At 36.9% G+C, this 55,071-nt stretch carries 57 protein-coding genes, 1 pseudogene and 2 riboswitches; of the genes and pseudogenes, 35 read left to right on the forward strand and 23 right to left on the reverse strand.

The genetic code is table 11. The features are described 5' to 3' along the window. Positions 1-240 precede the first annotated feature (240 nt). The 5 genes from Q1A47_RS00900 to Q1A47_RS00920 all read left to right on the forward strand — a co-directional run bounded on the left by Q1A47_RS00900 (position 241) and on the right by Q1A47_RS00920 (position 6,377). The gene (locus Q1A47_RS00900) at positions 241-1,326 is read left to right on the forward strand and encodes an HD-GYP domain-containing protein (protein ID WP_166529780.1); all 1,086 of its coding nucleotides are present in this window, start codon (positions 241-243) and stop codon (positions 1,324-1,326) included. 60 nt (positions 1,327-1,386) lie between these two features. Continuing rightward, entirely contained in the window at positions 1,387-2,166 is a 780-nt protein-coding gene (gene yunB / locus Q1A47_RS00905) for a sporulation protein YunB (RefSeq protein WP_026681555.1), read from the forward strand. 54 nt (positions 2,167-2,220) lie between these two features. Beyond that, positions 2,221-2,399, forward strand: a riboswitch (Lysine riboswitch). Positions 2,400-2,571: 172 nt separating this feature from the next. Continuing rightward, complete coding sequence (locus tag Q1A47_RS00910) at positions 2,572-4,122, forward strand: Na+/H+ antiporter NhaC family protein (protein ID WP_166529781.1); 1,551 nt, start codon at positions 2,572-2,574, stop codon at positions 4,120-4,122. Between the two features lie 606 nt (positions 4,123-4,728). Continuing rightward, positions 4,729-6,267: a sodium-dependent transporter gene (locus tag Q1A47_RS00915; RefSeq protein ID WP_026681553.1), complete on the forward strand. Its 1,539-nt coding sequence runs from the start codon at positions 4,729-4,731 to the stop codon at positions 6,265-6,267. A gap of 2 nt (positions 6,268-6,269) precedes the next feature. After that, entirely contained in the window at positions 6,270-6,377 is a 108-nt protein-coding gene (locus Q1A47_RS00920) for a methionine/alanine import family NSS transporter small subunit (RefSeq protein WP_121605573.1), read from the forward strand. A gap of 172 nt (positions 6,378-6,549) precedes the next feature. Here the strand turns inward: Q1A47_RS00920 and Q1A47_RS00925 are convergent, their stop codons facing one another. Beyond that, positions 6,550-7,491, reverse strand: coding sequence for a M23 family metallopeptidase (locus Q1A47_RS00925; RefSeq protein WP_034679153.1), 942 nt, complete (start codon positions 7,489-7,491; stop codon positions 6,550-6,552). A 175-nt stretch (positions 7,492-7,666) separates the two neighbouring features. Further along, positions 7,667-8,233, reverse strand: a complete 567-nt coding sequence (locus Q1A47_RS00930) for a YhcN/YlaJ family sporulation lipoprotein (RefSeq protein ID WP_026681551.1) — start codon at positions 8,231-8,233, stop codon at positions 7,667-7,669. Between the two features lie 129 nt (positions 8,234-8,362). On the opposite strand from Q1A47_RS00930, the gene Q1A47_RS00935 reads away from it, so the two are divergent. After that, complete coding sequence (locus Q1A47_RS00935; protein WP_026681550.1) at positions 8,363-8,638, forward strand: YutD family protein; 276 nt, start codon at positions 8,363-8,365, stop codon at positions 8,636-8,638. 24 nt (positions 8,639-8,662) lie between these two features. Here Q1A47_RS00935 and Q1A47_RS00940 read toward each other — a convergent pair whose 3' ends face one another. The 3 genes from Q1A47_RS00940 to Q1A47_RS00950 all read right to left on the reverse strand — a co-directional run bounded on the left by Q1A47_RS00940 (position 8,663) and on the right by Q1A47_RS00950 (position 10,823). Beyond that, positions 8,663-8,938 (reverse strand): hypothetical protein, encoded by a 276-nt coding sequence (locus tag Q1A47_RS00940; RefSeq protein ID WP_026681549.1) that lies wholly within the window; start codon positions 8,936-8,938, stop codon positions 8,663-8,665. A gap of 127 nt (positions 8,939-9,065) precedes the next feature. Beyond that, positions 9,066-10,508 carry an amidase gene (locus Q1A47_RS00945; protein ID WP_226983534.1) on the reverse strand — a complete coding sequence of 481 codons (1,443 nt, stop codon included), beginning with the start codon at positions 10,506-10,508 and terminating at the stop codon, positions 9,066-9,068. Positions 10,509-10,553: 45 nt separating this feature from the next. After that, complete coding sequence (locus tag Q1A47_RS00950; protein ID WP_026681547.1) at positions 10,554-10,823, reverse strand: SAV0927 family protein; 270 nt, start codon at positions 10,821-10,823, stop codon at positions 10,554-10,556. A 113-nt stretch (positions 10,824-10,936) separates the two neighbouring features. Between Q1A47_RS00950 and Q1A47_RS00955 the strand changes: the two genes are divergently transcribed. From Q1A47_RS00955 to Q1A47_RS00965, 3 genes are all read left to right on the forward strand, one after another. Further along, positions 10,937-11,377, forward strand: a complete 441-nt coding sequence (locus Q1A47_RS00955) for a DUF86 domain-containing protein (protein ID WP_026681546.1) — start codon at positions 10,937-10,939, stop codon at positions 11,375-11,377. 12 nt (positions 11,378-11,389) lie between these two features. Next, entirely contained in the window at positions 11,390-12,022 is a 633-nt protein-coding gene (locus tag Q1A47_RS00960) for a metalloregulator ArsR/SmtB family transcription factor (protein ID WP_051388330.1), read from the forward strand. Positions 12,023-12,116: 94 nt separating this feature from the next. After that, on the forward strand, positions 12,117-12,890 hold the full coding sequence (locus Q1A47_RS00965; protein WP_026681545.1) for a TIGR01457 family HAD-type hydrolase: 774 nt from the start codon (positions 12,117-12,119) through the stop codon (positions 12,888-12,890). A 184-nt stretch (positions 12,891-13,074) separates the two neighbouring features. On the opposite strand, the gene Q1A47_RS00970 is transcribed toward Q1A47_RS00965, so the two are convergent. Then, positions 13,075-13,578, reverse strand: a complete 504-nt coding sequence (locus tag Q1A47_RS00970) for a phosphatidylglycerophosphatase A (protein WP_026681544.1) — start codon at positions 13,576-13,578, stop codon at positions 13,075-13,077. Between the two features lie 89 nt (positions 13,579-13,667). Between Q1A47_RS00970 and Q1A47_RS00975 the strand changes: the two genes are divergently transcribed. Beyond that, the gene (locus Q1A47_RS00975; RefSeq protein WP_026681543.1) at positions 13,668-14,639 is read left to right on the forward strand and encodes a hypothetical protein; all 972 of its coding nucleotides are present in this window, start codon (positions 13,668-13,670) and stop codon (positions 14,637-14,639) included. 35 nt (positions 14,640-14,674) lie between these two features. Then, positions 14,675-15,640: a D-glycerate dehydrogenase gene (locus tag Q1A47_RS00980; protein WP_026681542.1), complete on the forward strand. Its 966-nt coding sequence runs from the start codon at positions 14,675-14,677 to the stop codon at positions 15,638-15,640. 202 nt (positions 15,641-15,842) lie between these two features. On the opposite strand, the gene Q1A47_RS00985 is transcribed toward Q1A47_RS00980, so the two are convergent. Beyond that, positions 15,843-16,067 (reverse strand): NifU family protein, encoded by a 225-nt coding sequence (locus tag Q1A47_RS00985; protein ID WP_026681541.1) that lies wholly within the window; start codon positions 16,065-16,067, stop codon positions 15,843-15,845. 146 nt (positions 16,068-16,213) lie between these two features. On the opposite strand from Q1A47_RS00985, the gene Q1A47_RS00990 reads away from it, so the two are divergent. The 3 genes from Q1A47_RS00990 to Q1A47_RS01000 all read left to right on the forward strand — a co-directional run bounded on the left by Q1A47_RS00990 (position 16,214) and on the right by Q1A47_RS01000 (position 17,850). Then, positions 16,214-16,540 (forward strand): YuzD family protein, encoded by a 327-nt coding sequence (locus tag Q1A47_RS00990; protein WP_026681540.1) that lies wholly within the window; start codon positions 16,214-16,216, stop codon positions 16,538-16,540. Between the two features lie 16 nt (positions 16,541-16,556). Then, the gene (dapF, locus tag Q1A47_RS00995; RefSeq protein WP_026681539.1) at positions 16,557-17,414 is read left to right on the forward strand and encodes a diaminopimelate epimerase; all 858 of its coding nucleotides are present in this window, start codon (positions 16,557-16,559) and stop codon (positions 17,412-17,414) included. Between the two features lie 79 nt (positions 17,415-17,493). Beyond that, positions 17,494-17,850, forward strand: a complete 357-nt coding sequence (locus tag Q1A47_RS01000; RefSeq protein WP_026681538.1) for an iron-sulfur cluster assembly accessory protein — start codon at positions 17,494-17,496, stop codon at positions 17,848-17,850. A 61-nt stretch (positions 17,851-17,911) separates the two neighbouring features. Here the strand turns inward: Q1A47_RS01000 and Q1A47_RS01005 are convergent, their stop codons facing one another. Next, the gene (locus Q1A47_RS01005; protein WP_026681537.1) at positions 17,912-18,898 is read right to left on the reverse strand and encodes an NAD(P)/FAD-dependent oxidoreductase; all 987 of its coding nucleotides are present in this window, start codon (positions 18,896-18,898) and stop codon (positions 17,912-17,914) included. Between the two features lie 318 nt (positions 18,899-19,216). Between Q1A47_RS01005 and Q1A47_RS01010 the strand changes: the two genes are divergently transcribed. The 3 genes from Q1A47_RS01010 (at position 19,217) to Q1A47_RS01020 (ending at position 21,990) form a co-directional block, all read left to right on the forward strand. Then, positions 19,217-20,434 (forward strand): NAD(P)/FAD-dependent oxidoreductase, encoded by a 1,218-nt coding sequence (locus Q1A47_RS01010; RefSeq protein WP_026681536.1) that lies wholly within the window; start codon positions 19,217-19,219, stop codon positions 20,432-20,434. Between the two features lie 143 nt (positions 20,435-20,577). Next, entirely contained in the window at positions 20,578-20,889 is a 312-nt protein-coding gene (locus Q1A47_RS01015; RefSeq protein WP_026681535.1) for a YuiB family protein, read from the forward strand. 402 nt (positions 20,890-21,291) lie between these two features. Then, positions 21,292-21,990, forward strand: coding sequence for a 3D domain-containing protein (locus Q1A47_RS01020; protein WP_166529782.1), 699 nt, complete (start codon positions 21,292-21,294; stop codon positions 21,988-21,990). Between the two features lie 227 nt (positions 21,991-22,217). On the opposite strand, the gene Q1A47_RS01025 is transcribed toward Q1A47_RS01020, so the two are convergent. The 3 genes from Q1A47_RS01025 to deoD form a co-directional block, all read right to left on the reverse strand. Continuing rightward, a complete protein-coding gene (locus tag Q1A47_RS01025; protein ID WP_026681533.1) occupies positions 22,218-22,694 on the reverse strand; it encodes a divergent PAP2 family protein in 477 nt (158 codons plus the stop codon). Between the two features lie 134 nt (positions 22,695-22,828). After that, positions 22,829-23,422, reverse strand: a complete 594-nt coding sequence (locus Q1A47_RS01030) for a biotin transporter BioY (protein ID WP_026681532.1) — start codon at positions 23,420-23,422, stop codon at positions 22,829-22,831. Between the two features lie 191 nt (positions 23,423-23,613). Continuing rightward, positions 23,614-24,321 (reverse strand): purine-nucleoside phosphorylase, encoded by a 708-nt coding sequence (gene deoD / locus Q1A47_RS01035; RefSeq protein ID WP_026681531.1) that lies wholly within the window; start codon positions 24,319-24,321, stop codon positions 23,614-23,616. A gap of 308 nt (positions 24,322-24,629) precedes the next feature. On the opposite strand from deoD, the gene Q1A47_RS01040 reads away from it, so the two are divergent. Next, positions 24,630-24,893, forward strand: a complete 264-nt coding sequence (locus Q1A47_RS01040) for a phosphocarrier protein HPr (protein ID WP_026681530.1) — start codon at positions 24,630-24,632, stop codon at positions 24,891-24,893. Positions 24,894-25,332: 439 nt separating this feature from the next. On the opposite strand, the gene Q1A47_RS01045 is transcribed toward Q1A47_RS01040, so the two are convergent. Beyond that, the gene (locus Q1A47_RS01045; RefSeq protein WP_026681529.1) at positions 25,333-25,719 is read right to left on the reverse strand and encodes a kinase-associated lipoprotein B; all 387 of its coding nucleotides are present in this window, start codon (positions 25,717-25,719) and stop codon (positions 25,333-25,335) included. Positions 25,720-25,839: 120 nt separating this feature from the next. On the opposite strand from Q1A47_RS01045, the gene Q1A47_RS01050 reads away from it, so the two are divergent. Together Q1A47_RS01050 and Q1A47_RS01055 are read left to right on the forward strand one after the other, a co-directional pair. Next, the gene (locus Q1A47_RS01050) at positions 25,840-26,022 is read left to right on the forward strand and encodes a hypothetical protein (protein ID WP_166529789.1); all 183 of its coding nucleotides are present in this window, start codon (positions 25,840-25,842) and stop codon (positions 26,020-26,022) included. A 473-nt stretch (positions 26,023-26,495) separates the two neighbouring features. Then, on the forward strand, positions 26,496-27,065 hold the full coding sequence (locus tag Q1A47_RS01055) for a superoxide dismutase family protein (protein ID WP_026681527.1): 570 nt from the start codon (positions 26,496-26,498) through the stop codon (positions 27,063-27,065). 304 nt (positions 27,066-27,369) lie between these two features. Here the strand turns inward: Q1A47_RS01055 and Q1A47_RS01060 are convergent, their stop codons facing one another. Together Q1A47_RS01060 and Q1A47_RS01065 are read right to left on the reverse strand one after the other, a co-directional pair. Next, positions 27,370-28,539 carry a MalY/PatB family protein gene (locus Q1A47_RS01060; RefSeq protein ID WP_121605568.1) on the reverse strand — a complete coding sequence of 390 codons (1,170 nt, stop codon included), beginning with the start codon at positions 28,537-28,539 and terminating at the stop codon, positions 27,370-27,372. Positions 28,540-28,773: 234 nt separating this feature from the next. Next, positions 28,774-30,120: a glucose-6-phosphate isomerase gene (locus Q1A47_RS01065; protein WP_026681525.1), complete on the reverse strand. Its 1,347-nt coding sequence runs from the start codon at positions 30,118-30,120 to the stop codon at positions 28,774-28,776. 143 nt (positions 30,121-30,263) lie between these two features. Here Q1A47_RS01065 and Q1A47_RS01070 point away from each other — a divergent pair, with 143 nt between their 5' ends. Beyond that, entirely contained in the window at positions 30,264-30,503 is a 240-nt protein-coding gene (locus tag Q1A47_RS01070; RefSeq protein ID WP_026681524.1) for a DUF378 domain-containing protein, read from the forward strand. 39 nt (positions 30,504-30,542) lie between these two features. On the opposite strand, the gene yugI is transcribed toward Q1A47_RS01070, so the two are convergent. Beyond that, positions 30,543-30,917 (reverse strand): S1 domain-containing post-transcriptional regulator GSP13, encoded by a 375-nt coding sequence (gene yugI, locus Q1A47_RS01075; RefSeq protein ID WP_026681523.1) that lies wholly within the window; start codon positions 30,915-30,917, stop codon positions 30,543-30,545. Positions 30,918-31,033: 116 nt separating this feature from the next. Here yugI and Q1A47_RS01080 point away from each other — a divergent pair, with 116 nt between their 5' ends. Then, the gene (locus Q1A47_RS01080) at positions 31,034-31,444 is read left to right on the forward strand and encodes a YugN-like family protein (RefSeq protein WP_026681522.1); all 411 of its coding nucleotides are present in this window, start codon (positions 31,034-31,036) and stop codon (positions 31,442-31,444) included. Here Q1A47_RS01080 and Q1A47_RS01085 read toward each other — a convergent pair. From Q1A47_RS01085 to Q1A47_RS01095, 3 genes are all read right to left on the reverse strand, one after another. Beyond that, on the reverse strand, positions 31,424-32,428 hold the full coding sequence (locus tag Q1A47_RS01085) for a TrkA family potassium uptake protein (RefSeq protein WP_121605567.1): 1,005 nt from the start codon (positions 32,426-32,428) through the stop codon (positions 31,424-31,426). The two genes, Q1A47_RS01080 and Q1A47_RS01085, sit on opposite strands and share 21 nt — an antisense overlap. 129 nt (positions 32,429-32,557) lie before the next feature. After that, positions 32,558-33,124: a thioredoxin family protein gene (locus Q1A47_RS01090; protein WP_121605566.1), complete on the reverse strand. Its 567-nt coding sequence runs from the start codon at positions 33,122-33,124 to the stop codon at positions 32,558-32,560. Continuing rightward, entirely contained in the window at positions 33,102-33,287 is a 186-nt protein-coding gene (locus Q1A47_RS01095) for a hypothetical protein (protein ID WP_162986473.1), read from the reverse strand. The genes Q1A47_RS01090 and Q1A47_RS01095 overlap by 23 nt, the downstream gene beginning before the upstream one ends. A gap of 157 nt (positions 33,288-33,444) precedes the next feature. Between Q1A47_RS01095 and Q1A47_RS01100 the strand changes: the two genes are divergently transcribed. The 4 genes and pseudogenes from Q1A47_RS01100 (at position 33,445) to Q1A47_RS01115 (ending at position 40,899) form a co-directional block, all read left to right on the forward strand. Next, on the forward strand, positions 33,445-34,506 hold the full coding sequence (locus tag Q1A47_RS01100) for a M20/M25/M40 family metallo-hydrolase (protein ID WP_026681518.1): 1,062 nt from the start codon (positions 33,445-33,447) through the stop codon (positions 34,504-34,506). Between the two features lie 559 nt (positions 34,507-35,065). After that, entirely contained in the window at positions 35,066-39,424 is a 4,359-nt protein-coding gene (locus tag Q1A47_RS01105) for a S8 family peptidase (protein WP_166529790.1), read from the forward strand. 199 nt (positions 39,425-39,623) lie between these two features. After that, positions 39,624-39,869 (forward strand): annotated as a pseudogene (locus Q1A47_RS01110) (transposase); the annotation flags it as partial. Positions 39,870-40,000: 131 nt separating this feature from the next. Beyond that, a riboswitch (FMN riboswitch) is annotated at positions 40,001-40,149 on the forward strand. Positions 40,150-40,311: 162 nt separating this feature from the next. Beyond that, positions 40,312-40,899: an ECF transporter S component gene (locus tag Q1A47_RS01115; protein WP_205388750.1), complete on the forward strand. Its 588-nt coding sequence runs from the start codon at positions 40,312-40,314 to the stop codon at positions 40,897-40,899. A 381-nt stretch (positions 40,900-41,280) separates the two neighbouring features. On the opposite strand, the gene Q1A47_RS01120 is transcribed toward Q1A47_RS01115, so the two are convergent. Further along, entirely contained in the window at positions 41,281-41,670 is a 390-nt protein-coding gene (locus tag Q1A47_RS01120) for a hotdog fold thioesterase (protein ID WP_026681515.1), read from the reverse strand. Between the two features lie 17 nt (positions 41,671-41,687). Beyond that, on the reverse strand, positions 41,688-42,623 hold the full coding sequence (locus Q1A47_RS01125) for a 1,4-dihydroxy-2-naphthoate polyprenyltransferase (protein WP_166529783.1): 936 nt from the start codon (positions 42,621-42,623) through the stop codon (positions 41,688-41,690). 159 nt (positions 42,624-42,782) lie between these two features. Between Q1A47_RS01125 and Q1A47_RS01130 the strand changes: the two genes are divergently transcribed. The 9 genes from Q1A47_RS01130 (at position 42,783) to ytkD (ending at position 51,892) form a co-directional block, all read left to right on the forward strand. Further along, entirely contained in the window at positions 42,783-44,171 is a 1,389-nt protein-coding gene (locus Q1A47_RS01130) for an isochorismate synthase MenF (protein ID WP_026681513.1), read from the forward strand. Further along, positions 44,168-45,904 carry a 2-succinyl-5-enolpyruvyl-6-hydroxy-3-cyclohexene-1-carboxylic-acid synthase gene (menD, locus tag Q1A47_RS01135; RefSeq protein WP_026681512.1) on the forward strand — a complete coding sequence of 579 codons (1,737 nt, stop codon included), beginning with the start codon at positions 44,168-44,170 and terminating at the stop codon, positions 45,902-45,904. The genes Q1A47_RS01130 and menD overlap by 4 nt, the downstream gene beginning before the upstream one ends. Before the next feature lie 3 nt (positions 45,905-45,907). Continuing rightward, positions 45,908-46,726, forward strand: a complete 819-nt coding sequence (menH, locus tag Q1A47_RS01140; RefSeq protein WP_026681511.1) for a 2-succinyl-6-hydroxy-2,4-cyclohexadiene-1-carboxylate synthase — start codon at positions 45,908-45,910, stop codon at positions 46,724-46,726. Between the two features lie 40 nt (positions 46,727-46,766). Continuing rightward, the gene (gene menB, locus Q1A47_RS01145; RefSeq protein ID WP_166529784.1) at positions 46,767-47,585 is read left to right on the forward strand and encodes a 1,4-dihydroxy-2-naphthoyl-CoA synthase; all 819 of its coding nucleotides are present in this window, start codon (positions 46,767-46,769) and stop codon (positions 47,583-47,585) included. 119 nt (positions 47,586-47,704) lie between these two features. Further along, positions 47,705-49,180 carry an o-succinylbenzoate--CoA ligase gene (locus Q1A47_RS01150; RefSeq protein ID WP_121605563.1) on the forward strand — a complete coding sequence of 492 codons (1,476 nt, stop codon included), beginning with the start codon at positions 47,705-47,707 and terminating at the stop codon, positions 49,178-49,180. Between the two features lie 266 nt (positions 49,181-49,446). Further along, positions 49,447-50,265 carry an ABC transporter ATP-binding protein gene (locus Q1A47_RS01155; RefSeq protein ID WP_026681508.1) on the forward strand — a complete coding sequence of 273 codons (819 nt, stop codon included), beginning with the start codon at positions 49,447-49,449 and terminating at the stop codon, positions 50,263-50,265. A 105-nt stretch (positions 50,266-50,370) separates the two neighbouring features. Further along, positions 50,371-50,691 (forward strand): hypothetical protein, encoded by a 321-nt coding sequence (locus Q1A47_RS01160; protein WP_026681507.1) that lies wholly within the window; start codon positions 50,371-50,373, stop codon positions 50,689-50,691. A 161-nt stretch (positions 50,692-50,852) separates the two neighbouring features. Continuing rightward, positions 50,853-51,392 (forward strand): hypothetical protein, encoded by a 540-nt coding sequence (locus Q1A47_RS01165; protein WP_166529785.1) that lies wholly within the window; start codon positions 50,853-50,855, stop codon positions 51,390-51,392. A 32-nt stretch (positions 51,393-51,424) separates the two neighbouring features. Further along, a complete protein-coding gene (ytkD, locus tag Q1A47_RS01170; RefSeq protein ID WP_026681505.1) occupies positions 51,425-51,892 on the forward strand; it encodes an RNA deprotection pyrophosphohydrolase in 468 nt (155 codons plus the stop codon). Between the two features lie 35 nt (positions 51,893-51,927). Here ytkD and Q1A47_RS01175 read toward each other — a convergent pair whose 3' ends face one another. The 3 genes from Q1A47_RS01175 to Q1A47_RS01185 are packed head-to-tail and all read right to left on the reverse strand — an operon-like array spanning position 51,928 to position 54,539. Next, entirely contained in the window at positions 51,928-52,740 is an 813-nt protein-coding gene (locus Q1A47_RS01175) for an ABC transporter permease (RefSeq protein ID WP_166529786.1), read from the reverse strand. Beyond that, positions 52,727-53,536: an ABC transporter ATP-binding protein gene (locus Q1A47_RS01180; RefSeq protein WP_026681503.1), complete on the reverse strand. Its 810-nt coding sequence runs from the start codon at positions 53,534-53,536 to the stop codon at positions 52,727-52,729. Before Q1A47_RS01180 ends, Q1A47_RS01175 begins: the two co-directional genes overlap by 14 nt. A gap of 13 nt (positions 53,537-53,549) precedes the next feature. Next, the gene (locus Q1A47_RS01185; RefSeq protein ID WP_026681502.1) at positions 53,550-54,539 is read right to left on the reverse strand and encodes an ABC transporter substrate-binding protein; all 990 of its coding nucleotides are present in this window, start codon (positions 54,537-54,539) and stop codon (positions 53,550-53,552) included. Positions 54,540-55,071 lie beyond the last annotated feature (532 nt).

Below are 55,071 nucleotides of genomic sequence, written 5' to 3' on the forward strand. Positions count from 1 at the left end.
TTTGTTTTATCGTTCGGCTTTTGGACTAACTATTTTCGTTTCGTACCAGACACTTTTTTACATCCTACGACCTACCATATAATGATGAATACGTTTCTTAAGAATCATAGATTTATAAAGGAATAGGTATAGATATTTCACGTATGTTCTGGTACTATTTGATTAGATTTATGTTAAAATAAGTGGATTTATGTAATTGAATGGGTGTAAATAACTATATATGTGTGTTAGGAGAACATAATGAGACTTGCTAATACAAGATCAATAGAACCAGGCGCTATTCTAGCAAAAACAATATATAATGAAAGTGGCGTCATTCTGGTAAATAAAGGTGTTGCCTTAACAAAGCAGTTTCTTGATAGACTAGTAAAGCACGGGATTACATACATTTATATTGAGGATGAAGAAATGAAGGATATAGCGGCAATGCCGACCATTTCAAAATCACTCAGACGAGAGGCTTCAGAAACGATTAAGGAAGTATTTCTTTCCCTACAGCATAATGGATTGACAAACCGATCTTATATCCTTGATCAAAAAGGATCGGAACTTTCAGTGATTGTTCAGCAAATCACGAATGAGTTGCAACAAAACGAACAGTCATTATCATTATTAACCGATATGATTGTATCGGATAATTATATATTTCAACACTCTTTAAATGTAGCCATTTATGCACTGGCTATTGGTGTTAAGTTAAAGCTATCTAATAAGCAATTAGAAGAAATAGGGATGGCAGCAATGCTGCACGATGTTGGAAAGCTGTTTATTAACCCAGATATATTACAAAAACCAGGAAAATTAACAGAAGAAGAATTTAAAATTATTCAAAACCATACAAGAACGGGATACCGTTTTCTTGTAGGTCAGGATAGTGTACCTTTTGTTGTATCACTTTGTGCCTTACAGCATCATGAACGGTTGGATGGATCAGGCTATCCACTTGGAATAACTTCTGAATCGATACACAAATATGCAAAATTAATAGGGATTGCAGATGTGTTCGACGCAGTTACAAGTAATCGTGTATATCGTGATGCCATGCTTCCTCACGAAGGTTTAGAAATCTTATATGCCGGATCTGGACAATTATATGATAGAGAAATGATTGAAGCGTTAAAGAGTTCTATTGTTGTTTATCCAAATGGTATTATGGTTGATCTAAATGATGGGAGACAAGGTATTGTTGTAAAACAAAATCCGCATGTTTGCGACAGACCAATTATTCGAATTAACAAGGAGCAAGGGAGAAAATTAGCTAAACCATATGATGTTAATTTAGCTAACGTACTAAATGTGGTGGTTTTCTCATGCAAAATAGATTGAGATTTTTTACATTCTAACCTTCTTGGAACAAGCATATGTTTGTTGCAAGGGGGTTTTTAGATGGGTAGACGATCAGGATTAAAGATAAAAGCAACTTCTCCAGCTAAGGCGATTTTTTTAATGACTTCAATTACATTTGTCATATTAACCTCCCTTAGTATTCTAATAGTAGATAAAGGGATAACTCCTCCACTGATGGAGATAGCCAAAAGGAAGACAGTTGAATTCGCGACTAGAACGATTAATGAAGCTGTGAAGTCAACGGAAAACATAAGCTTTGAAGACTTAATGGACGTTAGTAAAGATGAAAATGGATATCCTACCATTGTTGGTTGGAATGCTTCAGCAGTGAGCAGAGCATTGCGAGCTGCTACCATTAGAGCGGAATACTTTTTATACGGAATGAACAAAGGAGAAATGTTAAATACGGATGATCCAGATATGGAACCAAAGGATTACGGAGATTCAGCAAATGAACTTGCTGACAAAGATCCAACGGTAGTCGAGATTCCCATCGGTCAAGTGACCGGAAGTACTATTTTAGCTAATTTAGGACCCAAAGTCCCTGTTCATTTTGAAATTGTTGGCAGTATTCAATCAGATATAAAATACGAAATGAAAGAATTTGGTATTAATGCTGCATTGTTTGAAATTTATATACCGGTTACCGTTAATGCACAGATTGTCGTACCATTTACGACCGAGCCTGCGGAAATTACAACGAAGGTATATGTTGACTCAAGGGTACTTATGGGTGATGTTCCAGAATTTTTTGGTGGTGGAGAAGGAAGTAGTGGTCCAAACATAGCCGTTCCCAAGGATGACTTGAATATTGATTAAGTACTTGTTATAATAATTATTATTAGCTAGTTGAATATTTAAACCTTATCAGATCGGTGAGGTAGAGGTGCAATGGATATGATTAATCAGTCGGAGGATGACAACGATGATGATTGATGAAAGGATGTATTGCCGAAGCATAATAAGTGTCTTCCTTATTATTGCTGGTGTGCTTTTGAATAAGAAGTATACTGTCATGCAAGAAGCAATGTGCATGGAGAACTACTGATCGAAATGGAGGATAACGTATATTGTAAAGGCAATGGTAGGTTATTTTCTATCATTGTCTTTTTGTGTTTACAGAGCCCCCATTCTCTGACGCAGCCCCGTTTTCCACGTATCCCATTTTCTTGAACAGTATGTTTTCTTTCATTATTGCAAACAATCATAGTGGAGGTTACAACAATGGAAGGAACAATTTTTTCCCTTATTCCTGCAATATTAATGCTCGTATTGGTATTAGTAACGAGAAATGTATTATTATCTTTAGGAACTGGGATTGTAGCAGGAGCACTTCTCATTCATGATTTTTCAATATGGGATTCCCTAAAGGAAATAGGAATTATTATTTATACTATATTTATATCGGAAGGCTCGCTAAATACAGGTAACCTTCTGTTATTAGGATTTTTACTTTTATTAGGAATAATGACAGCTTTTCTCCAAGCTTCAGGTGGGAGTCGAGCCTTCGGTGAATGGATGATCAAACGTGTAAAAACAAGAGTCGGTGCGCAAGCAATGAGTGCGGTGCTAGGTATTATCATTTTTATTGATGATTATTTTAACAGCTTGGCTGTAGGGCAAATAGCAAGACCCTTAACAGATCGACATAAGATTTCACGAGCAAAGCTAGCCTATATTATTGATTCAACTTCGGCACCAGTTACGGTAATATCACCGATATCGAGCTGGGGAGCATATATCATTGGTATTATCAGTGGCTTATTTGTAGCAAATGGCATCACAGATATAGGACCTTTAGAGGCGTTTATTAAAATGATCCCATATAATTTATATGCATTAGGAGCCATACTACTTGTGTTTTTAGTAGCCTACTTAAAGATGGATATTGGCCCGATGAAAGCACATGAGCAAAGGGCAATTCAGACAGGAGAATTACTAAATCCTAAGCAGGATAGAGTACCGGGAGATTTAACCGATACGTTTGCAGCACATACAGATGGGAAAATCTATCATCTTCTTGTCCCAATTGGTGTTTTGATTCTTGCTACTGTGGTATCCATGCTTGTTACAGGTGCAAATGCAAGCGATGGTAATGTTAGCATTATATCCATTTTTGCAAATACGAATGTTAATCTATCGCTATTTATTGGTGGTACAATCGCTGTTTTAACATCATTTGTTTTTCATGGATTACAAAGGAAACCGAAAAGCAACGCAGGAAAAATTATTGTAGAAGGTTTGAAAACAATGCTTCCTGCTATTTATATACTATTATTGGCCTGGACAATTGGTTCAGTGATAGGAACATTAAAAACAGGGGAGTATTTAGCACAAATTGTAGATAATGCTTCGATTAGTCCGGCATGGTTACCGTTGTTATTCTTCTTGATTGCAGGATTTATGGCCTTAGCTACAGGCACATCCTGGGGGACATTCGGTATCATGCTTCCGATCGCAGCTGAGGTGACAGTAATTACAGATATTTCTATGTTATTACCTTCTATGGCTGCAGTGCTTGCTGGTTCTGTTTTTGGTGATCATTGTACACCAATATCGGATACGACAATTCTATCTTCAACGGGTGCTGGTGCAAATCATATTGATCATGTCTTGACTCAATTGCCATATGCGATTTTGGCAGCTGTTTCAGCTGGAATTGGCTATCTTATAATTGGTTTCACCAATCAAGTCGTATTTCCTTTAATTGCTACACTTGTTATCGTCTTAGCTATTGCATTAATCCTGCACTTTTTATCGAACACAAAGTCATAATACGAGATCGGTGTTATGCTACGAATGATTATGTATCGGGCATGTAACATACAGTAAAATCGCCGGTTTAGAATAGAGACCAATAGGTTATACTCTTACGGTGCTTACAATAGAAAACTTCGCTTGTTGTAGTCAGTTTATCTTATAACATGGCGATGGTATTCTGTGGAAATAAAAACTTTAAGCTAAAATCCAAGCTGTCGGGAATTTTTTCTCGGCAGTATTTTTATATAGTAGAAAAAATATTGTCCAACTTTTAAAGCTACGAAATGAAGTCTTTGTTCTGTGTGGAGGGAATGTAGCTAGAAGCTTTGTACAAATACCCGAAGAATCTCTAGTGTTACGATGAGGAATCGAGTATTTTTTCTTCTGGAGAAGTAACGAATAACCTAATCTAAAAGCCTATAATAATTGTTTAAAAATATCTAATAACTATATATGCTGTTTTTTTGTTAATTAAAATTAGAAATATCTTGAAATTCAAATAATTCTTTGACATAGTATAAAAGTACCGTTATAATACAAACAGAAATATCTGAAAAAATAAAACTTTAAAAACATTCCTTAAACCAACTATTTTGGTAAGGAAGAGGGGGAGGTATTGTAATGGAAACTCGTTCACAATGGGGGACAAGAGCAGGGTTTATTATGGCTGCTGTGGGTTCAGCGGTTGGACTAGGAAATATTTGGCGTTTTCCAGCTGTCGCTTATGAGAATGGTGGAGGAGCCTTTTTTATCCCTTATCTGTTCGCACTACTAACCGCCGGTATTCCTATTTTGATTATGGAATTTACGATGGGACATAAATATCGTGGTTCTGCACCGCTTACGTATAAGCGAATAAATAAAAAGACAGAATTTATTGGCTGGTGGGCAGTGCTCGTATCGTTTGTTATCTCTACGTACTATTCTGTTATTATTGCCTGGGCAATATCCTATTCTGTTTTCTCAATTAATTTAAGCTGGGGAGCAGATACGGAAGGGTTTTTAATGAATGACTTTTTACATCGTACCGTAGAACCAGGACAAATAGGAAGTCTTGTACCAGGTGTACTTATTCCATTAATTATCGTTTGGGTTGTAGTTCTAGGTATTTTATTTAAAGGAGTTAAGAGAGGAATAGAAATTGCAAACCGCATCTTTATTCCCGCTTTAGTTATTATTTTCCTTATTATTGTTATTCGAGCAATTACATTAGACGGAGCTATGGACGGATTGCAAACATTTTTTTCTCCAGACTTCAGTAAAATATTAGATGGAGAAGTATGGGTGGCAGCATATGGGCAAATATTTTTTAGTTTATCGATTGCCTTCGCTATTATGATCACATATTCAAGCTACTTACCTAAGAAATCGGATATTACCAACAATGCCTTTATTACAGGATTTGGTAATTCAAGCTTTGAGTTACTAGCTGGTATTGGGGTGTTTTCTGCTCTTGGATTTATGGCAGCTCAATCCGGTGTAGGGGTAGAGGAAGTAGTCTCAGGAGGAGTTGGTCTTGCCTTCGTAGTTTTTCCGGCGATAATTAATGAATTCCCAGGACTGAATGGATTATTTGGCTTTTTGTTTTTCGCTTCATTGGTACTTGCTGGATTAACTTCATTGATGTCAATTACAGAGACATATGTTGCTGGTTTAACAGATAAATTCAAAATATCCAGATCAAAGGCAGTTTTATTTGGAGGTGGAATAGCCGCAATTATTTCACTTTTATTTGCGACTCAAGGTGGTCTGTTCTTCTTGGATGCAGCTGACTACTTTATTAATCAATTTGGAGTAGCGCTTATAGGACTTGTTGAAGTAGTGCTTATTGCATGGATTCTTCGTAAAGTAAAGGATCTAAAAACACATGCCAATGCTATTTCTGATATTCGCCTAGGTTGGTGGTGGTCGCTAAGTCTAAATGTTATTACACCTCTAGTATTGGGGTATATGATGTTCGATTTATTCCGACTAAACCTAATGAAGCAATTTGACACAGAAACTGGAAATTATGAAGGATATGCAGATATATTTATCGTATTTGGAGGTTGGTTTGTTGCAGCAGCAGCCCTTATTATCGGTATTGTCATGGCTGCTACTAAGTGGAGGTCCGAAGCTAAAGGTGTTAGTGAGCATTCAGAGGAGAGGGAGGCCAAATAACTATGACTGGCAGTGTCATTTTAGTGATGATTCTTAGTATGGTAATTATTTGGGGAGGATTAGCTGCAAGTGTTATGTATGCTGTGAAGAAATCAAAAGAAGTAAAATAAGAAGTGACCTTTTTATCGAATTTGTAGCAGAAAGACTTCCCTTCTCTAGTTGCTATAGCTAGGTGAAGGGAAGCCTTTTCGATTCTAACAGACCTTTGAACGCTTCAATTTATTATTTATTTTCTATCCAGTCTAGGCGAAGAAGTCATATAAGTTTAAATTGACTATCTTGTTAATCTTTTTGTTTCGCAATTCGTTCCCATTTACGTAAATAAGGGTATGGATCAAAGGACCATTCGCTTTTGCCGTTATCTTTGTACATACCATAATGTAAATGTGGAGGGAATTTTCCAGATGTTCCCGGCGGTCCATAACCTGTCGAACCAACACTCCCCAGTATATCTCCAGGCTTAACAACTTGACCAACCTTAATATCATCATCGTAACCGTTCATATGTCCATAATAATGATAAATATTATAAATATCACGAATACCGATTCTCCATCCTCCATAGAGATTCCAGCCCATCATTTCTATAACACCATATGTTGTTGATTTTACAGGTGTTCCATAATTTGCAAAAATATCGGTACCTTCATGAATTCGTAATCCGCCAAATCCTCTTCGGTCACCCCATGTGCTTCTATAACTATAATTGTGAGCTATAGAAACAGGAAAATCCCTATCCGTTAAATTAATATCTTGAAATTCCTTAAACACCTTTGCAGTGTTCATTATCGTCTGTACGGATAAATCCCGCTTATAATAATTCCATAATGCAATCTTTATATCATCCTTCGTTTGACCGTATTCAAGTAAATAATTTGCCATCGTATGAAGAATATCTTCCGAATTTCTCGGATCGGCTTTTTGATCACCATCGCCATCTTTACCCTTTCCATTGAAAAAGACGATTAATCGTTCATCCTTGATCATAGAAGAATTTCCTAATCCATACCATAATTCAGGTGGCACCTCAATAGAGATAACTTTCTCATCATCTGAATCCTGTTTTTTGTTGCGCTCGTAATTATCAATTGCTGCGAAATAGTACCAAGGAATTTGACTTAAAGCTTCTGTTTTTTTGAATAATGCCATTCTTTTATCATAAATCGTTTTCTCTTCTGCATGTGCAAATGTATGCGGAAAAATCGAAAATAGAATTATGATCATGAAAAAAAAACGTTTTGCATACAAAATGTTTCACCCTTACCTTACACGCATATTTTCTTTACTTAATAACGTTACAAGTAGCTGATGTTCTGTATTTTTTGTCAAAGTAGTTCTGATTATACAATAAAATAAAAGGGACTAATTGGAATTCCAATCAGTTCCTTTCTGTTTTTGATTACATACCTTTATTACTACCTTGAGGTGATTTTTTCATTTCTTTAATAATGCTCTGAATTGTATTATCATAATCACCTTCTGTTGTACTTAGATTATGCAAACTGTGGATATCATTAATTAAACTTGTATTGTCCGAGACATATACTTTAAAGTATCTAGGCATAACTGACATTGCCGTACGCTTTGCCATATCCGCTGTTCTATCCTGATCATAACGGCCAGATTTTTGGTAAGCAATTAACACTTCTTCGTCCGTTACAAGTGTTGCGACTTCATCGAAAGCATCACCACGCAACATAATTCGCGTAATCATATTCGCCATTTCAGTACGGTCAATACTTACGGAATGATTTTTTTCTGTATTATTTTCCATTTGTTCTTTCGTATAACGCACATAGCCAAGTTTATCATCAGCACCATCTTCTGCCGGAGCTCGTAACTCTTGATTGGGATCTAATTCATTCCGTATTTGGTCTCTTTCATCAATAGCATTGTTATTATTTGCACAACCAGTAATGAGTAGCAAAGAAGTCAGGCCGATTGGTATAAGTGTTCTTGTTTTCATTGCTATCCTCCATTCAAAATATCTTTTCATCATTAGTTTGCAATTTGAGTTGAAAATCATACTATTTTATTTCTGGAGGGTTTTTCGAAAAGATGATAAACTGTAGACACGATATATGGGGGGATTTATATGATAGAGTTGCAAGGGAAAAAATACGAGCTTGTGGAAAATCATAAAAATGGATTTAGTGAGGATATGTTAAAAGAACGGTACTCAGATATATTAGCTAAGTATGATTTTATTGTTGGTGACTGGGGTTATGACCAGTTAAGATTAAAAGGCTTTTATGCAGATCAAAACCAAAAAGCACCTGTTGACAATAAGATAAGTGCCTTAGATGACTATTTATATGAATACTGTAATTTTGGATGTGCTTATTTTGTCCTTCAAAAAATTGCTACATAAAAAAGCAGTAGCTCGATGTTGCTACTACTCTTTTCCAAAATCGCCATCAGGATTATTATGTGGGTCATGTGAGCCATCAGCCTGTCTAGGTAAGTCCTTATGACGTTCTCTATCAGGGTAAACAAAAGCACTATCCCGTCGTTGTCCTTTTTCCCAAGGAGTCGATTTACCTTCCACTAGAGCATATTCATTCATTGGAGAACCAAAAGATCCTTCTGGGAATTCCTCAGGAATTAACTTGTCGTGCATACTTTCCACATTAGTAAAGTTTGAATATGTCTTCTTTTTTTCTTTTGCCATCAACTAAACACATCCTTTTCACACAAAATACCAACAACTAATGTAAAGGTGTTGGTATTAGTTTTGACTATATAGTGAGTTGTATGGGTAGAAAATAAAGGCAGTTCGTATGAAATGATGCTAGGGATTAAAGCTCACAACGTTTATAGCCTCTGTATTTTTTTTCAAGCATTTTTCCTAATCGAAAAATTGCATCCTCATTTCCTGATTTACTTATTATTTGAACAGCAATTGGCATATTATTTTCATCATTTCCTACCGGTACGGTCAATGCAGGTAATCCCCAAACATTTGCATAGGCTACATAAGGCATGTAAGTGAGAAATGTTCGCCGCATGGAGAATATTTGTCGATAGACTTTTCCATGCTTTAATGCTCCCGTATGATAAATTGGAAAAATGAGTAGCCTATTTTGTAAATACGCTCCCAGAATCTTGTCTCCCTGTAAAATCGTCTCTTCCATCTCTCGAATGCGGCTAATCGATGGTTTAAAAAGCTTTGCTCCAAAAATTGCTTTCGACAGATACGGATGAATCTTAGAGCGTTGCGTTAGTTTTTCTTTAAGAAAAGATTTCAAGAGAAAAGACCTGTCATTGTTAAATGCAGCTTTTTCAATTAATTCACTGCCATTACTTGAGAGCATTTCTTGCCATAATGTAGCGCAGTTATGATACATTGGAGGAATGCGTCGAAAAGTAGAAAACGATCTTGTTAGTACTTTTTCAATATCGTCTAACAGTCTTTTCGTTACTTCATTTAATGGTTGTTCCATATTACTAGGTAAAATTTCTATCTTAAAATTCTTTAGAGAGCAATCATCTATTTCATTTTCGGAGATGCTTGAATAGATAAGTTCCATATCCCGAACGGATTTACCCATTGGTCCAATGCTTAACATTCTATTTTGGATATCATTTGTAACAGCTGGAAAATGCCCATGAGCTGAAACCTGTTTAAAACCGGGCTTAAAACCAATAACGCCATTGAAGTGACTGGGAAATCGAATGGAACCACCAATGTCAGAGCCAATTCCTGCAAGAGCACCTCCTGCTGCTAACAGGGCTCCTTCACCTCCACTTGAGCCTCCACAGGTCCTATTGATATCCCAAGGATTGTTGGTACGACCATATAGTCGATTATCTGTTTCCTGACAAAAACATAAGGCAGGTGTATTTGTCTTACTTAAGATAATCATTCCAGCTTCCTGTAATTTCGATATAACTACTGCGTCTTTTCTAGAAATTAAGTCTTTTCTATGTTCTAGTCCACCAGTCGTTTTCATACCTTTGACATGAATGGATTCTTTTACACTTATTGGGACACCAAATAGAGGGGATAATGGCTCATTATTTTTTAAAAACATATCCAGCTCTTTTGCTTGTTGTAGCGCTTCAACGTACCGATTTTCTACTACTGCATTAATAATCGGATTTATTTGTTTTTGTTTTTCTATATAAACACTAACGATTTCTAACACTGAAAACTGTCTTTCTTTAATAGCATGGGATATAGCTGTAACATCTAAATTAAGTATATCTTCCTTGTTGGAAGAGATCACAGTTCCCATCATCCTTCATTCTCCTCGTATTTAAATTATGCATGAAATTTGCTGTAATTAAAGAACTTCATGTAGGAAGTTCCGAATTTCATCAGCTTCCATAGCTGTCTCATGGAAGATATGCTCTATCTTTCCTGGATCGTTTAAATCCTCTTTTCCTACTACTGTAAATCGATTTTTACGCAAATTGATAATGGTGGTTTTGCTTGGATCATCATCATTCTTTAAAAAAGCAAAATCATAACGCTGTAACTTTCCCATGAAACTTATATAACGCACTTCTTTTGTAACAGTTTCATCTTTAATTAATTCATACTTACTTCCCATCATATCCCTCTTTTCCGAATATTGACATTTTCCTTAACTATATCATGTTTTGCTCAATAATCCTATAATATATGGTATGATAAGATTGTAATTCATAATGGGGGGGTTGTTACATGTATTTTGTAGATAGGAGTAAGATTCAGCAGACGCTTCAATACATGGACCAGGTCATCAATGTATTGAAAATGAACGCTCCAGAAACGTTAATCGATAAATTAAGTTTGGAAAGAGCTGTACATATAGTAATAGAATGTACATTAGATGTTGGAAATATGATGATCGATGGATTTATTATGCGTGATCCAGGTAGTTATAACGATATTATCGATATTTTGTTAGATGAACAGGTTCTTCCTAAAGATGAGGAAACTGCTTATAAAGAATTAATACAGCTAAGAAAAGTGTTGGTAACCGACTATACAAACATCGACCATAACAAGTTAATACATACGATTCAAGCTAATTATCATGTATATAAACAATTTTCAGCACATATAAGAGTGTACTTAGATAATGAACTAGGAGTAGCTAACGCTTTTTCAAATGAATCATAGGGGTGATACGTTATGAAACAAACACCTACGAAGCAAAAGCTATTGACGTTAATAAAAAAAGGACATGAAGTAACTATAACAGATATGTTGCCTTTTTTTACGATTTCGGAAATTGCTGTTCGAAAGCATATACAATCTCTAGTGCGGGATGGATTTATCAAGAAAAATAGTATAAAGCAGAAACTAGGAAGACCATATTTTACTTATGAGCTTACAGAGAAGGGGCATGGATTATTCCCAAATCAAAACGAAAAACTGCCATTAGAGCTGCTTCAGGATCTTGAGTATCTTCAAGGTAAGAGAGCGGTTGATGATTTACTTTGGCAAAGAATGCTGCGGGAACGGAATCAGCTAGAGGATTTCGTAGGTGACAGTGACTTTGATGGTAAGGTTAAAGAAATGGCTAAGTTTCAAGATGGAAATGGATATATGGTAGAATTGAAAAAGGTAGATGTAGGACACTATGAAATGAAAAATTATCATTGTCCGATTTCTGCGTTATCCTCTAAATATACACAAGTATGTCAAAATGAAAAAGCAATGTATCAAGACATCTTTTCTACCTGTGAAGTTATTTCACATACATGTATTACTGATGGAAAACCTTATTGTATGTGGACAATAAAGCAGTTGGAAGAAAGGTGAAGGACTATATCTTTCTCCTGCAGTTGAATAAAGAAGACGTTGTCTGAGTGAGCAAGGTCGCTTGGACTTTTTAGTTTAGAAAGAAGGAATATTCATGAAACATGCGTATAAAGGCTATTTAATTGATTTAGACGGTACGATGTATCGAGGAAATGAACCAATTGAAGCGGCTGCAGAATTTATTGCTACATTAAAAACGAATAACATTCCACATGTGTTCGTAACTAATAACTCTTCAAAAACACAAGAAGATGTATCTACGAAATTAAATAAAATGGGGATTACTGCAACTGCACAGCAGATAGTGACAACGAGTATAGCTACAGCAAAGTTTATTCAAGCAAGAAAGAAACAAGCAAGATGTTATGTTATAGGAGAAGATGGATTACATCAAGCTATAGAAGAGCAAGGACTGACTATTACAGATCAGGATTGTGATTTTGTAGTTGTTGGCATTGACCGGAACATTTCATATGATAAGCTAGCAAAAGCTTGTTTGGCTGTCAGGGATGGCGCTACTTTTATTTCTACGAACGGCGATGTAGCGATTCCCAGTGAAAGAGGATTATTACCTGGGAATGGATCACTGACATCTGTAATTACAGTTAGTACTGGAGTAGCGCCAACCTTTATTGGTAAGCCAGAATCCATTATTATGGAGGAAGCCCTAACTGTGTTAGGAGTGAAAAAGGATGAAGCGTTAATGGTTGGCGATAATTATGCTACAGACATACGAGCTGGCATAGGTGCAGGGATGGATACATTGATGGTTTTTACTGGTGTTACTCCTATTAAGGAGTACCCAAACCTTGAAATCCAGCCGACCTATTATGTGCATAGTTTACATGAATGGCTTCAACATATTTAAGTAAACAGAGAGTAGAAGAACCAATGGTATATCTACTCTCTGTTTACTATATAAGACTTCGATATCTTCGTCTTTTATTCTCTTCTTGTATGCTAAAAGTGATGGCTTAATCTAGATTTTTTCTAATATAAGAAGAACTGCTTGACAGTCTAAGTTAAAAGTATGGTTTGAAGTTTCACTTTATCTAGTAACTTTCTTCATCAGTGGAATGTGCTAAGCGACTAGATGCCGCAGCTGCAATTGCACCTACAATATCATCCAAAAACGTATGACACTCTCCTGAGGATTTATCATTTAATTTTTGTAATATGCCAGGCTTTTGTTTATCAATGTACCCGTAATTTGTAAAGCCGATTGAGCCATATACATTGACGATTGATAATGCAATGATTTCGTCTACACCATACAAACTTTCGTCAACCTCAATGGTTTTTTGTAGCGGCTGCTCTAGCTGTTTCTTTTCTGTTAATACATCTAATTGAATACCTGTCAGGATGGCATTTTGTACTTCTCTTTTTGTTAGAACACGATCAACATTATGTCTGCAAACTTCTATTGTTAAATCATCATGGTACTTAGACTGTAGATAATAAACGAGTTCTGCTATATCATCAATCGTCACTCCACGTTCAGTAAGCCATTGTCTAGCTTTAACTTCTAATTCACTCTGATTTGTCTCTTGACCCATCATGTAACTTCCTCTCTTTTTATAGTTTTAAGTAAAGAAGGTAACTTTTCAACATACAATTAGTATAAATGCCCAGAGGAGGGATCTACTTGTCTTATGAAAAGTGGCTTTATGAAAATTACAACATTCAACCAGAAGAAAAAAGATGGATTGACGGCAAAGAATGCTTTAAATCTGGAGAATATGTTTATTTTACCATTTCTATTGATAACAATGAAATTATTTATATGGAACAGGCGGTTGTAGCTTATTATTTAGCGGAAGACTACTATACACATATGGCAATTCCAATATCAAATAATCAAGGAGAATGGTTTACAGTTTTTCAGGATACGCAGCTTATGGTTGTTCAAGGCAAACTTTCATATAGAGAGATTACTCTATCTGATGGAAAATTACTAGCCGAATTTCATCAGATTGGTAATGCTTATGGATATGAACCAAAGGCTATTTCCAGCTATGGACAATGGAAGGAATTATGGATCGATAAAGTGAACACATTAGAGAATCATCTTGAGCAGAGAGCACGTGAAACCCCTTCAGCATATTACCGTCTAGTAATGGATGTACTTCCTTATTTCATCGGTATAAGTGAAAATGCAATTCAATATATTCGTGAAAGTGAACAGGAACAGCGATTTTATGAAGTAGATCAGGGAACGATTGCTTTTCGAAGATATACAAATCAACTGATAAAGCCCATTATGTGGCCAATGGAATTAGTTTATGATCACCCATCGAGAGATATTTCTGAATTTTTAAGACAGCACATCTTAAACAAAGATCCAGGTGCAATTTCTTCCAATTTTTTAAATGATTATCAAGCGATCAGACCATTATCTGTGTTTAGCTGGCGTTTAATATATGCAAGGTTACTTTTTCCTATTCATATTTTTGATTTTTTGGAATGGAATTTAACATCTGAAAATGACGATGCACTCGAGCAATTCAAGCAATTACTTCAAACACAATCAGAATATGAAGAAAAGCTCGGGAAATTTTATAATCAAGTAGAGGTGGATTGTGATCTTCTGCAAATTCCTGTGGTACACTGGCTATAGAATGATGAACATAATTACGTATGGAGGTCATACCGTTGAAGAAACCATTGATTTATATTACACGGAAAATACCAGAAGAATTAATCGCCCCTTATACTAATAGCTTCCGTATAAAATTTTGGGAAAAAGAGAATGACCCAGTACCAGAAAATGTGTTGTTGCGAGAAATAAAAGAGGCAGAGGGATTAATTTGCATGTTAAGCGAACAGATTAATCAGCAGTTGCTAGATGCAGCTCCTCATTTAAAGGTAATTGCGAATTTAGCGGTAGGTTTCGATAATATTGATATGGAAGCAGCAAAGGCTAGAAATATTGCTGTAACTAACACACCAGATGTGCTGACCGAAACAACTGCTGATTTAGGGTTTGCCCTGTTAATGGCCACTGCAAGAAGGCTTATGGAGGCAAATGATTATATACGGAAAGATAAGTGGGACAACTGGGGGCCGTATTTATTGGCGGGATCCGATATTCACCATAAGACAATTGGGATTGTAGGTATGGGAAGAATTGGGCAAGCAATTGCAAGGAGAGCCAAGGGATTTGAAATGGAAGTTTTATACCATAACCGTTCTAGAAATGTTGAAGCGGAAGAACAGCTAAATGCCACTTATACAGATTTCGATACGTTGCTTCACCATTCAGATTTTGTGGTATCTGTTGTGCCTTTAACTGGTGAAACGGAGCAATTATTTAATAAGACTACCTTTCATAAAATGAAAGATACTGGTATTTTTATTAATATTTCTAGAGGTGCAGTAGTAGATGAAACAGCGTTAGAGAATGCTTTAGTAACTGGAGAAATAAAGGCAGCTGGATTGGATGTCTTTGTAGAGGAGCCTATTCATGCTGATCATCCATTAATGCAGTTGAAGAATGTTGTTGCACTTCCACATATTGGTTCGGCGAGTACAGAAACACGAACTGCTATGTGGAAATTGTGTTTGGATAATACGCTTTCTGTATTAACAGGCGGTCAGCCGAAGACGCCTGTTTGGTAAAATAGATAGGAACAAAAGCGCAAGCGCTCGATTAGAAATGTAGCGACTGGAGCGAGTCGTGAAGTCATCTAGTTCTGGGCGCTGGAACTGGACGCGGCTCAATATTTCCTAGACAAAAATAAAGAAGGCATCCTTGTCGTTGGAGGCCTTCTTTGTATAGGATAAAATATAATTATTAGCTATGTTATCGATTTAGTTTGTTTTAAAATACTTGCTCTATTTCTGTTACTCCAGGTACTTCGGCCATTAAGGCGCGTTCAATCCCAGCCTTTAATGTAATGGTAGAACTCGGGCAATTCCCGCATGCACCCATCAGACGAAGAAGCACAATGCCGTTTTCATCTACATCGATTAACTCCACATCGCCACCATCACGTAGCAAGAATGGACGTAATTTATTTAATACTTCTTGTACTTGGTCTCGCATTATCCATCTTCTCCTTTCTTCTATCTATTATAGAACGGATTCTTCAAAAAATCTATGGCATAATTGAAACTGATAATCATTTTTATTTTATCTTTAGATAAACATTTTGTAAAATAAAAGATATCGTATAAAGGAGGCTAGATGGGATGAAGCAAATAAAGATAACGGTATATGGGGCAGAACAGATTTGTGCGAGCTGTGTTGGCGCACCAGGCTCTAGGGATACTTATGAATGGCTACAAGCTGCTATTGGTCGGAAATATATAGATGATCACCTAAAATATGAATACATAGATATTGATCAACCTCCAAATGTGGAAAAGCATCAGGCATTTATTGAAAAGATAGTGCGTGATGATTTATTCTATCCCATTGTCATGATCAATGACGAAATGGTTGCTGAAGGTATACCGCGGTTAAAAACAGTTTATCATGCATTGGATAAACATAACATTCCATTACAGAATAAATAGAAACGAGGAAACGAACATGAAAATCCCTTTTACGAAGATGCATGGACTTGGAAATAGCTATATATATATTGATTTATTCCAGCATAAATTAGAGGAAGCAATGCTGCCAGCGTTAGCGCAAAGCGTATCTAATATGAACACAGGAATAGGGTCTGATGGTATCATTTTAATTCATCCCAGTGAAAGAGCGGCACTAGGTATGCGGATATTTAATAAGGATGGTTCAGAAGGGCAGAGTTGTGGTAATGGATTAAGGTGTACTGCGAAGTATGCCTATGAACATGGAATTGTTGATGTCACTCAATTTCAAATAGAAACGAAAGCTAATATTGTAGAGGCAGAGGTTCAAATACAGAATAATAATGTGCAGCTTGTAACAATTAACATGGGGAAGCCACAGCTTAACCGAGCGGACATTCCAATGATAGGCAGTGAAACAGAAAAAGTAGTAGCAGAACAATTTAAAATAATGGATCAGCAGCTTAAAGTAACAGCGGTATCTATGGGCAACCCGCATGCTGTTTTTGTTGTTGACAATATTGATGATGCCCCTTTAGTAGAATTAGGACCATCAATTGAAAAGGACAAACGGTTCCCACAGGGGATAAATGTAGAATTTATTGAGGTGCTTACTCCTACTGAAATAAATTTTTGTGTATGGGAGAGAGGGTCTGGTATTACACAGGCTTGTGGTACTGGTGCTTGTGCGGCAGTAGTTGCAGCCGCGTTGAATGATTTGGTTAACCGTAATGAACAAATAACTGTTCATTTACCAGGCGGCGATTTGTTTATTAAATGGGATGATCAGGGCTATGTCTGGATGACTGGAGGAGCAGAAGTTATAGCTACAGGAGATTATTACTATGACGATTGAGTATCATCAGTTGAATCCTATTCAAGGACTTTGTATACTTAAAGAAGATAAGCAATCATCTTAAAGGGAGGTCCATGAGATGGCTATTAATATTACCGATCATGCTAGTAAGCAGATTCAAAATATGATGAAAGAAGAGTCTGATGGTGCCTATTTGCGCTTTGGTGTAAAAGGTGGCGGATGTAGTGGGTTATCCTATTCACTAGGTTTTGAATACGAAATAAATGAAGAGTTAGATACAACGAAAGAAATTAATGGAATACCAGTTGTTCTCAATAATCAGGATATTCCTATAATTGAAGGAACAACGATTGATTTCAAACAAAATATGATGGGTGGCGGATTTAGTATTGATAACCCGAACGCTATCGTATCTTGTGGTTGTGGATCATCTTTTAGAACAAAAGATAAGGCAGGCGCGCCTGGCGATTGTTAGAAAAATAGCTGAAGCAATAAGTTGCTTCAGCTATTATTTATATCTATCTATAGTTAGTATCTTAAAACATGCTAGTTGAGTGTTTTGGTTGAATTCTGGCTTTCGGATCAATATATTGTTTTGCATTATTTATAGCCGTAGGACCTTCGCCAAATCCAGTTGCAATGAGTTTCACTTTTCCAACGTATGTGCAAATATCTCCAGCAGCATAAATCCCTGGTATATTGGTTTCCATTTTTGAATTTACTACGATACTATTCTTTTCAATTTCGAGTCCCCAGTCTTTAATTGGTCCTAGTGTAGAAACAAATCCATAATTGCATAAAACGGCATCGACATCCAATGTGATTTCTCGGTCACCTTTTACTTCTTCCAAAACGACTTGTTCAATACGCTCATTTGCAACGATATTTGATGGTACAAACGGTGTTAGGATTTCTACGTTCGATGCATAAAGCTTTTCCACACTGTGTTCATGGGCTCGGAATTTATCACGACGATGCACAAGAGTTACCTTTTCGGCAATCGGTTCTAGCATAAGCGCCCAATCAACAGCTGAGTCTCCACCTCCAAGTAAGACAACACGTTGATCCTTATATTGGTTCATATCTTTAACATGGTAATGGAGATTAATGTTTTCAAATTTATCGCATTGATCTATGTCTAAACGTCGAGGCTGAAAAGCTCCGTTTCCTGCTGTAATAATGATCGTCTTTGTATAATGTACTTCCTTTTTATTGGATGTTAATTTGAACGTTCCATCTTCAAGCCTTTCTACATTTTCGATTGCCTGTTCTAAAACAATTTCTGGATCGAATAAGTTTGCTTGTTCCTCTAAGTTATCTACTAATTCCTGTGCTCTAACCTTAGGGAAACCAGCAACATCATATATATATTTCTCTGGATATAGAGCAGTTAATTGCCCGCCAGTGTGTGGTAAACTTTCAATTATTTTAACACTTGCCTGACGCATACCGCCATAGAAGGCTGTGAATAAACCTACGGGACCTGCGCCGATGATAGTAACATCATAGACTTCTTTGGTCACAATAATTCCCTCCACTTCCGATAAAATTTAGTATACCATTGTTTATAGTACCATAAATTCCCCTTAGTAGAACATGAAAGCACTCTGTAACTTACTATTAAGAAAAATTTAATAATTGGGGAAACAAAAGAAAGGGTTGAAATGTAGATAGAAAAAGGCTACTATTATCAAGGATGTTTATTACGATTATGTGACAACGACATTATAAATCTATTAATTTTTCTATCCACTTGGTAAAGTAGCCAAGTTTTTTCTAATGACTATTAAGTGAAATATGTCACAAACGTACAAAATAGTAAAAAAATGGAAGTGATTAGAATGAAAAAACCGAATATAGTAATTCTAGGTGCTGGCTACGGTGGCATGATGACTACAGTTAAATTACAAAAGACATTAGGAGTAAATGAGGCAAATATAACACTTGTGAATATAAATGATTATCATTACCAAACCACTTGGCTTCATGAAAACGCAGCAGGAACCTTACATCATGATCGAACTCGTATACAGATTAAAGATGTAATAAATATGAGTAAGGTGAAATTTGTTAAAGATAAAGTTATTTCTATTAAGCCAGATGAAAAGAAAGTTAAACTGGAAAATGGCCAATTAGATTATGACGTATTGGTAATCGGGCTTGGATTTGAAGCAGCAACCTTTGGTATTCCTGGCTTAGAAGAACATGCGTTTACAATTGGAAACATTAATAGTGCTCGCCTTATTCGCGAACATATGGAATATAATTTTGCTTTGTATCACAACGAATCAGAAAAAAACCCCGCACGATTAAATATTGTTGTAGGCGGTGGTGGGTTTACTGGAGTTGAATTTCTAGGTGAGCTTGCAAATCGTATTCCTGAGCTTTGCGAAGAATATGATATTGATAAAAATTTAGTACGAATAATTAATATTGAAGGATCACCTACTATTTTGCCTGGGTTTGATCCACAATTAGTAGAATATGCGATGAATTCATTAGAATCACGCGGAGTTGAATTTGTTACTGGAGCAATGCTTAAAGAATGCACAGCTACTAGTGTTGTTTATGAAAAAAATGGTGAAATAACGGAAATTCCAACACTAACAACGGTATGGGCAGCTGGTGTAAAAGCAAACGCTCTTGTTGAGAAGTCCGGTTTTGAAAATAATCGAGGCAAAGTGGCAGTAGAAAAGGATATGCGAGCGCCAGACTATGATAATGTATTTGTAATTGGCGATTGTGCACTTATTATGAATGAACAAACGGGGAGACCTTATCCACCAACAGCACAAATTGCTATTCAACAATCAGCCGTAGTTGCCCATAATGTAAAAGCGTATATTCAAGGCGGAGAAATGGAGCACTTTGAACCGGAAATACTAGGTACAGTAGCTTCTCTAGGCCATAATGATGCGATAGGGGTTATATTTAACGATCAAAAATTGTTTGGCTGGAAAGCAACTGTGATGAAAAAGATAATTGATAATCGGTACTTATTGAAATTAGGTGGACTAAGTTTATTAATGAAAAAAGGAAAGTTTAACATTTTTTATTAAGTGTGGATGTAGCAAGGACAGTGCCACTGTCTTTGCTTTTTTTCTAAATTCATTTAAAATGGAAAAGGGAAAAGAAATTGTTTATACATAATAATGTCTAACTGCTTGTTAGGTGAGTAAAGTTGCGAAGGGAGCCACCTGTTTTGATTCAATTAGTAGTGTCGATTATATTATATTTTGTCATCTTTTTTGGTATTGCATTTATATTGAATATGTTATTACGAAGAACATGGTTGATGGCATTTTTATATCCATTTGTCGTATTAATTATTGTAGATAATATGTCTACAATGGAGTATTTAAAGGCACCAGGATCTGCATTTTCAGAAGCTTTTTCCAGGCTAATGCAAATCACTCCAGTTGATATTGCCATATTAGTAGCAGGATTTGCAGGTACAATTGTGTCTGGAATCATTATTAAGTTATTAAGAAAAAGTGGATATCAAATGTTTTAAAAGCTTTATTTATAACAAAGAAAAAGAGATAAGTGGATTTATGATCAGTAAATCCGGACTATAATCCGAGTATATTTATTTTCGGAAAGTAGTTCGGATTGTTTTTTTGAAAGGAATAATTCTCTAGTTACTATACATGCATAACTGGTATTAAGATTTTAGTTCGTTTATAAATAAACAAACATTACGATTATAAATTTAAAGTTTTCATATTTATCTAAAAAATTTTATGTGGTTTTGTATATTTTTTGATTAATTGGAAATGCTGAACTGGTAGGAAAAAGGAAACCTTTGTTGGGAGTTTTGTCCATATCAACTATCTGTCCTGAGTCAGGGAAGAGCTTGATTTACTGGAACTTTCTATAGACTGTACAAAGGTTCACTACCAGAGAGGTGTTATTTATGAATGTCAAAAGTTTTATTCGTAGAACAAGTTTAGTAATCTTAGCAATCGTAGCGTTTCTTACTACTATTTCGTCCATAACCAATGTATCTTTTGCAGAAGTAGAGGTGTGGTCCAAGCTGAAATCACCTGCTGTTCATATGATTAAGGAAGCAAAGGCGTCTGATTCTTCCCTTAGGCATACGGTATTACAAGGGAAATCATTGAATCATCTAAAGGAGAAGAAGCGCTATATTTCTAGTGAGGAAATTGAAGGTGCAGAGTCATTAGCTGATGTAATTAATTTTGAACAGTATCCAAGCGCAAATGTTGTTGCAACAGGATATACTGCTGGAATTGAGTCAACAGGAAAGACACCAGATCATCCGGAATATGGGATTACTTATTCTGGGGTCAAGGTAAAAAGAGATTTGTACTCTACGATAGCAGCAGATCTTAATGTATATCCTATCGGCACTATCTTATTTATTCCTGATTATGGATTTGGAGTTGTTGCTGATAAGGGCAGTGCTATTAATGGGAATAAAATTGACCTTTATTATAATACGGTCGAGGACGTATACAGTCAGTGGGGGAAAAAGAAACTTGATGTATACGTGATTGAAAAAGGTAATGGTAAGCTTTCGGAAAAGAAATTGGATGAATTAAATGAGAATCAAGCTTTACAAGTATTTAGGCAGGAAATAACGGATAGTTAAAAAAGTATAATTAGTTAAAATAGGTCAACAGAAGTTTATGTATTTTATCAGCTAATAGTGCTTTTCCAATAAATAGTTTAAAAGCAAAAAAGCCGAACAGATTCGAAGAGTTCTGATGGTACCGCTCCCTGAAGTTAGAGTAATCTAATTTCAAGAGATCAGTACCAAATATTTCGAATGATAGTTCGGCTTTTGCTTAAACTAAAATACTATTGCTCCAGCATGAATTAATTTAGCAATGCATTTAAAATGAATGCAATCGCTACACCTGTTAATCCGCCAAAAAATACTTCGATCGGCTGATGACCTAATAATTCCTTTAGTTCTTGGCGTTTTTCAAATTGCTTTTTATTTGTCCAATCTTTTGCTCCATCAATAAATAGCTGGAAATCTTTAATTAATTGATTTAACACGATGGCTTGCTCCCCGGCCTGTCTTCTAACACCAGTAGCATCAAACATGATGATCACACTAAATACACATGAGATAGCAAACATGGTAGAGGAAACTCCTTCTACAATACCTACACCTGTTGTTAATGCAGCTACAGCAGCTGAATGACTGCTTGGCATTCCTCCAGTACTAAAAGCTAAATCCGGTTTAAATTCTCTTGTAACGATAAGCGAAATGGGAATTTTAACAACTTGAGCAAAAATTATTGCAGTTAGAGCAGCAAACAATGGGTAATTATGAAATAATTCCATGGTCGTCTAAACATCCTTTCTAAAGGAAAGTTTATCCCTTGTTAGATGACAATATGCATGGTATCTAATGCTATATTATCACATGAATGGCTAGTAATCAGGCGCACCAAAGAATTATTTTATAAATTTAGTATTTATCCAATTTTGGCTTGGCGAACTGCTGGAATACGTGTTGCAATTCTGACCATAAATAAAGCAGTTAAACCAGCAAAGGCGATATCCTTAATCAAGAATGGAATCATCGAAGCCCAAGCTAATGGATAAGTTATAGGAGCCGCTAACCACGTATTTAAGGCGACATACATATATGATACACCTATACCGTAATTAATGATGGTTCCAACGAGTGCAGCAAGTAAGTAATAAAAAAGAGAGCTTTCTTTCCGTTTATCGACCATCCATCCAGTAAAATAGGCTACAAAAATAAAAGATATGATAAATCCACCAGTTGGAGTTAATAATGCTGTAGGTCCCGCTGACAATCCAGCAAATACGGGAACACCAGCAAATCCGACAAGTATATACACTAGAACAGAAAGAGTTCCTAGCTTTCTACCTAACATTAATCCGGCTAATATGGCGAAGAATGTCTGTAAGGATAAAGGCACGCTTGTCCCGCCGATTGGAACTGCCAGCATAGGAAACCAAACCGTAATATTTGCACCTATAGCCATTAAAACAACAAATACGGCTCCATATGTAAGATCAATTGTTCGTAATCCTTTCATAATCTCATCCTCTCTGTATATGATAGTAATTGGAGAATGGGTTTTTGTCAACCTCGTTTTTTTTGGGTTAACAAAAATTGTGGCTGTTAAATGCTAGATAAACTATTTCTATGTTAGATAATTTCTTTAAGGAAGAAAAGTAGAGAGGGGAATAAAAGAGGTGGGTGTAGGCTCCCACCTTCTATGTTATGCTATTTAATCGCTGTCTCTAATGCAATTTCCATCATGTCATTGAAGGTTGTTTGTCTTTCTTCGGAGGTCGTCTCTTCACCAGTTAATATATGATCAGAAACTGTAAGAACGGAAAGAGCTTGGCGATCATACTTTGCTGCTAAGGTATATAATGCAGTTGTTTCCATCTCAATTGCAAGCACTTTATAAGCAGCAAGCTTTTCATTGATTTCTTTTGCGTTATCACGGTAGAACGTGTCACTTGTAAAGACATTACCTACTCGCAAGTTTAATCCTTTTTCTATTCCAGCATCATATGCATTTTTTAATAAATGGAAGTCAGCAAGTGGAGCGTAGTCTATACCACCGAAGGTCATGCGATTCATTTGTGAATCAGTGGTAGATCCTTGAGCAAGAATAACATCTCTAACCTTGACATCTTTTTGTATTGCTCCACAAGTACCTACGCGGATTAGTTTGTTTACATCATAGCTCTGGATTAATTCATTCACATATATAGAGATGGAAGGAACTCCCATTCCGGTTCCTTGAACCGATACCCTTTCTCCTTTATATGTTCCTGTAAATCCATACATACCGCGAACGCTATTATATTGTGTTGGATGTTCTAAAAAAGTTTCTGCGATATATTTGGCACGAAGGGGATCACCTGGTAATAATATTTTGTCAGCAATTTCTCCTTGCTTTGCACCTATATGTACACTCATGTTAATTCCTCCTAGTATAAATGGAATACTTTCAAAATAACGTTATCATAAGCTATTAGGAAAGACAAATAGTTCTATAATTCATCCTTTCTGACAAATAATAGGTATAAACTATCGTATCATGATTGAAAATAGAAGCAGAAGTTGTTAAATCTTTGTCGATACATAAAAAACTGTAGCTTATCTGTTTCAAAAATGCTTATTATTGTATATAATATTATTAGTTCAGTTTTTCACTTAATAACATATGAAAAACCAATGTACTGTATGTACATAAAAAGATAATATCTTTGGAAGGATGAATGAGGATGAAAGAACAAAATTTTACAATTACAGCGGATACAGGAGTTCACGCACGTCCAGCTACACTTCTGGTAAATAAAGCAGGTCAGTTCGAGTCAGAAGTAGAAATCTCATACAATGAGAAGACAGTAAATCTAAAATCAATAATGGGTGTTATGTCCTTAGGAATTCCTAAAGGTGCAGAGATTAAAATTACCACTACAGGAACTGATGAGGAAGAAGCGCTTAAGGGTGTAGAGGAAGTAATTAAAGAGCATTTAGGTGAATAATAATTTAAAGTTATTTGTTAAATGTCCTTTATCATAAGGCTGAGACAAAAGAATGAAGAAACAATAAAAAACGAACGATAATTAATTGAAATTAATTATCGTTTGTTTTTTGATTAGAATCATTCATTTAGCACCTAAAATAAGCGAGACTCCGGTGGGAACAGCACGAGTCCGAAAATCCACTTGGTAACGTGTTTTTCTTTACCAAGTTAGCTGAGGCCGTGCCCGCGAAAAGCGCGTATATTTTCACGGTGCGGCGATGATGCTCTTATTGATAATATGATTATTCGTATTTTGGGTAAAGAAGTTGTGTTTTGTCCCAGCCTTTTTTACATATAGTGAAAAGATGCTGCCTCTAGCACTGCTGATAGTAATGAATTAGCTAATCAGGCTTGGGTGTAGTAAATCTTTATAGCGTGAAAGTGGGCTTGGACCTCTTCTATATTTTGTCATAATACTGTTCTTCTAACCTATTTAAACACTCCAGTGCTGCTCTATGATATGCAGTATCGTCTTTAAGCAGCTTTGCTCGATACGTTTCTACAGCTTCTTTTAATGATACTATGTAGTTAGGTATAGGATCTGGATATGAATGTACAGCTGGTTTTTTTACATTCATTTTTTCATGATGTGCAAGGGCTTTTCTTTCATGGAAGAAAACCCCTTCGGTTTGATTCGGATTGTGCAAATCTCCTTGCATTGGATGCTTCTTAACAGCAAGGACCTCTACAACATAGCGATCTCCTTTATCGTCCATTACTTTACCGATATATGTTCCTGAGCGATAATGGGCTTTAACTGTTTCCCCTAGTTGAACTTCTGGCATATTTATCGTCCTCCTTACTATTATTGTGCCAAAAATGTATCCGTTTAGCGAACAAAATAGATCACTCATTTAGTTATATAGTGGAATTTGCTATAATAGCAAAGAAGGAAGTGAATGAAAATGATGCCATTTCTCTATTTCCCAGAGGATAAATCAGAATATATCCCAGCTATAATCACTTTAGTCATCTTTTTAATTGCTGCTAGTATTGTAATGTATTTGTTCTATAAAAAATCTAAAAATGATGAGAAAAAATTTAATGAGCAATATAATGAGCAATTAAACGATAAAAATAATGAATAATGTGTACTAAATCTTCTTTTTTCATAGTCTACGAAATTATAAAATTTGAGCCTGTGGATATATATGGGCCTGTTGAGCCGCGTCCAGAGCCTTCAGGAACTAGGCCAGTTCACGAATAGCCCTACGGATAAATCATCATCGGTTCGCAAGCTCCGTGATTCCTTTATCTTCGTTGTCGTTCCAGTCGCTACATTTCTAATCGGGCACTTGCGATTTTGTCTTCCCGCATATAACTAGCAGTAAGAATCCCACTAAGCAATAAAGAGAAACCAATATGGATAAGAAGGGGACGAATGGCAGTAAATGTCCGATTGATTCAAAGACCTTTAGGTCCTAGCCTTGTGATACTAACAATCAGTGGAGGATAAATCAAACTCCCACTGATTGAAGTATCACTTTATCCCTACACAACGATTAGATTTTCTAAAATAGGTAAAGAATAAAGGGCAAATCAGTTAAAAGGAGACAAACGTATGCGCTGGTTATCCTTTATTCTAATTATGCTTTTAATAACAGGCTGCCAACCGAAAGATGAAAAGAGTAAAAGTGTTGATATGTATAATGCTTCTGGAGATATGCTCGGAACTATTACTTTTAATGAACAGTCAGGTGGCGTGAATCTTAAAGTAAAGCTTGAGGGTTTAGCTCCAGGATTCCATGGTATTCATATGCATGAATACGCTAAGTGTGAAGGCCCGGATTTTAAATCAGCAGGAAATCATTTTAATCCAGAGGGAAAAGAGCATGGACTCATGCATCCAGAGGGTGCTCATTTAGGAGATTTGCCAAATATTGAGGCAGATTCAGGAGGTTTGGTTGATGCAGATCTTATGCTTCCGGAAGCAACATTGTTGGATGGGAAAAATTCTCTGACAAGAGGGGATGGGACAGCTGTCATTGTTACAGAAGGAGAAGATGATGGAATGAGCCAACCTGGTGGTAATTCAGGCGAAAGAATTATATGCGGTACATTAACTAAAAACGAAAAACAAGAAGAATCTCCAACAGATCCTACGCAATATAATGAAAAACAGGAAGAATAGAGGACGAGACAAAAGATAAAGAAACTCCGAACCGTAATCCGTATACGGTTATAACCGGATTACAGTTCGGAATATTCATTTATATGGTGACGTATCTAAGCGAAAGGAATGGCGAAAATAGTGTAAATCTAGCAGAGGCAATATGGATGACTTCTGCAGATCCGCAAATGTCCGAAGAGCGGCACTGCTAAGCAGCTTCTAAGTTAGCGTGTTAGCTGGACCTGTGGAAAGGATTACCATACTTCAGTTTACAATAGGATGACCATTCGACTTGCAAATTCTCTGTTTAGCACAAACTCATTAATTATCTATTTTTTACAGCAGAAATGATTCGCTGCACTCCTTCTTCGAGGGTTGCTCGAGGGCAAGCGATATTAATGCGCATGAAAGTATCGCCTTCTTGTCCATAATCAACTCCCGTATTTAAGCCTACCCTTGCTTTTTTTATCATAAACGATTTGAGTTCTTTATGATCTAGCTTTAACGCACTACAGTCAATCCATAATAAGTAGGTTCCTTCAGAATCGATAACTTTTAATTCTGGTGTATGTTCTTCAAACATCTCCTTTACATACGTTTGGTGATTTTTTAAAAGATGCCGAAGCTCGTCAAGCCAACTTTCACCATGTGTATAAGCTGCCTCTAATGCAGTATTTCCCATTGTATTAAGCATATTAACACCTTGCTTAGCAAATTGAGCATCTAGTAATTCCCTTTTTTCTTTATTAGAAGTCACGACATAAGATGCTTGTAAACCAGCAAGATTAAATGTTTTGGATGGGGACATACAAGTTATGGTTTGTTCGGCGACTTCCTCAGAAAGTGACGCAATCGGTATATGCACTTCACCAGGGAATGTAAGATCTCCATGAATTTCATCAGAAATAATTAGAACATTGTGCTTCATACATAAACGAGCTAGCTCAGTTAATTCATCTTTTTTCCAAACTCGTCCTACTGGATTGTGCGGGGAGCAAAGAATAAACGCTTTAACTCCTTGTTTTAGTTTCTCTTCAAAGTCAGCAAAATCAATTTGATAATAATTGTTTTTATAGATGAGTGGGTTCTTCACAATCTCTCTTTGGTGACTTTCTATTACCTTATAAAAAGGCGTATACACAGGAGTTTGTATAATAATTTTATCTCCAGGCTCTGTAAAAGCTTGTACTGCCATATGTAGGCTTGTAACAACACCAGGACTAAATGATAGCCATTGCTGTTTGATATTCCATTGATGTCTTTGTGATAACCATTTAAGTATAGAATTCTTGACTTCATCATCAATCACCGTATAGCCGTATATACCATGCTGTGCTCGTTCAATTAAAGCTTGATTTACTTGTTCAGGAGCTTTAAAGTCCATATCTGCTACCCACATTGGTAATACATCTTCTGTTTGAAACATTGGTTTAAGCATATCCCATTTAACCGAACGTGTATTCTTTCTATTATGTTGCAAATCAAATATTCCCATTTGTGACCTCCTAGCTATTTATTTTTTATAGTATAACATTTCTTTCACTATACTTCTTATAATTAAACTAAAGAAATATGTCTTTTTAACAGGGGAGTAAACGAAGATTTATCCATAAAAAAAGCAAAGCGATATCGCTTTGCTTACAGGGGGAATACGAGAAAGTCTTACATTTGATAGTATACCCTGTTAAATAGAAATTTAAACCTAAATTGGTAAGTTTTTTGGAAAGCACTATAATCTTGATTCTAACTGTTCTTTTTCATCTTCGTAGCCAGGTTTTCCTAGTAGGGCAAACATATTTCTTTTGTAAGCCTCAACTCCAGGCTGATCAAATGGATTAACACCAAGTAGATAGCCACTTATGGCACACGCCTTTTCAAAAAAGTAAACCAAATAACCAAATGTATATGCATCGAGCTTTGGTATCTCTACAATTAAGTTAGGTACATTGCCATCAGTGTGTGCTAATAATGTGCCTTGAAAGGCTTTGTCATTTATTTCATGAATCGTTTTACTTGCTAAATAATTCAGGCCATCTAAATTATCTTCTTCCGCTTCTACCGTAATATCATATTTGGACTCATTTACGTGTAATACTGTTTCGAATAAATTACGACGACCTTCCTGTACATACTGACCAAGTGAATGCAAATCGGTAGAGAAATTTGCAGAAGATGGATATATCCCTTTATTATCTTTTCCTTCACTTTCTCCAAAAAGCTGCTTCCACCATTCAGCAAAATAATGAAGGTTTGGCTCGTAGTTAATAAGCATTTCTGTCGTTTTTCCTTTGTTGTATAGAATGTTACGAACTGCTGCATATTGATAACTAGGATTATTCTTGATTGATGGTTCTGCTAAATCGTTCATGGCTGCATGAGCACCGTTCATCATGTCATCAATAGAAATGCCGCTAACAGCAATAGGAAGCAAACCAACGGCTGTCAAAACGGAGTAACGACCACCAACGGCATCAGGGATCACGAAGGTCTCATAACCAGCTTGATCAGCGGAAGTTTTTAAAGCACCCTTCTCTTTATCCGTTGTAGCATAAATTCTGTCTTTTGCAGCTTCCTCACCATATTTTTCTTCTAATATTTTTTTGAAAATCCGAAAAGCAATGGCTGGTTCTGTTGTTGTTCCACTCTTGGAAATTACATTGATAGAGAAATCCTTATCTCTTAAAACATCCATTAATTCATGAATATAGGTTGAACTCATATGATGCCCAACGAAGATAATATGCGGCGCATCGATTTCTTGCTTCGATAAGTAGCTTTGAAAAGAATGATTAAGCATTTCAAGTGCAGCTCGAGCACCTAAGTAAGAGCCACCAATCCCAATGACTAATAATACATCTGAATCTTCGCGGATTTTTTTAGCACTTGCTTTAATTCGAGCAAATTCTTGCTTATCATACGTTTCAGGTAAATTAACCCAACCGAGAAAGTCGTTTCCTGCACCCGTTTTTTCATGTATGGCATGATGTGCAGCATTTACGGCACCTTCTAGATTATCTATTTCCTGTTCATTAAAAAAAGCAAAAGCCTTCTTGTAATTAAATGTTACATGTGTCATCTTATTTCCTCCTTCATCAGCACTTTCAAACCTGTACATAACTTACTTTACCCAAGTGATGTTATGAAATCAAGAAAGACACTGTATAGATTTTTATAAGATGCATAAGCTAAGGTGAATAAAAGAGAAAAGGAGGGTAAATGATGAATGGATTACAACGTACCGCTTTAGCAATTACAATCATTGGTGCAATTAACTGGGGCTTAATTGGTTTATTTCAATTTGATTTAGTAGCAGCTATCTTTGGTGGTGAGCAAAGTGCTGCTTTCGCGCGTGTGATTTATACATTGGTAGGTATAAGCGGCCTAGTATTGCTACCTTTATTATTTAAAACGGATGAAGCATTTGCAGATCAACGTGAGCCTGGGAGGGCTGACAGTTAAATAATAAGGCAAACTCGTACGTTTGAGTTTGCCTTATCATTATTTACTATAATTACCTTCTGATTGCTTGATCCATTCTTCAAGCTTATCTTTTAGTGTATTAAAACCTGCAGAATCATTATCTGTATGTTTTGCTTGTACCTTCTGAGGCTTCGCTTGCTTCTTTGGAGCTTCCTCTGTTGCGCGGATAGACAATGAAACCTTGTTTTTTTCTTCATCAACTTGTAAAACCTTTACCTTTACTTCATCACCGATAGATAAGTGCTCATTAATATCTTTTACATATCCATGTGTAACTTCAGATATGTGAACAAGACCTTGAACCTCGTCATCAAGTGCCACAAAAGCACCATATGGTTGAATTCCTGTAACTTTTCCATCTAAAATTTGACCATTCTCAAATTTGTTTGTCATGCTGAACAACTCCTATACCATTATTCGATTCATTTTACACAATAAAATATTTTAGCATAATAATTAACATGTGGCAAAACATATTAAAGATAACGCTGATGAAAGGGTGATTTATATTGGTACCACTAGAATCAAAATTGGAAAACAAAATTTATTCTTTATTTGTACTTGAGGAATTGTTAAAGCCTGAAGGATTTGTAATTGGTTCAAATTGGGATTATGAGAAAGGATTTTTTGATTTAAAAATAGATGATCAAGGAACTTACTATTTTTTGCGAATACCATTTTATGCAGTGCAAGGTTCCTTAGATTACCCAGGTGTTACTGTCCGATTGGAAAAACCGTTTTTATTAGCACATCAATATCAGAAAGGCTACGATGAAAGCGGATCTGCAGGAGCTTTTCAAGGCACATTTAATCAGTTTCAAGCTCCAACAGATCCTGACGCTGAAGTTCCAGAAGCGTATATAACTACTGGTAAAGAACTAATGAAAAGAGTTGAGGACTTAATCATTCCAAGGGATTAGTCCGATGAGTACATCGTCTTTTTTTAGGATAAATTTTGATGTTGGATTGATATAATAGGTGCTATTTCGAATAATACCTAATAAAATCTGTTGGCTCTTCCGATGAATGGCGGCTGCCTCTCCAAAGGATACATTCTCCAATTCTTCTGGTAATGTAGCATGATGAAATTGTTGAGTTGTTAAGATATGATAAATATCCTCAAATGGTCTCGCCTTGGTTTCTCTAGATAACTCATGGTAAAAAAGAGCACTGGTGAAATCATTAGATCTTAAAATGGTTGTTGCGCCGGCACGATGTGCATTGTCTATTTGTATAGAAGAAAGTATTTCCACTATGATCGGAATTTTAGCGTTATTTCCTCTAATAGCAACGGCTGTAAGGATAGAATGATTATCTGCATCCCTTTCCTTTTTAGTGATATCTGCAGTAATTAATACACGTTCTGCTAGTTTTATATTTGCCTTTTCTAATATACGGTCCTCTGAAGGATCACCTTGTATAAAGTGTACCGGATAATCTGGAAAAGAAACATGGTCCAAGGTTGTATCAATTAGAACCATGCGGATATGCACGGAAGATGTTGAAATAATTTCAATTAATTGTCTGGTCCTCTCGTTCCATCCGATTAAAATTAAATGGTTACTACCTTTAAAAGGGAGTTTACCTTGTGCAAGGTCCTTTTCGTGTTGAATTGTTGCAGCAGATAAAGAGGTTATATAGAAAGCAATTAACCCACCGCCAGTCAAGATTAAACAAATTGCAACGATCTTTCCGGTTGCGGTTAACGGTACAAAGTCTCCGTAACCCACCGTGGCTCCAGTTACAAATGCCCACCATACGCCATCAAATATGCTTGGGAATTGCGTTGGCTCTACGATATGGATTAGGCCACCAAAAAGAAACATAAGCAAAAATATAACTACAAGTAGTCTAATAAAAATAGGCAGTCTGAAGTAGATTTGTTTAAAAATTCGAATGCTCATAACGGTCACCTGTCCCCAAAAATACACGATTCAACGTAGTTTTTTACTCTTATACTCTCCATTATGGACAGGCTTCGCTAATTATAATCTCCAATAGGACAACGGATTAACACAGCTATGTTAACTGAATCACTGATTAACTTCTATTTTTTGCAGTGTTTCTTTTAAACTTTGGTATACATCAGTCCAAAAAGAAGTACGGTTTCGATAAGACTTTGTCATAAAGAGGATCATTTCATCAAATTTTACTTTATAATCTGTAGACTCTTTGCTAGGTAATTCGCTTCGAGATTTTTCTACAAAGGATTGAATTGCTGACGCTCTCGGCCCCCATTTGGCAACTTCATTGCCATTTTTGTCGATAAAAATGAAGATGGGGATGGAGCGAGATTTACCGTTGGTTAAGTATTCATCCATCAGTTCCAGGTTTTTATCTCGATGTAATAAACGAACATCAATTTGGGCTACTTCCGCAATATGTAATAAAATAGGGATGTTCAACATAGCATCGCCACACCAGTCTTCCGTTAAAACAATTACACGTAAATTTTTCTTTTTTACGCTTGCAAAAAACTCCTCATCAGCTGGTAAGGAGAAATGATCATAAATATGTAATAAGTTTTCTTGATGCTGTTCCATTGTTTCAATATATGTGTCAGGTGAAATACCAATATTATACCATTGATTTAAGTCCATCGATTTTCTCTCCTTCAAATCTTTTTATCCCCCATATAACTGGCAGTAAGCCCCCCACATCAAGCAATACAGTAAAACCAATATTGTTAAGTAAGGGATCAATTGCCCGTAAATGTCCTATTGGTTCTAGGGCCTTTAGGTCATACCCTTTTGGTACTACCAATCCGTGTGGGATACACAAAATCCCCACAGATTGAAGTTTCACTTTATTAAAGTGTACACATAGTTATTATACGCGTAAACAAAAGTGCTCTTCATCGAATTTTTTGCTATCATAATAGTAGTACATCATCAAGTTATCGAATAAGGAGGAAAATAGAGTGGTATTAGCAAACCAAGATTTTTTATTAAATTTATTACAAACACCATCACCATCAAGTAGTGAAATGGAAATACAAAAAAAGTGGATACAGTATGTAAAAGAATTTGCTGACGAAATTAGAACGGATCATGCTGGAAACGCGATTGGTGTACTAAATCCAGATGCACCTTTTAAAGTATTACTTGCAGGTCATTGTGATGAAATTGCACTTGTGATTAACCGCATTGATGATCAAGGGTTTTTACATTTTGATCAAATGGGAGGCATTAATCCAAAAGCGGCTGTTGGAATGAAAGTTACTGTTTTAGGCTATCAGCAAACGATTACGGGTGTAATCGGTGTAAATGCTCAGCATCACGGTGGATTAAAGAATGATTTCAGCTTGGAAGATTTATTTATTGATTGTGGGTACAAAACGAAGGAAGAGGCTGAACAACATATCCAAATAGGAGATTTAGTTGTTTACAATACAAAACCAGAGATTTTAAGTGATAGATACGTTTCTGGCCGAGGACTTGATAATCGAACGGGCGCATTTATAGTGGCTGAGGTTTTAAAAGGGTTAAAGGAACGAGGCTGTGAGGTTGGTGTCTATGCAGCAAGTACGGTTAATGAAGAGACAAATATGGGCGGAGCCTATTTTGCAGCTGCGGGAGTTGCACCAGATATGGCAATCGCTTGTGATGTTACTTTTGCTACAGATTATCCAGGAGTGAATAAAAATAAATATGGTGATGTCCGACTAGAGGGTGGACCAGTTCTTGCTAAAGGGGCGCCGATTAATAGGAAAATAAATCAATGGTTAGAAAGAGCCGCGAAGCAGTTAAAGATAAATGTACAATATGAGCTTACACCAAGAATGACAGGTACAGATGCAGATAAAATGAGATTAACCGGTAAAGGGGTTCCTGTGTCTTTAGTGTCGTTACCTTTACGCTATATGCACTCCCCTGTAGAAACGTCTAGCTTGAAAGATATGGAACAAGAAATTGAATTATTAGTTACGATGATTGCTTCTCTAACTGGAAATGAAAGTTTAAACCCATTAGATGAAGATTAAAGATATGTAGCTATCAGTAAGTGCGTATGGTTTCTGCATTATAACGCAAAGTTAACAATATTTCATTCTATAGGCCGAATTATTGTGCGAACATTAAGAATGAAAATAAGAATTATTATCTATGGAATATTACAAAATAAAGTAATATAGTAGTATGTTTTCTGTATTGAAGAAAACATCAATGTTAAAATAGGGATATGCCTAGGTAAATAGCTTCATTTTAGTGAAGCAGTAAACTGTTTTCTAGGCTGTAAAGTAATGGAAAGTAACCCCTCATTCCTTATCTTAATAAGGAATGAGGGGTTTTTTATAGAGTTTTAGTAGGTGAAACATACGAATTAATACCTATGAAAAGTTGATGAAAAAATATTACTAATCTATCAATTTTGAAAATTCAGCTTTTATTCGACTTGATTCGACACTATTTTATCTAGTTAATCTACTATACTTGCTGTAACAACTTAGATTTTTCTGGAGGCACCACTGTCAGTTAAGAACCAAATTTTCAAGGGGGGAGGCAGAAGGTGTTTTTAATTTGTTGGTTCTTGTCTGCATCAGAATGTGTCAAAAATTGAGGGGAGGAATAGCTGTGAAGGCTAAAAGAAGACGACGTCAATCTAAAGCACTAAGTATTGCAGCAACGGTATTAATGACATTTTCGTTAATTACACCAGGAATAGCCAGCGCGGAATCAAGCGGTAAGCTTCATCAGTCTGCCCATGATTCTAATAAGATAGCCGAGGCAAAAGTGAGTGATCGATTAGTAAAAGCATTTAAAGACGACGACAAAGTAACCTTCCTGGTAAAATTTAATGAAAAAGCAGATGTCATGAAGGTCGCAAAAAATGCAAGATCTGATGCAGCAAAAGCAAGCTTGTCAGGACAAAAGGCGGAGCATATGCAGCGCTCAGCTGTAATATCCGAATTAAAGACTACTGCACTAGAATCACAAGCAAATGTAAAAGCTTTTCTGGAGGAGCAAGAGGCAAAAGGTAATATTGAGAGCTTCAAATCCTACCATATTGTAAATGGAATGGCGGTAACTGCTACAAAAGAAATAGCAGAAAAGCTAGCGACGTTTGCAGAGGTAGAAAAAATATTACCAAATGAAGAACGCGAACTTTATGATGTGACAATTGATAAAGAGGCTGGAAAAATCGAATCGGAATTAACCAATATTGAGTGGAATGTGGATCGTGTTGGAGCGCCGTCTGTTTGGGAGATGGGCTTTGATGGAACTGGTACAGTAGTAGCTAGTATTGATAGTGGTGCACAATGGGATCACCCAGCATTACAGGAAAAATATCGTGGCTATAATAACGATACCGGTGAAGTTGATCATACCTATAGCTTTTTCGATGCGACTGCAGATGAAGAAGAAGCATATGACGACCATGGACATGGAACACATGTTACCGGGACAATGGTTGGAAGTGAACCTGATGGTTCTAACCAAGTTGGTGTAGCACCTGGTGCAAAATGGATTTCAGCCAAAGGATTAAATGCAGCAGGTAGTGGCTATGATACATGGCTGATAGCTGCAGCTGAATGGATGCTTGCTCCTGGTGGAGATGCGTCAATGGCTCCAGATGTCGTAAATAATTCTTGGGGTGGTGGACCTGGCTTAGACGAGTGGTACCGTGATGTGGTTATTGCTTGGAGAGCAGCAGAAATATTCCCTGAATTTTCAGCGGGTAACACATCGCTTGGAAACCCAGGTGGACCAGGTTCTGTAGCTGTGCCAGCAAACTATCCGGAATCATTTGCAACTGGTGCAACAGATGTTAATGATGTATTAGCAGGGTTTTCTCTTCAGGGACCATCTCCTTATGATGAAATTAAACCTGAAATTTCAGCACCTGGTGTTAATATTCGTTCCAGTGTACCTGGTGGTGGCTATGAAGGTGGATGGAATGGAACATCAATGGCTGGTCCAGCAGTATCTGCTGTAGTTGCATTATTAAAGCAAGCAGATGCTAGCCTAACTGTTGATGAAATTGAAGAAATTCTTACAACAACGGCTACGCCATTAACAGATGACAACTTTACAGAGGTACCGAATAATGGTTATGGTCATGGGCTTGTAAATGCATATGATGCCATTTCTTCACTTGTTACAGGGTTAGGAACACTTGAGGGACAGGTTACTAAGGCAGGAGAGGATACAGAAGCTCCCGTCTTCGAACATGAAGGTCCTAGTGAATCTTATACTGGAATGGATTTGAATTTGTCCATTCAAGTATCGGACAACATAAGTGTAAACAGTGTAAATCTATCGTATACAGATCAAGATGGTGAAACACAAACTGTCGAAGCGGAACGTGTTTCAGGAGATTATAAAGAAGGTGAATACCAAGTAACGATTCCTGGAGAGCAAATAGATGGTGAATCTCTAACGTATACTTGGACAATTAATGATTTTGGTAACAATGAAGTAACCAGTGATACGTATGAGGTTACTTTATTATCTGGAGTCTCAGTTGGTTTCTCTGACGATTTTGAATCAGCATCGGCTGGCTGGACAGTGTTTGGTGAAAATAACAGCTGGGATCGTGGTGTTCCAACTTCTGGACCAGAGAGTGCAGCTTCAGGAGAAAACGTATATGCTACAAATTTAGCAGGTGAGTATGATAGTAACACAAACACTACACTGGTTATGCCACCAATTGATTTACCAGAAGGAAATGCATACTTGCAATTCAATCAATGGTACAATATTGAAAACAATTGGGATTACGGTCATGTGTTTATATCAACTGACCAAGAAGATTGGACACAATTAACGGAAATAACGAATACCTCAGATGGTTGGGAAAGCGTAGAAGTAGACTTGTCTGAATATAGTGGACAGCGTGTATATATTGGCTTTAATCTTGACACAGATGGGAGTGTCACTAGAGATGGCTGGTATATTGATGACGTAACACTAGCAGATACTTCTAATGGTGAAAGTGCATCTTTGGCAAAGGATCGAGGCTATATAGGGGTAGTTGGTTTCGATAACGCTGCTTTAGGTGTTATTAAAACGGATACAAAGGATACGCTAAAAGAAAAAGTTTATCCTGCAAAAATTCAGCCAGTAAAGCCAAAGAAAGAACCATTAGTAGATAAAGAGGCAGTCAGCCCAACACTACTTCCTATGAGTGCACAGGTTAGTGTCCTAGAAAGTGGTCGTTCGGTGACTACGGACCCTGCAACAGGTAGTTACTCATTACTTCATGCCGCAGGAGAATATACGGTAAAAGCAGAAGCATACGGGTTTGAATCAGCAGAACAATCCGTAACCATTGAAGCTGATGGTGCTGCTGAAGCTGATTTTACGCTAGAAGAAGTTGATCAATACACAGTTAGCGGTACGGTAACTGATCAGCAAACAGGCGAGCCAATCTCAGGGGCTTCTCTTCTATTAGTTGAGGATGCAAATGTTGAACCTGTGACAACTGATGAAAACGGTAACTATTCGCTTACAGCTTATGAAGGAACATATACACTAAAAGTAGTTTCTAGCGGTTATCATGGTACGGAAGTTGAAGTTTCTCTAGCGGATAGCGATACGACAGCAGATGTCGAGTTAGAACCATTCTATACGGTTCCTGGTGGAGAAATAGCATATGATGATGGTACACCAGAAAATGCTCGTGCATTTTATGATGCTTTCAATGGTTGGGCAGTGAAAATGTCTCTTCCTGAAGGAGAAGAAGCTGGGGTAGTTGATTCTGGTGTATTCAAATTCTGGGATGAAGAGTTCCCTAACCCTGGTGGAACTGCATTCCAAGTAGAAGTTTGGGATGCTTCAGGACCAGACGGTGCTCCGGGTGAAAAACTTGCTGGACCATTTGACGCAGAGGCAAATCGCGATAAAGATGCATGGACGGTAGTTGATCTTTCTGAGCATGGAATTACTGTAGATGGTGATTTCTATATGGTATATATCCAAACTGCTCCAAATACAGGTGCTCCAGGTCTAGCTACAGATGAAAGCAGTCCTAATGCTGAACGCAGTTACCAATTAGTAGGAGGGGCTTGGTCTAAATCTCCTGCTAATGAAGGAAATTACATGATTCGCGCTCGTGTAAACTATGAGGTGGAGGAACCTGTCATTACTTCTCCAGCTGAAGATATGATTACAAACGAAACGGAATTGACTGTTGAAGGTACTGCTTCACCAACAACGACCGTTCAATTAATGAATAATGGAGAAGAAGCCGGTACTGCTGAAATTGGTGATGATGGTTCATTTGCTATTCCGGTAGAATTGATGGAAGGAGCGAATGAATTAACTGCTGTATCATTACTTGATGGTACTCCAACAGGTGAATCTGATCCTGTAACTGTAACGTTGGATACAGAGTCTCCTGAATTAACGATAGACAGCCCTAAGGATGGAGAGAAATCTAATCGTGAAACCGTAACTGTAGAAGGTTCAGTTTCTGATACCAACCTAGATTTCGTGGAAGTGAATGGGCAAGAAGCGGCTGTTGAAGATGGCATGTATTCTAAACGAATACTTTTAGAAAACGGAGAAAATGAAATTGAAGTAATTGCTCATGATTTAGCAGGCAATACGTCCACTGAATCTGTTACTATTGATGTAGATTTCACTGCACCAGAAATTGAGAATCTGACTCCTGAGGAAGATGTTACACTTGAAGCAGGTGAGACGGTGAAATTTGAATTTGATAGTGAACCCGGGCTTAGAGCGACGTACTTTATTCATATGCCATTGACCAATACGGTTATGAACGCTACGGAGCTTCCAATGATGGAAACATCAGATGGACATTATGTAGGTTATTGGACTGCAACTAGCAATGTTGTTGCTGAAGGGGCAGTAATAGAAGTAAAGGTCGAAGATGACTATGGCAATGAAACTCGTGAGCAAGCTGAAGGTAAATTATTCATCAATGTCGAAGAATAAGCATCCTTCATAATTTCTTAGCATGTATAAATCACTTCGCTCCATTATTACTGGGGCGGAGTGATTTTTTTGTAGTCTAGGAAATTTTAACGTACTTCCGAAAGAAGTCTCCAACTTCAAGCGTGTGAAGGGCGTAGCCCAACGGTAAGGGGGAGATGAATTTCGGTTGGGTGACAGCCCAAAGGCTTTTTTTCCTTTTTTGTTCAAAGCACAACCCAACAGTGAATGATCGAAATTCATCAATGCCTATAAAAGTGCCAGTTCAAGACTTAGCAAGATGGATTTTCTTCATGTCCGTAAAAAGTTATGGAAAGAAATGTTTTGGTCAAGAAGTTTTTGTTTGTTGACGACTGGCGGTTCGCCTATTGAAATAGTATTTTCACCGTTGATTCGCTCCAGTTGCTACGTTTCTAATCGGATGCTTGCGCTTTTGTTCATTCTATAGTTTAGCTGATTATTGCTTTTCCGCTAAAGTCTATACTTAATTTGATTGAAAACTTATCGATTGAGTAGGTAAACATAGATATTGCAATACGAATAAAGATAGGTTAAAATAACGGTACAACATAATATCGATTCCATCTTCGGGGCAGGGTGAAATTCCCGACCGACGGTAAGAAGCAGTTAATTGCTTTAAGTCCGTGACCCACAGCAGGCATTTTGCTGTGGCTGATCTGGTGCAAGTCCAGAACCGACAGTTACAGTCTGGATGGGAGAAGATGTCGAGCCAAGAAAAGGTGCGTTAGTTCGCACTGCTTTTTCCTAATGAATTTATGGTACCCTAAAGCCCCGGTTAGGCCGCGCTTTAGGGTTTTTCATTTGCTAACTGTTAGGCTCATATCCTTCATCACGAGATAGGAATCGATAATTGATGAAGGAGGAAAACGATGAAACGTAACATGCAATCATCAAAGCTATTAAAACTTATTATTTTATCACTTTTAGGTACCATATCTTTGCTCTTATTTTTCCTGAATTTCCCATTGCCTTTGTTGCCAGGCTATTTAAAAGTAGATTTCAGTGATGTCCCGGCATTAATGGCTTCCCTTATTTTTTCACCATTAGCTGGGGTTATTGTTGTAGCGATAAAGAATATTCTTTATTTAGCTATAAGTGGTGGTACAGATCCGGTAGGAGTTATTGCAAATTTTATGGCCGGGATTATGTTCGTCATTCCAGTATCCCTCTTATATCATAAATATAAAGGAGTCAAAAGTGTTGTTTCTGGACTAGTAACGGGAACGATCATAATGGCTCTGGGAATGAGTTTGTTAAATTATTTCATCATTCTACCTGCTTACAGCTGGTTTATGGGCTGGGAGGATATGTCAAATTCCGTTAAATGGTTCTCCGTTTACGCATATGTTCTTCCATTTAATGTAATAAAGGGTATCATCGTTGGAGCGTTATTTATCCCGTTATTTATTAAATTAAAAAGCTGGATTGAACAAAAACAAGTCCATATTGCTTCATAGAAAAAAGGGCGATTATGTAACGCCGTAGGAGTATAGAAAAACGCTCGTTTTTCTATACTCCTTTTGGTGTGCCAGGCATGTGCGCACGCTCTAGGGTTAAAGTCCCGAACGGTGAAGGTCGTCGTAGGCGTTAGCTGAAAGCAAGGGTATTCAAAGGAAGGCTTCGGAAGCGTTCCATCGTACTAGTAGAAACATTCTTTTTCAAGGAGTCTACGTAATTTGGCTGTGCTCGTATGCACATTTATTTTTATCGTTCGGGCTTTGGATTAACAATTTTAGCTTCGTACACCAACTTCAAAAGGGAGAATACACCATCGATTCTAGGCGAAATAGCAATAGCTTAAAGTTGCTTATCGATACTTGCGCAAAGGAAAATTTTCTTTATTGCTTTTTTTGTCTTTTTGAAACAATACCGATTGTGCATCTAGAAATGCATATGAGTGAGCCTTGCTCATCAGTAATCTTAATATCCCAAACCATTGTTGATTTTCCTGCATGAAGAGGGATGGCAGTAGCTGTTACTATACCGGTTCGCTTACTTTTGATATGATTCGCATTAATTTCAATGCCGAAAATAGATTCTTGCTCCATATCTGCGTGTAATGTAGCCCCAATGCTAGCAGCGGTCTCAGCAAGTGCAGCACTAGCACCACCATGTAAGTATCCAGCTGGCTGATGTGTACGTTCATCAACCGGCATCGTGACTACTACTTTATTCTTCGTCAATGTCTCAATTTCCATTCCTAATGTTTTCAGTAACGTATGGTCCATAGTATAATATCCCCTTATTAAATGTACATACTAATAACTAAAGATATCCCAAGTAAAATTCCGTAAATGGAGTTTGTTTTACCAGTTGCTGCCATTGCTGGCATCATTTCAATTGGCTCTGTCTTGCCTTTAAATTTGTTAATGACATCAACTGCTTTAATAATTCCAATAAATGTAATGAAAGACCATAGTGGGAAAATGTCTGCTATAATAAGCGTCGCAGTCGTTATGAAGGCTACAATGAACATCAATGCTAGAAAGCGGACTGCATTTTTTCTTCCCAAAAGTATAGCTAGTGTTTTCCGACCATTTTCTTTATCATTATCTAGATCACGAATATTATTAGATAGCATGATTGCGCCAATAAACAATGCTATTGGAATGGAAGCAATTAGTACCTCACCAGTGATCGTGTTTGTTTGGATAAAGTAACTAATTCCAATAATGACCGTACCCATTAGGAAACCGGAGAATAACTCACCAAGTGGTGTATAAGCTATGGGTAGAGGACCACCTGTATATAAATAACCAAATACCATACATATTAAACCGATAGCAGCTATCCACCAACTAGATTGAATACTTATATAGATACCAATTAAGATGGCAATTCCAAAAAAAGCAAGTGCTAAGCGGAGGACAGTTTTTGGCTTTATTCCATCACGAACAATGGTGCCCCCGATACCAACAGAATCCTCGGTATCTAGTCCTTTAGCATAATCATAATATTCGTTGAACATATTCGTTGCCGCCTGAATTAGCATGGAGGCAATTAACATTGCGATAAATAATAATATGTTAACATGGCCTTCTCGAAAAGCAAGCATAGACCCAACAAATACTGGAACGAAAGATGCTGTCAGTGTATGAGGACGTAATAAACGCCACCATACTTGAAAACCATCCTTTTCATTCATTGCATCCTTTATATTAACTTTATTTAATGATTGCATGGTATGCTCCTCCTGTTTTTGTACCAATATCATATTAATGATATGGAAATTGCTATATAGTGTCAACGTTTGGGTTTGATTTTCTTGAGAAACAGTTGAAAAGAGAATAGAATAAAGATGGAAGTTTTGTCATTGTTAGTTTAACGGAGGTTTATTCAGATGATTGAAGTACAAGATAAACAACTGGAAGAGATCTTGGAAGACGCAATTAGTAGCCTTTCTATTAATAAGGTCCAGCTTTGTAGCATAACGAAAAAGATTCAACCTAAAAATCCGGTTTGTTTTTTTGAAGCAGCACGACAGATAGAGAAGGATCGCGTCTTTTGGACGAGCACAAATGATGCATTTTCTATAGCTGGCGTTGGAAATGCGTATGATATCAGTGCTAATGAAAATCGTTTTCAACATATGGAATTAAAATGGAAACAAGTAATAGATCAAGCCATTATTCATAATTCGTTTGATGTTCCTGGTACTGGATTAGTCTCATTGGGGGGAATGGATTTTGATCCTAAAAAGGACCGAACCGAGCTTTGGGGCGATTTTCCAGCTATTCAATTTACTGTTCCAGAATATATGTTAACGAAATATAAGGAAAACTATTATTTTACAATAAATGTTTTGGCTAAAAAAACGGATCATCCTATTCAATTGGCAAATCAACTACGTGATACTGAACGTTTCCTTCTCACGCCAATAAAGGCAGAGAAGGAAAAACTACGTATGTTAACTACAAAAGTCATTGCACCTGAAGAATGGAAAAAAACGGTAAAGAAAGCAACGGAAGAAATCCGCCATACATCAATAGATAAAATCGTATTGGCTAGAGAAATGCGTGTGAAATTAAATAAAAATGCTAATATTGCCACGATACTGGATCAGTTGTTAGCAACCCAATCAAACAGCTTTGTTTTTGCTTTTGAACGTAACAACAATTGCTTTATCGGCGCTACTCCGGAGCGATTAGTAAAGATTGAAAATAAACAATTGCTATCAACCTGTTTGGCAGGCACTGCTCCTAGAGGGAAATCAGAAACAGAGGATCGACAAATTAGCAATCAACTGTTCCACGATGAAAAAAATAGAGAAGAGCATGATTTTGTCGTGCAAATGATCAAAAAAGGCTTAAATAAATATTGTGTCAATGTTCATGTGCCAGAGGAGCCGACTGTTTACCCATTGAAAAATCTACAGCACTTATATACACCTGTAACGGGAAAGTTAAAAGCAGGATACAGTATTTTTGACATTGTTGAACAATTACATCCAACACCTGCTCTTGGTGGTGTTCCTCGAAATGATGCGATAACATTTATTAGAGACTATGAATTATTAGATAGGGGTTGGTATGGCGCTCCTGTAGGGTGGCTAGATAGTAATGATAATGGAGAGTTCGCAGTAGCTATACGTTCTGCTCTTATTCAAAATGATGAAGCGTCTTTATTTGCTGGATGTGGAGTTGTAAAGGACTCTATTCCTGAAGCGGAATTTGAGGAGACACGGATTAAATTCACACCTATGCTTTCTGTTTTAGGAGGAGAATCATGAACCACACCGAGACGTTAACACGCTATACAGCAAATTTCATTGATGAATTAGCAAATAATGGATTAACGGATGCTGTAATTTCACCTGGTTCAAGATCTACACCATTAGCTTTGACTTTAGCCGAACATAAACAAATTAAAGAATGGATCATCATTGATGAACGTTCTGCTGCTTTTTATGCACTGGGTATTGCTAAGAAAACCATGCGTCCAGTTGCATTAGTGTGTACATCCGGTACTGCTGCTGCAAATTACTATCCAGCTATTGTCGAAGCTTTTTACAGCAGAGTTCCATTAATTATTCTTACTGCTGACAGACCTCATGAATTACGTGATGTAGGCGCTCCTCAGGCTATAGCACAGTTGAATTTATATGGAGAATATGTGAAGTGGTTTCAGGAAATGGCGCTTCCTGAATCAACTCCAGAAATGCTGCTGTATGCCAGGAATAAGGCTGCAAGGGCTTTTTTTATGGCAAAGGAAGGAAATTGTGGACCGGTTCACTTGAATTTCCCTTTTCGTGAGCCATTGGTCGTAGATTTTCAACTAGATAATTTGTGGGGAGATACTTGTAATACGCCATACCTGCCAACCTATGACGGAAAAAAACAGCTATCACCTACACAAATAGATCAGATGCATGAAAAGTTAAAGCAAAAGAAAAAAGGTATTATTGTATGTGGACCACAGACTGATCCTAAGTTAGGTGAAGTCGTTACAAAGCTAGCTGCTAAATGGCAAGTGCCGGTTCTAGCTGACCCATTATCACAAGTTCGGTCAGGAGAACATGCTAAGGATGTCGTCATTGATGGTTACGATGCCTTCTTACGGAATGAAACAATTCGTGAACTGCTCAAGCCTGAATTTATTATTCGTATCGGTGCGATGCCAGTTTCAAAGGCATACTTATTCTATGTGAAACAGCATAAAGACATTTTACAATTTGTCGTAGAGAATGACCGTGGGTTTCGGGAGCCAGCTGGTAATAGAACTGAGTTTGTCTTTGCAGATTCTGTATTATTTTGTGAGCACCTTACCGCAAATACAGAATTAAAGTTGGACAAAGATTGGCTGTATGAATGGCAACAAACCAATCAGATAACAAAAAAACATCTACTACGTAAAACAAATAATCAGGTTACAGAAGGTGAAGCAATGCGTGGTTTACTGGATGTTATTCCAGATAACAGTAGTATATTTGTTGGGAATAGTATGGCAGTACGGGATTTAGACACCTTCTTTTTAACAACAGAAAAGCGAATTCAGGTTCTTGCTAATCGCGGTGCTAACGGCATTGATGGCGTAGTATCTAGTGGTTTAGGCGCTGCCTCGAATGGGAGTAGATTAACACTTGTCTTAGGAGATCTTTCATTTTTTCATGATATGAATGGATTGCATGCAGCGATGCATTATAAATTGGATGTTACCATTTTACTTATGAATAATAATGGTGGAGGTATATTTTCGTTTTTACCTCAAGCAAATGATAGAAAACACTTTGAGGCTTTGTTTGGTACACCATTAAATATTAATTTTGAACATGTAGTTACGATGTATGGGGGGCGCTACTTTAACCCTCAGACTGAAAAAGAGGTCAAAGAGGCGCTGCTTCAGAGCTATGCAAATATGGGTTTATCCATTATCGAAGTAAAGACAGATAGAGAAGAAAATGCAGCATGGCACCGAGAGAAATGGCAGGCAATTGAAGCTGAACTATTGAAGGGTGGGGCATAAATATTGTATTTCTCCATTAATCAATCTAACTATTGGTATGAAATTCATGGTAATGGTGAGCCAATTGTTATGCTACATGGTTTTACGGGGAGCAGTAGGACTTGGAATTATTTCGTTAATAAATGGAAAAACAAGTGGACATTAATTACCATTGATCTACCAGGACACGGAAAGACAAAGGCGAAGGAGAAGTCGATGGAGGCTTGTTGTAAGGATTTAGATGCTTTATTTAATGCATTAAAGCTTTCATCTTTTTGTTTGCTTGGATATTCAATGGGGGGAAGAACAGCTATATCTTATGCCATACATTATCCTGAAAAGATAAAAGCCTTGCTTCTTGAAAGTACATCTCCAGGCATTGATACGCTTGAAGAGAGAGTTCAACGACAAGAAAACGATAGAATATTAGCCAATAGGATCCTTGAACAAGGGCTTGATTGGTTTGTGTCATATTGGGAAAATATACCGTTATTTCAAAGTCAAACGTCGTTACCCTTAGAAATAAAGCAATCTGTTCGTTATGAACGTCACATGCAGTCAAAAACGGGGTTAGCTGACTCGCTTTTACATATGGGAACAGGTTTTCAACCATCTTGGTGGGATGCTCTAGCGCGACTTACTAAACCTGTATTGTTACTTGCGGGTGAGTTAGATAAAAAATATTGTGAACTGATGAAGGAAATGGACAATCGCTTTCCGCAATCGTTGCTAACCATTGTATCTGAAGCTGGACATGCAATTCATGTGGAGAAACCAGAGATTTTTGGTAAAATAGTATCTGAGTATATCACGGATATTTATCTGGCTGATATATGCAATTAATTTACTAATTGATTACATACTACTTTAAGGAGGAATTATCATGCCTATTCAATGGGAAAAAGTAAGAGAATATGAAGAAATAATCTATGAAAAATATAATAGCATCGCCAAAGTAACAATCAACCGTCCTGAAAAGCGTAATGCATTTACACCATTAACTGTTAATGAAATGATTGATGCGTTTGCTGATGCACGTGATGATTCAGATATTGGGGTCATTGTTTTAGCAGGTGAAGGAGAAAAAGCCTTCTGTTCAGGGGGAGACCAATCTGTACGCGGGCATGGAGGATACGTAGGCGACGATCAAGTACCTAGACTCAATGTATTAGACCTGCAACGTCTTATTCGTACGATTCCTAAGCCAGTAATTGCAATGGTGTCTGGTTACGCTATTGGTGGAGGACATGTTCTTCACGTTGTTTGTGATTTAACAATCGCAGCAGATAATGCAATCTTCGGACAAACTGGACCGAAGGTTGGTAGCTTTGATGCTGGTTATGGAGCAGGTTACCTAGCAAGGATGGTAGGACATAAACGTGCTCGTGAAATTTGGTATTTATGTCGTCAATATAATGCAGAAGAAGCATATGAAATGGGTATGGTTAATACAGTTGTACCACTTGATAAATTAGAAGAGGAAACGATCCAATGGTGTGAGGAAATTTTAGAAAAATCTCCAACAGCTTTACGCTTCTTAAAAGCATCATTTAATGCAGATACTGATGGACTGGCAGGATTGCAGCAAATGGGCGGCGATGCTACTTTGCTTTACTACACAACAGATGAAGCGAAAGAGGGAAGAGATGCATTTAAAGAAAAAAGAAAGCCAGACTTTAAAAAATTCCCACGGTTCCCTTAAGCAATGCAGTCAAAAATAGTGATCTCTTACCTTTGCTTTTTTAGCAAAGGTTTTTTTCTTACATAGCTCTCTATTATAGATTAGACGGCAAACGATTGTAGAACGAAGGAGGTAGGAACATGCAAGATACGATACCACATTGGTTATCTAAACAGGCCGATATATCGCCCAATTGTGCAGCTATCCAATACGCAAATGGATATCAAATAACATTTCAAGAATTGAAGGAACAAAGCCAAATGTACGCGAAGAAATTAGCTACATGGGGAGTGAAGGAAGGCTCACATGTGGCTGTTTTATCGACGAATAAACAAGCGATGATTACTGCAATTCATGCAATTAGCTACTTAAAGGCAGTAGTCGTTTTACTAAATACTCGATTAACGAATGAGGAATTAACATATCAAATTAAAGATGCAGATGCTTCATTTTTAATCTATGCAGATGAATTAAAAGTGAAAGCTGTGCAAATACCCTGTTTAAATAAGGCTGTGTTTGAGGAAATAGATAATTATCACGAGCATGCAGATATTGTCCTTACCACGGAAATACAATTAAATACTCCGTTTTCCATTATGTATACATCTGGCACAACTGGCTCTCCTAAGGGCGTCATTCATACGTACGGAAACCATTGGTGGAGTGCAATAGGGAGTGCACTTAATTTAGGGATTCATTCTGACGATAAATGGTTAGCTGCTTTACCAATATTTCATGTTAGTGGCTTATCCATCCTTATTCGCAGTGTAGTTTATGGTATGTCTGTCTATTTATTAGAGAAGTTTGATAAAACTAGTGTCCAGAAAGCAATTATGCACGAAGGCGTTACCATCGTATCTGTAGTTACTGTAATGCTTCAACAATTATTGGAAGAGCTTGGAACCGATCGTTATCCAACTTCCCTTCGTTGTGTATTATTAGGAGGTGGACCTGCTCCTCGTCCATTATTAGAGCAAGCGAAGGAAATGAATGTGCCAGTTTTCCAATCATTTGGCATGACGGAGACAGCATCACAAATTGTGACACTTAGTGCAGGAGATGCGCTGCAAAAAGTAGGTTCAGCTGGTAAGCCTCTATTTCCAGCGCAATTAATGATAAAAGATCCAGATCATTCTGGTGTTGGAGAAATATGTGTAAAAGGACCAATGGTGACATCGGGGTATTATAAAAAGCGCGAAGCAACTAATAAGGCAATTCAAGGTGGGTGGCTGGCAACAGGTGATTTAGGCTATTTAGATGACGAAGGTTTTCTATATGTTGTGGAACGCAGGCATGATTTAATTATTTCTGGAGGAGAAAACATATATCCATCGGAAATTGAAAGTGCTCTTGCCGGTCATCCAGCAATTAAGGAAGTAGGCGTTACGGGGATCTCTGATACCAAATGGGGTGAAGTACCTATCGCATTTATTGTAACGAAATATCGACTTACTCTACAAGAAATTATGAGCTATTTAGATGAGCATGTAGCAAGTTATAAACAGCCAAAAGAAGTTTATGAAGTAGATGCTTTACCACGTAATGCATCCAATAAACTTGTAAGAAGTCATTTGAAACAGATTAGAGGTAAAGAAGGGTGTAAGCAGCTTAGGTAATTGTCCTCTCATTGATACGAGTGTGTATTTTGCAGTAGGTGATTTTGGATTTATTCCATGGATAGCTTGCTAATTAGGAATATGCTAGTGAGATTGATGAAAGCAATATTGTAAAGAACAAAATTTTAAAATTAATTGAAAATGATTATCAAAGTCATTGACGAATCACGAAAAAGCAAATACACTAAGGATAGCGCTTTGTATTGATCCTCTAAAAATACATATAACACGCACGATATTTTTGGAGGGAAAAGGGAGAGATTCCAATGCAAACCTTAACAGCAAATGATTTAACGCTAGGTTACGGGGATAATATAATTATTGACGATTTAAGTCTAGAGATACCTAAAGGTGAAATTACTGTATTCATTGGCGGAAATGGCTGTGGAAAGTCAACTTTACTTCGTTCGTTGGCACGATTATTGAAGCCTAAACAAGGGAATGTAGTATTAGATGGTGCAGCTATTGCAAAAATGGGGACAAAGGACGTTGCCAAGAAATTAGCGATACTTCCACAAAGTCCCATTAGTCCAGAAGGGTTAACCGTACATGAATTAGTGAAACAAGGTAGACATCCGTATCGTGGCTTATTAAAGCAATGGTCTGACGAAGATGAAAAAGCGGTTAATCACGCTTTAGATTCTACTAACATGTTTGATTTAAAAGATCGCCCCGTTGATTCATTGTCTGGTGGACAGCGTCAGCGTGCATGGATTGCCATGACTTTAGCGCAGGATACAGATATAATTTTATTAGATGAGCCAACAACTTACTTAGACATGACTCATCAGATAGAAGTACTTGATCTGTTATTTGAATTAAATGAGAAGGAAGGACGTACAGTTGTTATGGTCCTTCATGATTTGAATTTAGCATGTAGATATGCACATCATATTGTTGCTATTAAAGATAAACAGATCTTTGCGCAAGGGAAACCTGAGGAGATTATTACATGTAATCTGGTTCATCAAGTTTTTGAAATGATGTGTGATGTTACGTTCGATCCACGATTTGGGACACCAATGTGCATCCCTCATGGAAAAGGACGTTGTATATTTGCTAATGCTACAAATGCGATTAATTAATGCACATAATTTTTCATTTACCCGCTTATCAGAGCGGGCTTTTTTATTTTTCATACATGCTTCTACCTGCTTTTAGGAACATTAACTAAAAGGAGGTGTAGTTGAATGGGAAAAAAGAAATATTATATTAATATGGGATCAGGCGAGATTTCCAAGATAAAATATGATAATAATGATAATTTTGTTATACATGCTACTGATGATGAAATTGTATTATTGAGAGAAAAATTTAATGAGATGAATGCTGCAGGAGTAACTACTTTTTTTCGCGCTCACGTACCAGTTACACCCTATCATAATGATCAGTCTAATGATGATTATGACGATGAAATGACCGAAGCGTATCGTATGATATACGAATTAGGAGATGAAAGTGCGAAAGAACATATAAAGCATATGGGAATATTAGGAGATAGACCTCTTTAAAAGTAAGGGATAAATGCATTACGTGCATGTTATCCCTTTTTATCTCTTAGTTGATTTATTTCATGAAAATGTTTATTATTACCAATTACAAGGAATAGTATTGTATCTGTGAGCTTTTATATTCGTAAAGGAGGCAATTAACATTGAAAAGGAAGCTTTTCATGAATATAGTTTCTCTTTTGGGAGTTACTTTCTTAGCCGTTTTTCTAATTAGTACGGAAAAAGAGCCAATTCTTGCTGCTGCAAAAGTAGAGAAGCAATCGGTCACAGGAGTAGATAAAGGTATAGCTAATAGTACTTCTAATGAACAAGTTACGAATAATTTAAGTCATGATACAATTATGAAGCGAACCAATCAACTTTTGGATTTCCTGCAACAGGATACGGATGAAAGTTATCAAGTAATAACATTTAATACCAAACAAGAGCTTTTAGAAGAATTCTCTAAAATTGCCACAAAAAACGTTGTAGAACCTTATATTGATTATTATTATCAAGAACGGTCAAATGGGTTGTATATTATTCCAATAGAAATCCCACCATGGATAGATGAGAACAATTCATATCGTACCATCCCAGTACATAATGACAAGGTTAAGCTTATCCAGCATAATAAAAGTGCATTACATGGTAAGTATACGATCGAAATAGAGTTCACTTATGAAGATATTTGGAGAATATCTAATATCAAACATAGCTAAATAAATACGGTATTGGTAAAGGCGTTGAAATAATGTATACATTCAGAGACTATTACAATAATGAAATTAAGTTATCATTCGATTATCTTCCTTTTTCCAAAAACCCTAAACATGTATGGATTGTCTGTAAATATCGGGGACAATGGTTATTAACCAAACACAAAGATAGAGGGTTAGAATTTCCAGGAGGTAAGGTGGAAGAAGGGGAAACACCGGAGGAAGCCGCAATAAGAGAAGTAAAAGAAGAGACTGGTGGGTTAGTGAAAAATATGAACTACATGGGACAGTATTTTGTATCTGGTAAAAAGGAAGATGTAGTAAAGAATGTGTATTATGCTTCGATCCAAGCACTAGAAAAACAGGACACATACTATGAAACAGATGGGCCGATACTCTTAGAAACTATTCCATTAAATGTGAAATATCAAAATTGCTATAGCTTTATTATGAAAGATGACGTTCTTGAGCATTGTATTCAATATATACACCAGCATTATTAAAAATCGCCCTTTATTTGGGCGATTTTATATATTTATTAGGAAGATGAATGCTTGATCAGCCACGCTTCCATTCGTTCTACAAATTTGTACATGATGGCAGCGAAGATAGCAATTAATACTAAGCTTGCCATGACTAATGAAAAATCAAACACTTGGAAACCATAAATAATTAGATATCCAAGGCCCTGTTTAGATACGAGAAATTCACCGACTATAACCCCAACCCAGGATAATCCTACATTTACTTTGAGGGTGGAAATCATAGCAGGTAAAGTGGCTGGAAAAATGGCATGTTTAAATATTTGCCATTTACTAGCACCGAAACTAATTAATACTTTCTCAAAATTGGGATCCACTTCATTAAAAGCTGAATAAACAACAAGTGTAGTGATGATAACGGATATAATTGCTCCCATTGCTATAATTGAAACATACCCAGGTCCTAGTGCCACAATAATGATAGGCCCTAACGCTACCTTTGGCATAGCATTCAAAATTACCAGGTAAGGATCCATTATTCTAGAGAAACGCTTCGATGTCCATAAAGATATAGCTAGTAGTATGCCGAATAGTGTACCAATTAGAAATCCAGCAATGGTCTCCAGTAGTGTGACTTCAAGGTGGGTAAATAACGAGCCGTTACTAAATTTTTCAATGATTACTTGACAAATTGTAGTAGGCGAGCTAAATAATAATGGGTCGATCCAATAAAGCCTGCTAGCTATTTCCCACAGTAGCACAAACGTTATAAGTATACTTACTTGCCAAGTATATACGATTTTAGTTTCTTTTTTAACTTTACTTAAATAGGCCTTAAACAGTCGTTCATCCGTATTAGTCGCCTTCATTATTTATACTCACCACCTTTTTTGTTTGTACATTTTCTCTTTGATCAAGCTCCTCCCAAACCTTATCAAAGAGGATTTGATATTTAGGGTGTCGCCTCACAAGTAAAGGTGGTTCATTTCTTAATTCAATTGGCACTTCAAAAACCTTTGAAATGGTTCCAGGATTCGCATCCATTACGAATATGCGATCACTCATAGCAATTGCTTCGCCAATATCATGTGTTACGAGAATAGTTGTTTTATGGTAAGCTTTTAATAATTTTGATACTAGCTCTTCTAATTTAAGCTTTGTTTGATAATCTAAAGCAGAGAACGGTTCATCAAGAAGTAGAATTTTTGGATCATTAATTAGAGTGCGTACAAGGGCAGCACGTTGCCGCATCCCCCCAGATAAAGAACTAGGATATGCATTCGCGACCTCTGCCAATCCTACTTCCTTCAATAGTTTGAGGGCTTTTTGTTCTGTGTTTTTTGAATGTGTATGAGTGATTTTTGGTCCTAGTAAAACGTTATCCACAATGGTTTTCCAAGGAAATAAATAATCTTGCTGAAGCATGTAGCCGATTTCAGATGCTGTCGTTTCAACTTCCTTTTTTTGTAAGCTAACCTTTCCTTCGGTTTGTTTAATAATACCTGCAATGATTGAAAGTATTGTTGATTTTCCACATCCACTAGGACCTAATAAGGCAATAAATTCTCCTTTCTGGATAGAAAAAGAAATATCATCTAATGCCTTTGTATAATTATTTTTCGAGAAATAATAATGTGAGACATGATCTAAGGTTAGAAATGACACCTTTACTCACTCCTTAGTTACGTATTACATCCTCTGCGATCTCTGTATTCACGAGCTCTTCGTATGGTACATCCTCAGGTAATTCACCAGCTTCATTCATTATTTTCTTCAAATTATTCCATTCTTTCTTATCTAGGACAGGATCGGTTGCAAAGGATGCTTGGCTTTTGTAGCGCTCAATGGATGCGGTAAGCATTTCTAGTTCTGTATCTTCAAAGTATGGTTGGATTACTTGAGCAATTTCTTCGGGGGTATGTGTTTCAACCCATTGCTGTGCTTTATAAATAGCTCTAGTGAATTTTTCTACGTCAGCTTTGTTTTTGTCAATAAAGCTTTGTTTAGTCATATATACTGTATAAGGTACGTGACCGGACTCTTCACCAAATGAAGCGACTATATGTCCTTTTCCTTCCTTTTCAAACGTACTGGCAGTTGGTTCAAATAATTGAACGTATTCCGCTTCACCAGATACAAATGCCCCCGGAATGTTAGCGAATTCTATATTTTGCTGTAAATCGAGATCTGTCTGTGGATTAATACCATGCTGCTTTAGCACAAATTCTCCAACCATTTGCGGCATTCCTCCTTTCCGCTGTCCAAGGAATGTTGTATCCTTTAGGTCTTCCCATGTGAAATTTGGTTTAGGTTCTTTTGCTACTAAAAAGGTGCCATCTGTTTGGGTTAATTGGGCAAAATTAATCGCATAATCTTTGGAGTTCTGAGCATAAACGTAGATGGAAGTCTCTGCACCTACTAAAGCCATATCAGCTCCTTCAGATAACAGGGCAGTCATTGTTTTATCCCCACCCCAAGTTGTTTGCAGTTCTACATCTAGGCCTACTTCTTCAAAAAAACCTTCCTCTAGAGCTACGTATTGTGGGGCGTAAAATAAAGAACGAGTTACTTCCGCTATTTTGATCGACGTGTTTTCCTTCGAATTACAAGCAGTAAGAGTTATAATTAACCCGCAAGAGATCAGGATAAAAACCATTATTTTTTTCATTCTATTCGACCCCTTCAAATATTTATATGTCAACACAGTTTATGAACAGCTTAGAAAATGTGTGAATGCCTAGAAAAAAATAAGTCAAATGAATAGATGATCGAATAGTACGAAAATATTTATGGAACAGAAACGCAAGCTCCCGAATAGAAACGTAGCACTTGGAGCAAGTCAATGGAGATAAAGGAAGCACGGTAGCTTGCAAGCCAATGATGACTTAGATTAGGACGATTCGTGAAGTCGCCTCGTTTCTGGGCACTAGAGCTGGACGCAGCTCAATACGCTTTATAATTTACTAGACTAAAAAAAGGGGCTGGGACAAAACCCAGTAAAATAAAAAGTGGTACTCGCCAATAATTTGGTAAGTACCACTTTTTTTGAGATTTATGTACGCAAAAGGGATACCTTCTGGTAAAGTTAAAGTAATCACACCCAAACAGAACCGGAGGTATCCCTTATGTTTAAACATTATACCATGAATCAAGTCGTTTTGCCTTTAGATTTTGAAATGAAATTACAAGAAAATGATATC

Origin of the sequence: uncultured Virgibacillus sp. (genome assembly GCF_947495635.1) — a bacterium.
GTDB lineage: Bacteria > Bacillota > Bacilli > Bacillales > Amphibacillaceae > Virgibacillus > Virgibacillus salarius.

Excerpts from the sequence above, each read along its gene's own strand:
- Q1A47_RS00900 (WP_166529780.1), top strand. The coding sequence starts at position 241 with ATGAGACTTGCTAATACAAGATCAATAGAACCAGGCGCTATTCTAGCA.
- yunB (WP_026681555.1), top strand. The coding sequence starts at position 1,387 with ATGGGTAGACGATCAGGATTAAAGATAAAAGCAACTTCTCCAGCTAAG.
- Q1A47_RS00910 (WP_166529781.1), top strand. The coding sequence starts at position 2,572 with ATGGAAGGAACAATTTTTTCCCTTATTCCTGCAATATTAATGCTCGTA.
- Q1A47_RS00915 (WP_026681553.1), top strand. The coding sequence starts at position 4,729 with ATGGAAACTCGTTCACAATGGGGGACAAGAGCAGGGTTTATTATGGCT.
- Q1A47_RS00920 (WP_121605573.1), top strand. The coding sequence starts at position 6,270 with ATGACTGGCAGTGTCATTTTAGTGATGATTCTTAGTATGGTAATTATT.
- Q1A47_RS00925 (WP_034679153.1), bottom strand. The coding sequence starts at position 7,491 with ATGATCATAATTCTATTTTCGATTTTTCCGCATACATTTGCACATGCA.
- Q1A47_RS00930 (WP_026681551.1), bottom strand. The coding sequence starts at position 8,233 with ATGAAAACAAGAACACTTATACCAATCGGCCTGACTTCTTTGCTACTC.
- Q1A47_RS00935 (WP_026681550.1), top strand. The coding sequence starts at position 8,363 with ATGATAGAGTTGCAAGGGAAAAAATACGAGCTTGTGGAAAATCATAAA.
- Q1A47_RS00940 (WP_026681549.1), bottom strand. The coding sequence starts at position 8,938 with ATGGCAAAAGAAAAAAAGAAGACATATTCAAACTTTACTAATGTGGAA.
- Q1A47_RS00945 (WP_226983534.1), bottom strand. The coding sequence starts at position 10,508 with ATGATGGGAACTGTGATCTCTTCCAACAAGGAAGATATACTTAATTTA.
- Q1A47_RS00950 (WP_026681547.1), bottom strand. The coding sequence starts at position 10,823 with ATGGGAAGTAAGTATGAATTAATTAAAGATGAAACTGTTACAAAAGAA.
- Q1A47_RS00955 (WP_026681546.1), top strand. The coding sequence starts at position 10,937 with ATGTATTTTGTAGATAGGAGTAAGATTCAGCAGACGCTTCAATACATG.
- Q1A47_RS00960 (WP_051388330.1), top strand. The coding sequence starts at position 11,390 with ATGAAACAAACACCTACGAAGCAAAAGCTATTGACGTTAATAAAAAAA.
- Q1A47_RS00965 (WP_026681545.1), top strand. The coding sequence starts at position 12,117 with ATGAAACATGCGTATAAAGGCTATTTAATTGATTTAGACGGTACGATG.
- Q1A47_RS00970 (WP_026681544.1), bottom strand. The coding sequence starts at position 13,578 with ATGGGTCAAGAGACAAATCAGAGTGAATTAGAAGTTAAAGCTAGACAA.
- Q1A47_RS00985 (WP_026681541.1), bottom strand. The coding sequence starts at position 16,067 with ATGCGAGACCAAGTACAAGAAGTATTAAATAAATTACGTCCATTCTTG.
- Q1A47_RS00990 (WP_026681540.1), top strand. The coding sequence starts at position 16,214 with ATGAAGCAAATAAAGATAACGGTATATGGGGCAGAACAGATTTGTGCG.
- dapF (WP_026681539.1), top strand. The coding sequence starts at position 16,557 with ATGAAAATCCCTTTTACGAAGATGCATGGACTTGGAAATAGCTATATA.
- Q1A47_RS01000 (WP_026681538.1), top strand. The coding sequence starts at position 17,494 with ATGGCTATTAATATTACCGATCATGCTAGTAAGCAGATTCAAAATATG.
- Q1A47_RS01010 (WP_026681536.1), top strand. The coding sequence starts at position 19,217 with ATGAAAAAACCGAATATAGTAATTCTAGGTGCTGGCTACGGTGGCATG.
- Q1A47_RS01020 (WP_166529782.1), top strand. The coding sequence starts at position 21,292 with ATGAATGTCAAAAGTTTTATTCGTAGAACAAGTTTAGTAATCTTAGCA.
- Q1A47_RS01025 (WP_026681533.1), bottom strand. The coding sequence starts at position 22,694 with ATGGAATTATTTCATAATTACCCATTGTTTGCTGCTCTAACTGCAATA.
- Q1A47_RS01030 (WP_026681532.1), bottom strand. The coding sequence starts at position 23,422 with ATGAAAGGATTACGAACAATTGATCTTACATATGGAGCCGTATTTGTT.
- deoD (WP_026681531.1), bottom strand. The coding sequence starts at position 24,321 with ATGAGTGTACATATAGGTGCAAAGCAAGGAGAAATTGCTGACAAAATA.
- Q1A47_RS01040 (WP_026681530.1), top strand. The coding sequence starts at position 24,630 with ATGAAAGAACAAAATTTTACAATTACAGCGGATACAGGAGTTCACGCA.
- Q1A47_RS01045 (WP_026681529.1), bottom strand. The coding sequence starts at position 25,719 with ATGCCAGAAGTTCAACTAGGGGAAACAGTTAAAGCCCATTATCGCTCA.
- Q1A47_RS01050 (WP_166529789.1), top strand. The coding sequence starts at position 25,840 with ATGATGCCATTTCTCTATTTCCCAGAGGATAAATCAGAATATATCCCA.
- Q1A47_RS01055 (WP_026681527.1), top strand. The coding sequence starts at position 26,496 with ATGCGCTGGTTATCCTTTATTCTAATTATGCTTTTAATAACAGGCTGC.
- Q1A47_RS01060 (WP_121605568.1), bottom strand. The coding sequence starts at position 28,539 with ATGGGAATATTTGATTTGCAACATAATAGAAAGAATACACGTTCGGTT.
- Q1A47_RS01065 (WP_026681525.1), bottom strand. The coding sequence starts at position 30,120 with ATGACACATGTAACATTTAATTACAAGAAGGCTTTTGCTTTTTTTAAT.
- Q1A47_RS01070 (WP_026681524.1), top strand. The coding sequence starts at position 30,264 with ATGAATGGATTACAACGTACCGCTTTAGCAATTACAATCATTGGTGCA.
- yugI (WP_026681523.1), bottom strand. The coding sequence starts at position 30,917 with ATGACAAACAAATTTGAGAATGGTCAAATTTTAGATGGAAAAGTTACA.
- Q1A47_RS01085 (WP_121605567.1), bottom strand. The coding sequence starts at position 32,428 with ATGAGCATTCGAATTTTTAAACAAATCTACTTCAGACTGCCTATTTTT.
- Q1A47_RS01090 (WP_121605566.1), bottom strand. The coding sequence starts at position 33,124 with ATGGACTTAAATCAATGGTATAATATTGGTATTTCACCTGACACATAT.
- Q1A47_RS01105 (WP_166529790.1), top strand. The coding sequence starts at position 35,066 with ATGTGTCAAAAATTGAGGGGAGGAATAGCTGTGAAGGCTAAAAGAAGA.
- Q1A47_RS01115 (WP_205388750.1), top strand. The coding sequence starts at position 40,312 with ATGAAACGTAACATGCAATCATCAAAGCTATTAAAACTTATTATTTTA.
- Q1A47_RS01120 (WP_026681515.1), bottom strand. The coding sequence starts at position 41,670 with ATGGACCATACGTTACTGAAAACATTAGGAATGGAAATTGAGACATTG.
- Q1A47_RS01125 (WP_166529783.1), bottom strand. The coding sequence starts at position 42,623 with ATGCAATCATTAAATAAAGTTAATATAAAGGATGCAATGAATGAAAAG.
- Q1A47_RS01130 (WP_026681513.1), top strand. The coding sequence starts at position 42,783 with ATGATTGAAGTACAAGATAAACAACTGGAAGAGATCTTGGAAGACGCA.
- menD (WP_026681512.1), top strand. The coding sequence starts at position 44,168 with ATGAACCACACCGAGACGTTAACACGCTATACAGCAAATTTCATTGAT.
- menB (WP_166529784.1), top strand. The coding sequence starts at position 46,767 with ATGCCTATTCAATGGGAAAAAGTAAGAGAATATGAAGAAATAATCTAT.
- Q1A47_RS01150 (WP_121605563.1), top strand. The coding sequence starts at position 47,705 with ATGCAAGATACGATACCACATTGGTTATCTAAACAGGCCGATATATCG.
- Q1A47_RS01155 (WP_026681508.1), top strand. The coding sequence starts at position 49,447 with ATGCAAACCTTAACAGCAAATGATTTAACGCTAGGTTACGGGGATAAT.
- Q1A47_RS01160 (WP_026681507.1), top strand. The coding sequence starts at position 50,371 with ATGGGAAAAAAGAAATATTATATTAATATGGGATCAGGCGAGATTTCC.
- Q1A47_RS01165 (WP_166529785.1), top strand. The coding sequence starts at position 50,853 with ATGAATATAGTTTCTCTTTTGGGAGTTACTTTCTTAGCCGTTTTTCTA.
- ytkD (WP_026681505.1), top strand. The coding sequence starts at position 51,425 with ATGTATACATTCAGAGACTATTACAATAATGAAATTAAGTTATCATTC.
- Q1A47_RS01175 (WP_166529786.1), bottom strand. The coding sequence starts at position 52,740 with ATGAAGGCGACTAATACGGATGAACGACTGTTTAAGGCCTATTTAAGT.
- Q1A47_RS01185 (WP_026681502.1), bottom strand. The coding sequence starts at position 54,539 with ATGAAAAAAATAATGGTTTTTATCCTGATCTCTTGCGGGTTAATTATA.